The sequence below is a fragment of the Algoriphagus faecimaris genome (assembly GCF_900101705.1).
GTDB classification, from domain to species: Bacteria; Bacteroidota; Bacteroidia; order Cytophagales; family Cyclobacteriaceae; genus Algoriphagus; species Algoriphagus faecimaris.
Window position 1 is genome coordinate 57672 of record NZ_FNAC01000005.1, and the last position, 57069, is coordinate 114740.

The following is a 57069-nucleotide window of genomic DNA, read 5'->3' on the forward strand; positions in this document are numbered from 1 at the left end:
CATTGATCCAAAGCTGACTGTTTGCCGGTGCACCATAGACAAAGGGTACCAATCGCTCTGTGATGATGAGGTCTTTGGCCCCATCTTCGTTGATGTCAATCAACTGAACCGAAGAGCTGCTACCACGAATTTGTTGAAAACCAGCATTCAGATTTTTTTTGAAATTTCCACTTCCATCATTAAAATAGAGCCTATCTGCCAAATCAGGAGCATTTAGTGGGGATTCATTCCCCCCTGAGGTCACTAGTAAATCCAAGGTTCCATCTCCATTGGCATCAAAGAAAAGTGCATCAGTATCTTCCGAAATGGCATCGGATTCAAAAGCTGCCTGTGCGACTTCGGTAAAGGACCCTTGAGCCGAACCCAAAAATAGTTTTCCTGGATGTCCTTTTGCTCCACCGAGAAAAAGGTCCTCAATACCGTCACCGTTCACATCGCCTTTTGCAAAAGCAGGCCCCTCGGTAGAAAGCATGTGGTAGGTGAGTCGATCACGGTCAAAATCCACAAAAGGGTTTTCTTCATGGGTAAAGTCTATTGCCCAATTGTTGGAAGGAGAAAATTGTAGCCCATTTAACCCCCGATTGATAGGTTCCTGATACTGCTGGGCATCCTTCCAGTCTAGCCGAACCAATTGATCTGCTGTGACATTCTCCAAATAAGTAGATGATCCATCAGGCCAAGTGATACTTATTTCATCCAATTGGCTGATTTCTCCCAAGCCTAAGGTCAATTTGGGATCCACAGAAGATTGAAAGCCCCGATTGGGCATCTGTTCCAAATAAAAGAGTTGATCTCCTGCCCGGGCTCTTATTTGTGTCCCAATCGCAAAGGTGTTTTTTCCTTTTCCAATGAGACGAAACTGAATAGAGTGATTTTCTGGCTGTAGTTCTTTCTGAGCATTTTTGAAAATCTGGGCAGGTCGATTGACATTGTTAATGACCAAGTCAAGTGTTCCGTCATTGTTTAGGTCTCCATAAGCTGCACCATTGGAATGGATGGCTGCGCCTAGACCCCAATCGGCTGCTTTGTTTTCAAACTTCAAATCTCCCAAGTTTTTGTAGGCATAATTCGGAATCGGATTGATCGGAATGGGGTCAATCAGAGCTCGATAATCTACTCCTTCCTGAGTGATGATCTTAATCTTGGTCTCTTCATTGTCGATGAAGTTGAGGTAGTCCAAGTCAGTAATATCTTGGTAGATTCCATTGGCAACAAATAGGTCCCTCAGGCCGTCATTGTCCATATCAAAAATCAAGGCGCCCCAGCTCCAGTCTGTGGCCTCCACATTGGCCATTCGCCCCATCTCACTGAAGGTACCATCCCCATTGTTGATGTGGAGCATATTTCTAGAGAATTGATAGTGGTAGCCATGGGTTTTGTTAAACTGAAACTTATCCCAATTCTCAAAAGTGGTGACTTGTTTTAAGCGGGGCAGAGGCTCTGGAAGCATATCCGTAACAAAGATATCTAAGAGTCCATCTCCATTGATATCAGCAATGTCTGCCCCCATAGATGCTGCAGAAATGGAGCGCATGGAGGATTCTAGCGATTCGGTGAAAGTTCCGTCCTGATTATTGATGTAGAGGTAGTCTTTTTCAAAAAAATCATTGGAAATAAAGATATCAGGCCAGCCATCTTGATTCACATCTCCTATCGTGATGCCCAATCCAAAACCTATGATAGAGCCATAAATCCCAGCCTCCTCGCTTACATCGGTAAAGCGATCGCCATCATTTCTAAATAATTTATCGCCTCCTACAGGATCTCGTTTTGGGCGTTCATTTTGCATCTTATTAAAGCTTCCGATGGCTTGATAGCTGTTGTTGAGCAGATACACATCCAAGTCCCCGTCTTTGTCATAATCAAAAAAAACTGCGTGGGTGGAGAATCCCTGATCTGCTAAGCCGTATTCCTCTGCTTTTTCTATAAAAGTACCATCGCCTTGATTGATGAATAGTTCGTTTTGTTTGTTATCCCCAGAAATGTCTCCTGAGTTACAAACATAAATGTCCAAAAGGCCGTCTCCATTGACATCTGCCATGGCTACTCCTGTACTCCAGGCTCGGTTTCCCGCTACTCCAGCCTGCTCGGTCACATCCTCGAATTTGAAATCTCCTTGATTGAGGTAGAGTTTGTTGCTGGTCAGATTTCCGGTAAAATAAATGTCCAGCAAGCCATCATTATTGACATCACCCAAGGCTACTCCACCACCATTATAATAATTCCGATAGGTGAAAATGTTAAAATTTTCATCAAAGGAAAGATCATTGCTAAAAGCTACCCCGGAGCTTTCTGGAGATACCTCTTGAAAAAGTGTAGGCTCAGTTTTCTCCGATTTGGAGCAAGCTAGAAGCCCGACGAAACCTGCTAAATAAAGTGCATTTATCTTCATGAAGCTTCTTTTTCGATTTGCTTGTAAATAGGAAGATCTACTATTTCTGCGCGGACAGTGGATAGGTCTTTCTTGAAAATTCGGATTCTTCTATTCCCGTCTATTTTTACAAAAGCGATCAGGCTTTTATCTTCATTGCTCACTTCAAAGAAACCTTCTCCGTACAAGCCTTCAAAATATTGGACAACATCCTCACGAAGTTTTTCTACGGCCAATTCCTCATTCCAAGGAGCCCATCCATCGTAAGTGAAATCAACGGGCATGTAATATATTTTATCTTCTTCAAATTTAGGATAAAACCTCATCCTGCCGGAATTACCGGATGGTAGCTTTGGGATATATTCTACCATGAGTTCGGTAGGGCCATTGTTGAGGAGACCTTCTTTGTTTAATTCCCAGCAAGTTTCAAAAAACTGCTTTCTATCCATACCGAGCTCCAAGCCAAGAAAGAGCTCTTTTACCTCTTTTCCTGAAGCTAATTCACGCTCTTCTATTTTTTGATACTCAGTCTGGCATCCTAATAGAAGTGCCATTAGAAATGCTAGATTAATGTATCTCATAGAGTATTGGTTTATCGTCATTGCGTAAGACAAGTAGGTGTGGTTTGTTTTTTAAATAGAATGGCTGAATGTCTCTGATTTCGCCAGAAATAGCCAATCCGCTTTCTGAAGGAGGAATCACTTTCCAAGACTCCTTTTCAGTTCTTTCTAGAAGCCATCCATAGCTGCCCAAAGCGCTGCCCCATTCCGGCTTAATTCGGGATTGATTGCCTCCTAAAATCAAGTATTCCCCACCTGCGGAATTTTGGAAGGTGGTAGCGGCATGGACTGGCGCAAACTGGACTTCAATGGGTAATGTGCGTTTGCTGAATTTGCCATCCCCCTCATTGATCCAGAGACTGGTTTCTAGCAGATCTAGCTCCAAAATTAAGGAATTTGAAAGAATTGCCGGAGGGAAAAGTTGCTCTAGGCTTTTGTCTTGATAGGCAGCGTAAGTGATGAGTTCCTTTCTAAGATGGGGCAGCTGTTTGAGCAAAGTGCTTTTGGTCAGTAGGGGTAGAGATCGGCCATTTTCATATCGCGTTAGAATGGGGTCCCATGATCCATTTTGATCAAAGTCATTGACGTACATTCTGGGGATGGAGCCTGATGGGAAATGGAGACGGGTGTTGAGCCCCACGTTTCCTGCTAAAATATCCGGGAGTTGATCTCCATTTAGATCTTTGACCAGCAGGGTGTTCCAAAGTCCCCTTGTTTTGCCTAGTCCAATTTCAGCGGTGATATCCTCGAAACTTCCTTTTGCAAGTTTGAAAACCTTTATTTCCATCCATTCTCCCGCAATGATTAATTCCTCCACTCCGTCCTGATCTAAATCCGCCAGTGCACCGCTGCTAATCATTCCGATTTGAGAAAGTGCAGTGTCATCCTTTGTTTCCAGTTCAGTGAATTGTCCATTTCCTTGATTTTCCCATAGACTCAGCCCCATGGGCTTTCCATAGTGAAAGGGTGCGGCCCTCTGACCTAAAATTAAGTCTAGATCTCCATCTTGATCCCAATCTGTGGAGAGGACAAATGAAGTGGATTGGCTTGGGAAAACTTGTGTTACCTCCGGGAAATTTCCCTTGCCATCATTCAGATAAAGTCGGTCTTGATAAGAAGGACTTCCTTCTCCCATTTCTATACTTCCGCTGTAGACAAGTAAATCCAGGTAGCCATCCTGATTGGCGTCAAAAATATGAGCACCGATATCCTCTGCGAGAAGAATGGACTCATTTTCAGGTAATAGTTGAGTATCAAAACTGCCATCCTCTTGCTGAAAGACCAATTGAGATGCTTGTCCTTTAGCGCCCGGGAAAAAGAAATCAACGAGTCCGTCTTGGTTTAGATCTCCCTGTGAAGCTTTTGGACCTTCATTGCTTATGGACCAGAATCGAAGCCTATCTCGGTCAAAATCTACAAAATCACTTTCTTGATGGGTGTACTGAATGGGAGAGTCCACTACAGATAGCAGCGTTTTAGAGGGTGCTTTTGGAGCTTTGGGCTTTGCGGCTTTCCGATCGATTTTTAGACTTTGATTAGGAAGGATTTCGGTATAAATAGATCGAGATTGATCGGGCCAGTCAATGTGGATGGAGTCGATGACTTTGGTTTCTGCCAATCCAAAATGAATCCGTGGATCTACGGAAGACATGTAGCCTTTGACGGGTTGGTATTCCTGGGTAAGCCTCTGACCTCCGGAAATAAGGGTGACTTTTGCTCCAAATTCGCTGCCTAAATCTAGCGTCAAGTACTGTCCCATTCCCTGTTCTCTAGCTGAGTTTCTGTAGATACTCGCCTCAGCGTTCAGATTATTTACTACTAGGTCTAAGTCGCCGTCATTGTCCAAGTCACCATAAGCTGCGCCGGTGCTGAAAGTAAGCTCGGCCAACCCTGAGGAATTGGCCAGATTTTTAAAATCCCAATTTCCATGATTTTTAAACCAGTAATTCTGTAAGGGATTGGAGGGAAACTCATCGATCATTTTGGTAATCAAGAGAGAGTCTGCTTTATTTTGGAGGATTTGTTCCTGCCGATTCATATAAAAATCTACATAATCAAAATCTGTCAGATCCTTGACGATACCATTGGCGACGAAGACGTCTTTCCATCCATCTAAATCCGCATCGAATATCAAGGCTCCCCAACTCCAATCCGTGGCATGCATTCCCGTGAGTCGGCTGATTTCAACAAAAATCGGATCTCCTGTTTCCGGATCCTTGCCTAAGTTCTTTTGTAGGGTATTTCGAGTAAACTGCCGATGATAACCCGCTTTGAAATTTGCCTGATATTTATCCCACTCCTCAAAAGGAGTTTTTGTCTTTATCCGAGCTAGGTCCTCGGGTAGCATTTCAGTGACAAACACATCAAGGAGGCCATCATTGTCCAAGTCTGCAATATCTGCTCCCATGGATCCGAGACTGATTTCTGGCATGGATTCGGGCAAAATCTCCCGAAAAGTTCCATCTTGATTGTTGAGGTAAAGATAGTCTCGCTCGAAAAAATCATTGGAAACATAGAGATCCGGCCAATTGTCATTATTGAGGTCCGCTACAGTTACTCCAAGCCCATAGCCGATACTACTGCCATATATCCCTGCTTCTTCACTGACATCGGTAAAATAATCTCCATCGTTGCGATAAAGCTTATTTCCTCCCTCGGGATCTCTTATCTCCCGCTGCCCTTCACGGAGATCATAGATTCCTACAGACCTGCCTGAGTTACTCAAAAGGTAAAAATCCAAGTCTCCGTCTTTGTCATAGTCAAAAAACACGGCATGCTGCGACAATCCTCGATCGTTTAGACCATAGGATTTTGACATTTCTTTAAAGGTCAGGTCACCTTGGTTGATAAATAGCTCATTATGTCGCTTATCTCCTCCGAGAGGTCCTGATTTGCATACGTAAATATCAATTAACCCATCTCCATTGATGTCTGCCATGCTGATTCCCGTGGACCAGTTGCCCGTGGACAGCAGTCCCGCAGATGCTGTTATGTCTTCAAATTGGAAATTACCTTTATTAAGGTAGAGTCGATTGGAAGTTTGGTTTCCTGCAAAAAAAATGTCAATCAGGCCGTCATTGTTGATGTCTCCCAGAGCTACCCCGGCGCCATTATAAAAATTCCGGAAGGTATAGGGATTAATTTGTTCTGTGTAGTTCAGGTCATTGCTGAAAGTGATTCCGCTGCTTTCTGAGGGCACTAATTCAAAAAGTATTGCCGCTCTCTCTGTTTTCGAAGCACAGGAGAATAGGAGCATAGAATAAATCAGGAGGATGATTTCCCTGTTTTTCATATTCGTAGTAAAAAAAAGGAAGTGTACGAGGGTACACTTCCTTCAAGCTTAATTGGTTATTGTTTAATAACCTGGGTTTTGAGTCAAATTAGGGTTAGCATTGATCTGCTGCAAAGGAATAGGGAATAAGGCTCTAAACGGCTCTGATTGCCCTTTTTCCCACCAAGGCTGATTCCACTTCCCAAACCTGATCTGATCAGTTCTTCTAGATGCTTCAGCGAAGAATTCATAGCCTCTTTCGTTGAATATGTCGTCTAAAGTCAAAGTAGACAATGGATCAAGTCCCGCTCTTTCTCTTACCATATTGAAAGGACCGAGTGCCTCTGAAGTATTACCTTGACGGAAAGCTGCTTCAGCTTTAGTCAAATACATGTCACTCAATCTAATCAATGGATAATCGTTGCTGAGGTTTGAAGCAGCACCATTAGCGATTTCATACTTACCTACCCGCACACCGGCCTGTCTGAAGGCATTTGGTGCTAGTTGATTGATCTCAGGAGTGAAAGTCAATGGGGGTCCATCAGGATCGCCTGCCTCAGCAGAAATATCCTCTAGTCTTGTGCCATCAGCAGCGAATTGAGGTCCCTCTAGGAAGGAGTTTTTTCTAACATCATCGTCGTCAAAAGAGTTGTAAAACTCTTCTAGCGATGCATATCCATTCCAAGGTTGCTCCTGTAAGTTATAGGTGGACTGACTGGAGTAGTGAAGGGTCATCTGTCCAATATTAAATCCACCGGCATTATTCTCATCGTATGGAAGTGTCAAGATATTCTCTGTAGAACCACCATTTCTTGTAGCGAAATTCGCGAAGAAATTTGAAGAAAGAGAATAGATACCGCTATTGATAACCACATCAGCAGCAGCTTCAGCGTCAGCATAGCGAGGAGTACCAGTATAAACTTCAGAGTTCAAGTACAGCTTGGCCAAAACTGCATGAGCAGAATAGTAGTTCAGTGTAGTTTTGGTATCCTCTCTTGGAAGAAGGTCTACATTTTCTAAAATAGAGGACTCGATGAAGTCAAAAACTTCCTGACGGCTATTATTTGTCGGATTACCATCCAAATCATCTTCTGTAATGATCGGGACATTCCCAAAGCTGTCAATTAGCCAAGAATACACCAAAGCTCTTAGCACGCGGAGTTCTGCGGTCAAGGCCTCTACATCTCTATAGGCTACGATAAGGTTATTGATTTCACCGATTGCTGTGTAGCAATAGGACCATGAGTTATTGAAGGCTTCATCAGAAGGCTGCCAAGTATGTCTGTGCATTCTCAGCCATAATCCACCATCTTCCCAGTCAGCTCCCTTTTGAGGAATGGCAAGAGCATCCGAAGATACCTCATAAATGGACCAAATGCTGTTATGAGATCCCCAGCTCCCGACGATACGAGAGTAAGCGGAGGCTTTCAAGACATCAATCAATACTGGATTGTTGCTATTATTCACCTCTTCTTGTGTAATCCCATCCAGCACCTCTTGATCCAACTCCCAGCATGATCCCAGCATCAATGTCGCAGGGATCAAAAGAAAGGTTTTTCTAATTGATTTAAACATATCTCTGTATTTTGATTGATTATTTAAAGTTTAAAGAAAGTCCCAATGTGAAGGAACGAGTTTGGAAATACGTATTTCTTCTTTCAATACCTGGAGATAAAGAAGTAGTAAATCCGTCATCATTTTCAGAATCATTCACTCTCACTTCAGGATCGATACCTGTGTAGTTGGTAATGGTGAATAAGTTCTGTGCAGCAAAGTACACTCTAAAAGAACCAATACTTGGCGAATTGGTTTTGAAATTATACCCTACTTCCATGTTATCCAATCGGATAAAGGTCGCATCTTCTACATACGAACTGTTGAAGGTTGGAGTTGAAGTGATAGATGGATTCGTAGGTGTTTTTTCAGTTACTACAGAATTCCATGTGGTGGAAGCACCATCAGCATTCTCATAGAATCCTCTGTAGGAGTTGTAGAGATCATGTCCCCAAGCTCCTCTTAAGAAGAAGTTTAAGGTGAATTGTCTCCAAGCAAAGTTGTTGGCAAAACCAAACTCACCTTTTGGAAGACCGTTTCCTAATCTTTCAAATTCATCCGGATTGGTAGTAGAAAGAATGTATTCTCCACCTTCAGAGATTCCCAATAATCTTGGACCATAAATATCACCCAAAGTTTGTCCTACTCGGTTGTAGATAATCGGGTTGTTGTTCTGACCAGGGGATCCTGGAGGTGCAAAACGCAACTCATCAAATCCAAGTCCTCCTGAAGCGGACAAACTTTCAATTTGTGTTTTCTGATAGATAGTAAAGTTACCACTTGGAGTCCATAGCACTTCCCCAAGGTTCAAACCGTTCACTGCAACCGCAAATTCAAAACCTGCATTGCTCAAGTCCGCCAAGTTTACCCAAGTACTACCTACAGTGTTGAATCGTCCTGGGTCAAAGATGTTTGGTCCACCACCCACTGGCACGTTGAATAGTAGGTCAGAAATATTTCTGGTGTAGTAGTCCATACTACCAGTTACTTTGCTATCCCAGATTCCAAAATCAATACCCACGTTAAATTCTCTCTTGGTTTCCCACTTGAGGAATCGGTTAGGGTTAGAGTTTTGTACGATACCTACATAGACATCATCTGTGGTCAAAGGATCGCCATCCAAATCAATTCGGTTTCCGTTGCCAAATACACCCAAAGCTAAAGTAGGAGATGGAGGAAGGTTACCTGTCACACCATAAGATACACGTGGCTTGAACTGATCAAAAGGTCCCATGTCAAATAGCTGAGTGAAGTCAGATCCTATGGAGAAGGCAGGGAATACACCGGTTTGATTTTCCGGTCCGAATCCTGAATAAGTCTCCGCTCTGACAGATGCGGACAAGAATAGGTAATTATTATAATTGAAGTTAGCTCTACCAAATAAGGAGTTCAATTGATCTTGATTGGCATAGGAGTACATATCGGTATTGTTACCTACTCGAATCGCACCTGCTCCTATGTTATCCCATCCAGTATCAAAAAGGAACTGTCTGGATCTTGCTCCAAAGCCTTGGTTTTTGGTGGTTTGTGTACCTGCACCACCCAATAAAGCCATATTTAAACCATCTGTGATGTCTAATTCATAACGGATGGTAGATTCAAAGATTCGCTGAATTCTGTCATTGGTGATTCTTTCTGCAGAGCCTCTAGCTCCGAAACCAACCTGAAAGTCCTGTCTTGACCAGAATCCACCGATTAGTTCATTTCTTCTGTCTTCAGAATATTGAGCAGATACAGTCAAATTTGGAAGAATGTCGTATTCAGCACGGTAAGAGGTCAAAGCTGTTTTGATTTCATTTCTAAACTGTTGCTGATTGATCATCGCTACAGGGTTGAAGAAATCAAATAGATCTCTTTGGAAATAACCTCCAAATCGCTCATTGGCATCTTCAGTGTTTTCGAAGATCGGAGCAGTTGGATTGTAAAGAGTCGCATATCTGAACGCCGCATCATTAATTGAATTTGACTCTACAGTAGTGAATGAAAGGTTGACGTTCATTCTCAACTTATTGTCAAATGCACCTTGGGATAGGTTGACGCGTGTATTCAAACGCTCATTGGAGGAGCCTTTAACGATACCGTTGTTATTACGGTAGTTAACAGAAGCCAAGTAATTGGTGTTGTTAAAGCCACCGGAAACACTGGCATTGGTCGTATACGAATAGGCATCGCGGATCAATTCTTGTCTCCAATCGGTATCGCTGCCAAAGTCTTGACCTCCTCTAGCTACAAATTCTTCTGCAGAAAGGATTGGAATCAAGTTAGCCGCACGGTCCATCGTCCCAAAGGAATTGATGTTAACTTCAGCTCTACCTTCTTTACTTCCTTTCTTGGTGGTCGTGATCAAAATCACACCGGAAGAACCTCTAGCGCCGTAGATCGCTGCTGCCGAACCATCCTTCAATACATCAATGGATTGAATGTCATTAGGATCGACGTTTTCCAAGGATGCACCGATTACTCCATCCAATACGATCAATGGAGAGGAGTTGGCTCCGAAAGTGGAAAGACCCCGAAGTCGGATGTTGAATCCTGCATTTGGATTGCCTCCTGGTCGGGTGATCGATAGACCAGCTACTTTACCTTGTAGCAATTGGGCCGGATTAGACACGTTACCTCGGTTGAAGTCTTCAGGAGAAACACCTACTACTGCAGAGGTGATTTCCTTTTTGTCCTGTGAACCGTAACCGATGACCACTGCCTCTTGAAGACTCTGAATATCTTCTTCAAGATTGATGGTAAATGTACTTTGGCTGCCGATTTCAATTTCTTGAGTAAGGTAACCAACGAATGACACCACGAGAACTTCGTCTCCCGGTCTTACTTCCAAGGTGAACTTTCCGTCAAGGTCTGTAGGTACACCTCGGGTGGTACCTTTGATCAAGACTGTTGCACCTGGAACAGGGTCTCCAAAGGAGGCATCCAGGACTGTACCTGTGATGGTTCTACTTTGGGCATTGGCTACTAGCGTCGCTCCAAAAAGGAGTAAGATCGCAAGCGTCAATGTCTTTGCTTGTTGTAAATAATTTCTCATAGGGTTTTTTGTTTTTAAAAAGCGAAATAGGTATGAGTACTTAATTTCAAACCTAATGTGATGCATTAATTTTAATTTTGCAATTGTTAACAATTGCCTTTAGTGATTGTTGAAAAACAGTCCATTAACAGAATAATGTATATTTTAATGAACTGTTAATAAATAATTATTTTTGGTATCAATACATTAATGGAAATCGATTTCCATTTACGAAAAATTAAAAAAAAGCAATTTTATTAATTATTTGAAAATTCAATCGATTTCGAAATTCTTCTCTTTTAGCTTGATTTTCACATTTTTAAAAAAATTAAAGAAGTCCTGATATTTTGTTGAAATATTTTTTCCGATAAAATTGAAATTCATTATTTAATTCAGGCTTTAGCCAACCTTTTGTCTTCTTAAAGCATCTTAAATCTGAGGGTCCCGTTTTGGGATTTGAATCAAATCGCTAATCTTCGGAAAAATTCAATTGTTATGATCTCCTTTTTAAAATTTGTTTTGGTTTGTGGCCTGCTCTTTTTGTCCATTCCTGCTACTTTCTCTCAAGGGATCAAAGGAAAAATAACCGATGATCAGGGAAATGCTCTCGCCTTTGCTTCGGTTTATATTAGAAATCTTGGAGACGGAGTTCCTTCGAATGAAGAAGGGGATTTTGAAATCAAATTGGAAAAGGGAATTTATGATGTTTTGATTCAATACCTAGGTTACAAGTCGGTAATAGAAACGGTGGTAGTCTCCGATGAATGGGTAACTTTTAATGTACAGTTAGAGCCTCAGATTTACACCCTATCTCAGGTGGAGGTGAAAGCAGGACAGGAGGATCCCGCATTGACTATTATGCGAAAAGCTATCACAAAGGCCAAATATCATCGGAGGCAGCTGGATAGTTATTCCATGATGGTCTATCTTAAAGGCACAGGACAATTGACTGATGCACCGTTCTTTTTGAAAAAAACCTTGGAAAAGGAAGGACTAAAGTTGAATGAAGCTTACACTTCGGAATCCGTTTCAAAAATTACCTTTTCTCAACCCGATAAGGTGGAGGAAGAGGTGATCTCCATCCGAACCAACGGGGACAATCAATCCACTTCACCGGCACCGTATATTCAAACAAGTTTTTATCAGGATAAAATCAATGAAATTGTTTCTCCACTTTCTAGGATGGCTTTTCAATACTATAAATTCCGATACGAAGGCAGCTTTTTTGACCAAGATGTACTGGTGTCAAAAATCCGAGTGACTCCCCGTTCAAAAGGAGAGCAGGTTTTCGAAGGGCATATTTATATCATCGAAGACCTGTGGGCGATTCATAGCTTGGATTTGGAGACTTCTTATCTGGGATTTCAGATAGAAGCCAAGCAGCAATATGCTCCCGTGGCCGAAAATGTGTGGATGCCCTTTACCCATACCTATCGCTTTGGAGGTAAATTTTTTGGATTCGAAGGGGAGTTCAACTATCTGGCATCCACCAATGATTATGAAATCACACTAAATCCTGACCTTATCCAAACGCCAGATATTATTGATGAAAAAGTGGAGGAAGTGCCCGAATCAAAAACCAACTTGCCTCGGGAGCTTTCTACCTTGGAGCAACTCACCACTGAGGAGCCTAAAACCCGGAAGGAATACCGCAAGCTGATCAATGCCTATGAAAAGGAGCTTTTGGAAGAAAAGCAGGAGGAGGCCGTAGTCACGGAGCGCTATTACAAGGTGGATTCTATGGCTAAAAAACGGGATTTGAGTTACTGGGATAGCATTCGGCCTATTCCACTTACAGATAGTGAAATCCAAGGCTATCAGCGCGATGATAGCTTGGCTACAGTGGAGGCTGCCAAGATGAGTGAGGTAGATTCGGTGGCCAAAAAAGCCCGAAGAAAATACCGTCCCTTAGATTTTTTGAATGGTGCGAGCTATAGTTTTGGAAAGGGAAAAAGTCTGGGTTTTGATCAAAACTGGACCAAATTTTCCTTCAACACCGTGGAGGGATGGAAAGTAGGGATGAAGCTTTTCTATCGAAAATTTTCAAATCAAGCCCAAACCGATAGCACCGAAAGGTTCAGCAGGAGTTTCAATATCGAACCGGAACTTCGCTATGGATTTGCCAGTAAGCGCTTTTATGGAAAAACGAATTTCAGATGGTCAACTACGGAGGCCATTTCCGGAAAAACCTGGGGAGTAGAAGGAGGGCGCTTTATCGAGCAATTTAACGGGGGTGAACCGATCAATGAACAAGTCAATGCGCTTTATTCCTTGCTATTTCGACAAAATTACATGAAGCTCTATGAGCAGGATTTTGCCAAAATCTACTGGTATCATCGGGTAAATTATGGACTGACTTATCGGATGAATTTCACGCTGGCTGAGCGGCGTTCCCTTCAAAATAACTCGGACCTCAGCTGGTACAATAAACCCGAGCGAAGCTATACCTCTAATCAGCCCGATAATGTGGAAGCAGGACAGGAAGCTTTTGCAAATCATCATATAGCCAAACTCAATCTCTCTTTAGAATGGAGGCCGGGAATTCGCTATGGAATCTCAAATGGACGAAAATATCCGATCACTAATCGTTCCCCACTAATCAAGGCTACCTATAACAAGGCTATTCCTTCTTTTTTCCAAAGCGATGAAGCGGCTGATTTTGATCAGGTGGAACTCGGAATCGAGCATGACTTTAAATTTGGGGTGAGCGGCAAGTTTGATTTCAATATTACTGCGGGCACCTTCCTCAATCAGGACCGGGTGTACTTTCAGGATTTTGCCCACTTTGGCGGCAATCGGACGATCTTTTCCAATTTTGGTCCAGCTTCCAATTTCCGATTTATGGATTATTACCGATACAGTACGAGTTCGACCTATCTGACAGGGATTTTTCACTACCAATTTCGAAAATTCCTCCTGACTCAATTGCCGATGTTGCGGTTTTCGGGATTGCGGGAAAATATATTCCTCAATTATCTCAAAACCGAAAACTCTCCCCATTATGTGGAGTTGGGCTATTCCTTGGATAATCTGTTTCGGATATTTCGGGTGGAATTTGGGGCCGGTTTCGAAAATGGAAAATACCTGAGAGGCGGAGCACGGTTTGGAGTGGCGACCTTTATTCAGATTCAGTAATTCATTCCTATTTCAAAGCCATGGCTAAGCCTTGGTATCTTTAGGTTTTCTACGGCTTTTATTCGGATATTCTTCGGGTTTCCCTCGACTCGTACTCAATTTAGCCCGAAGAAAATTCGAAAATGCTACGGTCAAAGGGTGAATTAAGGTGGGGAGTTCTCGAGGTATCCATTATTATAAATTAGGAAGTTAGTCGTTGTTAGAATTCTGTCACTGAAAAGGATAGTAAATAATCAGACCTATGAAATGAGTATTTATCAAGAAAAATAGTAGATTCAATTCCATTAAGTAAAAACTCAAGGATGAGAATTCTTTTTTTGATCTTACTTCTGTTTTCAGCTAAAATTCTTGCTTCGCAAACCATCAGGGGAACGGTTTTCGAAAAAGAATCTGGACTCCCCCTTCCCTTTGCCAATGTATTTGTCAACAATACCACCCTGGGCGCTGCCTCAGATGAGAAAGGTCGGTTTACGCTCACAGGAAGCTTCCCCAATGAAATCGAAATTGTTGCCTCATTTGTCGGGTATGTCACTGAAGTGAAGACGGTTTCCTTTGAAAATAAAAATGAGATAAAGGTGGACTTTGAACTTGCCTTTCAGGAGTCTAGCCTCTCTGAAGTAGAGCTCAAAGCTAAACGCGACAAAGCCTGGGAACGTGAATTTCGAAGATTTGAGGAAGTTTTTTTGGCGGTGCCCGATGACCCTTATAAATACCAAATTGAAATCCAAAACCCCTGGGTGGTGGAATTTGAAAATATAAAACAGAAAAGGGGACAAAATTACCTCAGGGCCAGCGCCCAAGAACCCCTGAAAATCATCAACCGCGCCTTGGGGTACCGAATCGATTATTATCTTCAGGATTATCGCCTTATCCGAAACGGATCCCGGTTTTACGGTCAAGTATTTTTCGAACCTCTGAATCCCAAGGATGCTGAGGAATCCCAAGACTGGGAGGAAGCCAGGGCTGCAAACTATCAGGGGTCTATTCGTAGCCTCAATCAGTCCATCCTGCTCAATACGCCGGATTCTGTGGCATTTAAACTTTATCAGGTGTTGCCGGAAAGGATGGACAGAAGACGCACCAACGAGTTTTATGAAGAATTGGATCAATCCATTCTTGCTGTCAGTAAGGACTCTTTGCTGAGAAGACCTTTGGAAAATGGCAATTTCAGGATCTTTCTACCCGGAAAAATGGAAATCCACCACCTGGATAAGCCTTGGCCCAACCAGTATTATCAAGATGTGTATCATGCGCTCAGCTGGATCGAAGCCCCTCTGGGCTTTTATGACATCGATCGCAGAGGGGTACTGATCAACCCCACCCAGCTGATGCTCTCAGGCTATCTAAGTCGGCAAAGAGTAGCCCGGGCCTTGCCGCTGGACTTTGTTCCAGAGGATCAGCTTTTGGTCCAAAAGCCACAAAATGAAATTCTGAACAATCCTTCTTCCAAACTGAACCGCTTACGGGAAAAGGCATGGATTACTACCAGCAAGCCCTATTTTTATCCCGGAGAGACTGCTTGGCTCGGGGGACGGATCCTTTACCATGAACCTACCCTGAAAGATTCACTCAGCCGGGTAGTCTATGTGGACTTGTTGGATTCCAAGGCAGAAGTCATCCAATCGGCTACATTTCCTATCCAAGAGGGGAAGCTTTCCGGAGCCTTGGTTTTATCAGAGGATTTGAAGCCGGGGGATTATGCCCTTAGAGCCTATACCCATTGGAGCCGGAACTTTGGACAATTGGATGAATTCTTGACCCCTTTTGTGGTAATGGAGCCGGGATATTTTCCCACAGCAGATCTTCCCGATCCGGTGGAATATTTTGGGGAAATTCAGGTGAGTTCCTCCTATACCCTCAGGGATTCGCTGAGCTATAGGCTAATGGATTTGGAGCTTGCCCTGAAGGATGGTTTTGACAATCCCATCGACGGGGAATTTATCCTTAGCCTCACAGATGCGGAGTATGTGCGGGAATTCCCCCAAATGAACAGTTTGGAGCAGGCCATGGACTGGCTGGATACTGCCCTACCGGAAGACGTTGGGGCTGAGCTATCCCATCCCGTCGAATACGGGATATCCATTCAGGGTCAGTTTATTCCGGACAAAAAACGCCGTCCCCTGATCAATCCCATTACCATAGTTCGGGGAGACTTGGAGGATTACGGACAGGTGGACACGGATTCGTCAGGGAGGTTTTGGGCAACGGGATTATATTTCAAGGATACTGCCCAGATCGCAGTGGCGGCAATGGACAGTAAACGAAAACCCTATGGCTCGGTCACACTGGACTCCTTGGGAAAACCGGATCCTCCTTCGGAGTTTCCAAGAATGCACTACCAGAAAGCACCTCTTCCGACTGATGAAGATATCTTCGATGCAGCAGGCGATTACATCCTTTTGGAGGAGTTTGTTAAAGAGGCAAAAAAAGAGGTTGCGAAAGAATCTGACTGGTATGGATATGGGGAGCCAGATAGGGTAATGACTGAGGATCAGTTAGCGATGAGTTTAAATATGATGACAGTTTTAACGCGCATGGGTTTTAATTCAAATAGTTTAAAATTTGGCAATTACAGCTACGGAGAAAGAACTGGAGCACCGCTTTTGATTATAGATGGTTCCAAGTTTCCTTTTCTTGAAAACCAAGAATTTGTGGATATGATTAATTCCTATGTTCCTAAAGAAATAAAATCTGTAGGAATTTATACATTCGGCGCGGGGGTATTTGGAATGGCAGGGTATTCAGGAGTAGTGATACTTGAAACCAAACGTAGTGAAAGAATCAGAGAAGAAAGAAGCCGCAACTTTAATTCCAAAGGTTTTCAGCTATTTGATGTCTTAGGTTTTACCGAATTCGAGGAATTTCCCAAAAATCCCCCAGCTGACCAATACTTAAAGAAAAAACCAACCATTTTCTGGGAGCCCGAGGCACTGACTGAGGATGGTGTTTTCAAGGTCCTGGTTAAAGTTCCCTACGGAGTCCGGCAATTGCGAATTCGAATAGAAGGATTGACACTGGACGGGGAGGTGTTTAATAAGAAGATTGAATTAACTTTTTGAAAAATAGTATTGATCATGCAAAGCTAAAAATGGGGTCCTAATTTTCTGAAGTATGCGTTTGGAAGGCATAGTTGGAGCTATTCCAAATCGGTTAATTCATAAAAATTATCCGGGCTGATTACCTTAAAGCTGGAATTGGGATAGGTTTGGCTGAAAATCTTTGGGAATTTAGATTTGGACTTAGGATTGTATTTGAATTCAAAACAGAAAAGCATTCCATCTATTTCTTCGATATAATCTATTTCTTGTTGGTCATACGTTCTCCAAAAGTAAGTGTTGACAAACCTTCTGTTGTTTTGATTGTGCTTTAATCGTTCACTGACACAAAAATTTTCCCATAAGCCACCCAAGTCCATCCGCAAATTCAAAGTGCTGAAATTCCTGATGATTGCGTTTCGAATTCCCAGATCATAAAAGTAAATTTTCTGGCTTTTATTAATTTCCTTTCTGAGGTTTTTACTAAAAGCGGGTAACTTGAAAATTACAAAAGCTTTTTCCAAAAGATCTAAATAGCGACTGACCGTGTGTACATTAGTTCCTGCAATTTGGGCTAGTTCATTCAGTGAAGATTCACTCCCAAGCTGCATGGCCAATGCTTTCAAGAGTTTTTGAAGTATTTCTGGCTTTTTAACTGACTCAAACTGGAATATATCTTTATAAAGGTAATTTGTGCTAATGTCTATTAATTCCTCAATTTTATCTTCTCCTTCTTCCATAACTACCTGAGGATATAATCCAAAACGAAGGTAGTTTGTTAGTTCGCTTTTGAGCTTAATCAAATCTGAATGCTGATGAATTTCATGCAAGGAAAAAGGGAGCAATAAAAACTGCCTGGATCTACCAGTTAGGGGCTCAGAGATTTGATTTGAAAGCTCAAAGCTAGAAGAACCTGTTGCGACAATTTGGACTGAAGGAAATGTATCCACCAAGACTTTAAGGATTAAGCCAATTTGCGGAATGTGCTGGGATTCGTCCAGAATGATTAATTTTTTTTGGCCAATGAAATCCTTTAAAAGGATCGAATTGGTGTGTGATAGAAGGTCTTGATTTTCCTGCAACTCACAATTTAAATAAGAGGAATCATTCGGATTGTCTTCCAAAAGTTTTTTGACTAGCGTGGTCTTGCCAGTTCTCCTTGCGCCATAGAGAATGATGACCTTTCCCTTAAAGAGCTGTTTTTGAATAAGGGATAGGATTTTTCTTGTGATTTCCATTATTTATGACATTAACTTCACAAATTTAGCTAAATATTTGAATCTAACTTCCTAAATTTAGCTAAATATGTGAAGTTGAGCTCCTGATTTTAGCTAAATTCTGGAATTGAGAGGATGGAATTCTGTAAGGCATTACCAGTTGATTAGATTTCTAGCTTTTTAAAATCCAAATAAAAAAGCCACTCTCGTTTGGAAAGTGGCCTTTGAAATATGCTTTTTCGTCTTTAGACTTTCATGATATCGGCTTCTTTTTTAACCAATAACTCGTCGATTTTGGCTGAGTATTGATCAGTAAGTTTTTGGACCTTGTCTTCCGCACGCTTGATGTCATCCTCAGAAACTCCGTCATTTTTCAGTTTTTTCAGCGCATCGTTGGTGTCCTTTCGAATGGTACGAATGGAAATTTTTCCGTTCTCCGTTTCGTTTTTCGCATTTTTGACCAAGGTAATCCGGCGCTCTTCAGTCAAAGTCGGGATGGTCAAGATAATCATTTCTCCGTTGTTTTGCGGAGCTAGCCCCAGATCAGAATTGATGATGGCTTTTTCGATTTCTCCGATCAGGTTTTTCTCAAATGGGCGAATCGCCAAAGTCCGTGCATCCGGGGTGGTCACAGAAGACACTTGATTGAGAGGAGTAGGGGTTCCATAATATATAACCATGATGCCATCCAGCATATTGGGCATGGCCTTGCCCGCACGGATTTTCAACAGCTCAGAAGCGGTATGATCCACTGCTTTTTGCATCATTTCTTTTGCCTCTTCTAGGTATAATTCGATCTCTTCCATGATAAATTTATAGTGAGGTGATGAGTGTTCCGATTTGTTCTCCTTCAACCAGCTTACTTAAGTTGCCGGCCTTATTCATATCAAAAACGATAATGGGCAGATTGTTTTCTTGGCAAAGTGTAAAAGCCGTCATATCCATGACGTTGAGGTTTTTTTCATAGACCTCCGAAAAAGAGATAGTTTGGTATTTGGTGGCAGTCTCGTCTTTTTCCGGATCTGCGGTGTAAACGCCATCTACACGGGTTCCTTTCAAGACCACATCGGCTTCCACTTCGATCGCCCTTAAGCTTGCAGTAGAATCGGTGGTAAAATAAGGATTACCAATTCCCGCTCCAAAAATGACAATTCTTCCTTTTTCCAAATGTCGAATCGCTCTTCTTCGGATAAAAGGTTCGCAGACCGATTCGATTTTGATCCCTGACATCAGCCGGGTAAACATTCCAGCCTGCTCCAAGGCACTTTGCAAAGCCATGGCATTGATCAATGTCGCGAGCATGCCCATGTAATCCCCCTGCACTCGGTCGATTCCGGATTTCTCGGCCTGTACTCCTCTGAAAATATTTCCTCCTCCGATCACAATGGCGATTTCCACCCCCATTTCTTTTACTTTCTTGATCTCCTGAGTGTACTGTTGTAGTCTGTTGGGATCTATTCCGTAGCTTTTGTCGCCCATCAGCGCTTCTCCACTGAGTTTGAGGAGGATTCTTTTATATTTCATGTGTTTTTAATTTTTCTTTAAGACCATTACCTGTCCCGTACTTGATTCGGGAGAATTTCGCATTGATTCCCCGACCGATCGGGGCATCCCTCTGTGTGTCTCTTTGGGTCATGCTCGATTTCATTTCCTTTTCGTTTTTCAAAAGAGTGCAAGTTTTGGTATTGCAAAAATAACCGGACAAATATAATTTCTTCCTTTCAGAATGCTAGTCAAAATTTCAATTTGAGCATAAAAGGATTGAGTTCAATTTCTACATCAAAACTAAAAGGTGATCATGACTTGATTTTTTTCCACACTTTGCTTGAGGGATACTTTTACTTCTTTGACGACACCATCACCAGGCGCTTTGATGATATTTTCCATTTTCATTGCTTCCAAAATCAACACCACATCTCCTTTTTTGACCTCGTCACCTGGAGCCACTTTCAGGTCCAGAATCAATCCCGGCATAGGTGCCTTTATGTCCTGAATATTGCTTTGATTGAGATCAGTCATACCAAGCTCCTCCAATAACCGGTCAAAGCGGTCTTTAAGCTGGATCTCACTGATTTTGTTATTTAGTTTGATTTGCAGCTTTTTTTCTGTTTTGTCTATTCCAACTAGCTCAGCATCTAAGGAGCACCCGTCTTTGATCAGGTGTATTTTTCTGTCAGAAATCCATTGAATATCCCAGTCCAAGATTTGATCATTGACTTTGAGGCTTTTATCGGTTTTTTCTACCGAAAAGGTTTTGTTATTGAGGGTTGCTGAAAACATTACTGCTAAATTGAGTCGCTATATTTGTCATCTCCACAAATCAGTGGATTTAATTCTACTTCAAATATCAAATAAATGAGCACGAAGCCAAAGAATATTTTGCAATTCAGTCTTAGATTTCTGCTAATACTAGTGATTTTTTTTCAGGTGGCCTGTAAAACTCAAGAGGCTAGCCTCCCTGTTTCTCCTGTCGCTGAAACCAGTAATGTTAATGTAGAGGAAAATAAAGCTAAGGAAGACTCCCTGTTGAGGGTTTTGGAAAAGGAGAGCCTATTGGCCAACTATCGTGCCTCCGCTACCAGGTACATGGATTTGATTCATATGGATTTGAGTGTGTCCTTTGATTTTGAAAATCAATTGGTCCTCGGTGAGGCGCTGCTGGATCTAAGCCCCTATGCAAAAAGTCAAAAAACCATGGTTCTTGATGCCCAGGATTTCGAATGGGTAAAGGTGAGTTTGATCGACGGAGACGAGGAGATTTCACTTGGCTATCGCTATGATGATAGGCAACTGGAACTTTACTTCCCAAGTGAGGTGCAGGTAGGTGATACCGTCCAACTCAGGTTAAACTACCGCGCTTTTCCAGAGAGAAACTCCGGCGAACGAAGTGCCGCGATCACAGATACCAAGGGATTGTATTTCATCGATCCCCTAGACACGATAGCTTCCAAGCCCACGATGATCTGGACGCAGGGAGAGACAGCACACAATTCAAAATGGTTTCCGACTATAGATCAGCCTAATGAACGATTTACTCATCAAATTAAGGTGACGGTTCCGGATACCATGGTTTCGGTCAGTAATGGAAAATTGATCAATCAGGAGAAAGTAGAAAATGGGCTTCGTATCGATACTTGGCTGATGGATCTGCCACATGCGCCTTATTTGGTTGCATTGGCCATCGGCGATTTTGAAAAAGTATCGGATAGCTATGGGGAAATCCCGCTTGGGTATTATGTGGAGAGGGGGTATAGTGCCGGCGCAAAGAAAGTGTTTCAGCACACTCCGGAGATGATTGAGTATTTCGAGAAGTTGCTGGGGGTGGCCTACCCTTGGCAAAAGTACGATCAAATCGTGGTTAGAGATTTTGTCTCCGGCGCAATGGAAAACACCACTGCTTCCATATTTATGGAGGAGCTGAGACTGGATGAGCGAGAGGCAATTGATTCGGAGTGGGATTATATCATTGCGCATGAGCTTTTTCATCAGTGGTTTGGGGATTACGTGACTACAGAGTCTTGGGCAAATCTCACGCTAAATGAAGCCTTTGCCAACTACAGTGAATTTCTCTGGCATGAATACAAGTACGGGGAGGATGAGGCGAAACTCAAATTCATGACGGAGCTGGAAAACTATCTAATGGAGTCCGAAAACAAGCAGGTTGATTTGATTCGCTTTCAGTATAAGACTGCAGAAGATATGTTTGACTCCCATAGCTATTCCAAAGGAGGATGGGTGCTTCATCAGCTCCGAAAGTATTTGGGGGATGAGCTGTTTTTCCGCGGACTCAATCTTTACCTGGAGTCCAATGCCTTTGCTAGCGTGGAGGTTCATGATTTACGATTGGCCTTTGAAAAAGTCTCTGGTGAGGACCTCAATTGGTTTTTCAATCAATGGTTTTTGGACAAAGGGCATCCAAATCTAGAGGTAGAGGTGGATTATTCAATTCCTGAGAATCTATTGATTTCTGTCAGACAAAAACAAGATTTGAGGACTACACCATTGTATAAAATTCCTTTTGAGGTGAGCTGGTATCAGAATGATGAGAGAAAGGCTCGGGTTTTTACTCTTCAGAAGGCCTATCAGCAGTTTGCCTTGGAAAACAAGGAGCCCGTAGATCAGCTATACTTTGATGAAGGAAAGAATATTTTGGCGGAAATCAATCAGCAGCTGCCTACAGAGTTTATGGTCCGTCAGTTTAACGAATCCCAATTTGGTGTAGCACGCTATGAAGCCTTGGATAGTTTGGCGGCTTGGGAGGCCGAGGATCAACTTAAAGGTATAATCTCGCAAGCTTTGGAGGATGAATTTTGGGCAGTGAGAGAGAGTGCCTTGAGGCTACTTCAAAATTACAGCGATTGGCTTGTCGGGGATGAAAAATTGGAAGAGCAACTTTTAAAAATAGCTGAATCCGATAGAAGGAATTCGGTAAGAGCTGGGGCAATAGATGCCTTGGGGGCTTGGGATGCAGATAAATATTTCCAGGCATTTCGTAGATATGCCAATGACTCCTCCTATCTCATAGTGAGTTCAGCCCTGATGGCAATCAATCAGGCTGCAAATAGTGAGACAGATGAGTCATTTATGATGAATTTCTCGGATATGGATAATTATCGAGTTGCTGTTCCTCTTGCAGAGTATTTTCTAACCAACGAAGTGAAAGGTCAAGGAACCTGGTTTCAATCCAAGGCGGAGCGATTGTCGGGAGAGGGGCTTTACTACTTTTTGGGTTATTACAGCGAATATTTTGTGAGAAATCCAGAGGAAGGTAAGGAGCAGGCATTAGAATATTTATTTTCTCAGTTGGAGAACAGTGCTCAGGTTTATGCTCGCCTTGGTGCTTTTCAGGGGCTCTTGGGATTTGCGAATGAAGAGGCTATTTTGAATAGAATAAAAGCAGCAGTAAGTCAAGAGTCGAATCAAGAGATCAAAAACTACATGCAATACTTCCTTCAGGCGTTTGGAGTTGAAAATTAATGACCTGATTTAGAAAGGATTGAAGTGATTAAGTAAAAAATATGCTTAAAAATAAAATGCATGTTTTGAAACTTTAAGAAAAGCCTATAATTTTGCCATCCGTTAAGACAGAGAGAAGGAGAAATTTTGATGTCTTTTCGCTAGTTGGGGGAATACCAAAGCGGCCAACTGGGACGGACTGTAAATCCGTTGACTTATGTCTTCACAGGTTCGAATCCTGTTTCCCCCACAAATAATTGCCTGAATTGTAAAATTTTTTCCTAGTTTTGCAGGGCGAAAAATATTCGGCTTTGCCGGATCAAAAGCGGGAGTAGCTCAGTTGGTAGAGCGGCAGCCTTCCAAGCTGCAGGTCGCGGGTTCGAGCCTCGTCTCCCGCTCAATGCTTTTCTCTTGAAAAGCATCGGGTAAAAGCCGACGTAGCTCAGGGGTAGAGTACTTCCTTGGTAAGGAAGGGGTCAGGGGTTCAAATCCCCTCGTTGGCTCTTAACGGCTATAAAATATTACTAAACATATCTTTAAACTTAAACTGAGGATTTTCACGCATGGCAAAAGCAACATTCGACCGTTCCAAGCCGCACGTTAACATCGGTACGATTGGACACGTAGACCATGGCAAAACTACATTGACTGCCGCCATTACTACCGTATTGGCAAAAAAAGGTCTTTCCGAACTAAGAGATTTCTCTTCCATTGATAACGCTCCGGAAGAAAAAGAGAGAGGTATTACTATCAATACTTCTCACGTAGAATATCAAACTGAAGCAAGACACTACGCACACGTAGACTGTCCTGGTCACGCTGACTACGTTAAAAACATGGTAACTGGTGCCGCTCAGATGGACGGAGCTATTCTTGTAGTAGCTGCAACTGACGGACCAATGCCACAAACTAGAGAGCACATCCTTTTGGCTCGTCAAGTAGGTGTACCTGCATTGGTAGTATTTATGAATAAAGTAGACATGGTTGACGATCCTGAGCTTCTTGAGCTTGTGGAAATGGAAATCAGAGAGCTTCTTTCTTTCTATGAATTCGACGGTGACAATATTCCTGTAATCGCTGGTTCTGCACTTGGTGCATTGAACGGTGAAGAAAAGTGGGTTGAGACTGTAATGGAATTGATGAATGCAGTTGATACTTACATTCCTCTTCCAGAGCGATTGATCGACAAAGATTTCTTGATGCCTGTAGAAGATGTATTCTCGATCACTGGTCGTGGTACAGTAGCTACTGGTAGAATTGAAAGAGGTGTAATCAACTCTGGCGATCCTGTTGACATTATCGGTATGGGTGCTGAAGGACTTAAGTCTACAGTGACTGGTGTTGAGATGTTCCGTAAGATTCTTGACAGAGGTGAGGCAGGTGACAACGTAGGTTTGTTGCTAAGAGGTATTGAAAAGTCTCAGATCAAGCGTGGTATGATTATTTGTAAGCCAGGTTCTGTAACTCCTCACGCTCACTTCAAAGCTGAAGTTTACGTACTTTCAAAAGAAGAAGGTGGACGTCACACTCCATTCTTTAACAAATACAGACCGCAGTTCTACTTGAGAACTACTGATGTAACTGGTGAGATCAAACTTCCTGAGAACGTTGAAATGGTTATGCCTGGTGATAACGTGACTATTGAAGTTAACTTACTTAACTCTGTAGCACTTGAGAAAGGTCTTCGCTTCGCGATCCGTGAAGGTGGCCGAACTGTAGGTGCAGGTCAGGTTACTGAAATTCTTGACTAATTCACACTGAATTTTAATTGACAATGCGATCCTGAATTATTTTTTGGGATCGCATTTGTTTCTTTAGGCAGTATTCTCTAATTTTGCGTTCCCATTAGCGGAGCGTTCATTCACACGGGCATAGTTCAATGGCAGAATAGCGGTCTCCAAAACCGTTGATGGGAGTTCGAATCTCTCTGCCCGTGCTAGTAAGTAGACATTATGAATCTTAAAAACTTTGTCCTCGAGTCATACGACGAAATGAAAAATAAGGTCACTTGGCCTAAGTACTCATTTCTTCAAAATTCCGCAGTATTGGTGTTAGTAGCTTCTTTGATTTTTGCACTGTTTATTGGTGCGGTCGATCTAGGCTTCGAAAACATCATGACATGGTTTTATGATTTATTTTAATTGAACTGACATTACATAATGGCTGAACATAAGTGGTACGTACTCAGAGTCGTAGCTGGACAGGAAAAGAAGACCAAGACTTATCTGGAAAATGAAATTGCCAGACAGACTTTGGATGAATTTATTCCTGAAGTCCTCATTCCTTCTGAGAAGGTATATGAAATGCGAAATGGCAAAAAGCGAGTTCGAGAGAGAAACTTCTTTCCGGGCTATGTTTTAGTCAACGCAGATCTCACTAATGGAGAAGCCAATCACGTAATAACAAGCATTCCGGGAGTTATCGGATTTCTTGGATCAAACCAAGGGGGAGCTTCCAAAACCCCTGAGCCATTACGACAATCTGAAGTCAACCGTATCTTAGGAAAGGTTGAGGAGATTGATGAGTTTGCCGAGAAGTTGGATACACCATTTATAGTTGGAGAGTCCGTAAAAGTAATGGACGGACCTTTCAGTGGGTTTACCGGGACAATTGAGGAAGTATTTGATGACAAGAAGAAATTGAATGTTATGGTCAAGATCTTCGGTCGAAATACTCCTGTAGAATTAAACTTTATACAAGTAGAAAAACAAGACTAAGCAATGGCTAAGGAAATCACTGGTTATTTAAAACTGCAAGTGAAAGGTGGCCAGGCAAACCCGTCGCCTCCAGTAGGTCCGGCTCTTGGTTCCAAGGGTCTGAACATCATGGAGTTTTGTAAGCAATTCAATGCACGTACCCAAGATAAAATGGGTCAAACGTGCCCTGTTTTGATTACAATCTACTCGGATAAGTCTTTTGACTTTGTAGTAAAAACACCTCCTGCAGCGAACATGCTGTTAGAGGCTGCAAAGATTAAAGGCGGATCTGCAGAGCCTAACCGTAAGAAGGTAGGATCTGTTACCTGGGATCAGGTAAAGGAAATCGCGGAGGTAAAAATGCCTGACCTAAATGCCTTCAAGGTTGAGTCTGCTATGAAAATGATAGCAGGAACAGCCCGAAGCATGGGAATCACAGTATCTGGAAAAGCCCCTTGGGAAGTATAATTAATAAACTATGGCTAAGTTAACAAAAAAGCAAAAAGAAGCTCTTTCTAAATACGACCCAAGCCAAGTGTACTCCCTGGAGGCAGCTTCTTCGATCGTGAAGGAAATCACAAACACTAAGTTCGATGCTTCAGTGGACGTTGACGTTCGCTTGGGTGTTGATCCTCGTAAAGCGGATCAAATGGTTCGAGGTGTAGTGGCACTTCCTCACGGTACAGGTAAAGACACCAAAGTATTGGTGCTTTGTACTCCTGACAAAGAAGCTGAAGCTAAAGAAGCAGGTGCAGATTACGTTGGATTGGACGACTATATTGCCAAAATCGAAGGCGGATGGACTGACATTGATGTCATCATCACCATGCCTAACGTTATGGCGAAAGTAGGTAGATTGGGTAGAGTATTAGGACCGAGAGGTTTGATGCCAAACCCAAAAGCAGGAACAGTAACCCTTGAAGTAGGGAAAGCTGTAAAAGAAGTAAAAGCAGGTAAAATCGACTTTAAAGTTGATAAATTCGGAATCATTCACGCAAGTGTAGGTAAGGTGTCTTTCTCTCCTGAGAAAATCGAGGAGAATGTAAAGGAATTGATCCTGACCATTTCCAAATTGAAGCCGTCTTCTTCAAAAGGTACATATTTTAGGAGTATTCATTTATCCAGTACAATGTCTCCTGGCATATCAGTAGACAAGGGTAGCATTCAAGGAATTTAATCATGACTAGAGACGAAAAGAAAGAAATAATCGACGGTCTTACCGAGAAATTCAGAGAAAACCCTTTCTTCTACATTACTGATGCCGGCGGATTTTCTGTGGCCCAAGTGAATGCTTTCAGAAGATCTTGCTATGAGAAAGGTGTTGAGTACAAAGTGTACAAAAACACCCTTATCAAGAAAGCATTAGAAAATCTGGAAGCCGATTTCTCTGGACTTGATAATGCGCTTAAAGGATTCTCTGGAATTATTTTCTCCAAAGAGACAAGTAACCTACCGGCAAAAGTATTGCTGGACTTCAGAAAAAAAATAGGTAAAAAAGAGACTAGACCTGTATTTAAAGGTGCTTCTATTGATGCCGATATATTTATCGGTGAAGCTAACCTTGAGATGCTTTCTAATCTTAAATCTAAGCAAGAATTGCTTGGCGATCTTTTGGGTCTCCTACAATCTCCTGCAAAGAACCTTATCTCTGCCCTTCAAAGTGGTCAAAACAACCTTACAGGTGTGTTGAAAGCCCTAGAGGAAAGAGGCGAATAACATTACTTCAATTCAATTTTAAAAAACGAAAAATCTAAATTTATAATACAATGGCAGATCTTACACAACTTGCAGAACAGTTGGTAAACTTGACTGTAAAAGAGGTTAAAGAATTGACAGACATCCTCAAGGATCAGTACGGAATTGAGCCTGCTGCTGCAGCAGTAGTAGCTGGTCCAGCCGCTGCTGGTGGCGATGGCGGTGCTGCTGAAGAAGAGAAAACTGCATTTGATGTAGTTCTTAAAGCAGCCGGTGGTCAGAAGCTTGCAGTAGTTAAGCTTGTTAAGGAATTGACTGGTCTTGGACTTAAGGAAGCAAAAGAATTGGTTGATTCAGCACCTAAAGCTCTTAAAGAAGGAATCGCAAAAGACGAAGCAGAAGCTTTGAAGAAGTCTCTTGAAGAAGCTGGAGCTGAAGTAGAGATCAAATAATTTGGCCCATCCGAACCTTTAGGTTTGGGTGAAGCCCTTAGACCTGACTAAATTAAGTCAGGTCTTTTCCTGTTTATGCGCAGGTAAAAAATTGCATTATTTCGAGCGAAAATTGTAATTTTCCTTAATTTAATTTCACTATAAACATATACTACCTTGGCTATCAAGAATCAAACCGAAAGGAAAAGTTTCTCCTCCATTAAGGTGGTCAAAGACTATCCGGATTTTCTCGATATTCAACTCCAGTCTTTCAAAGACTTCTTCCAGTTGGATACACCTGCAGAAAAACGCCGGGCAGATGGATTATTCAAAGTATTTTCTGAGAATTTTCCTATCTCTGATTCCAGAGAAAATTTCACTTTGGAATTTATCGATTATGCAGTAGACCCTCCCAAATATAGCGTTGGTGAATGCATTGATCGTGGCTTGACCTATTCTGTACCTCTTAAGGCAAAACTCAGATTGCTTTGCCACGATGAGGATAATGAGGATTTTGAAACCATAGAGCAAGAAGTGTTCTTGGGGAATCTTCCTTACATGACAGAGAAGGGCTCTTTTGTAATAAATGGCGCCGAACGTGTGATTGTATCACAGCTTCACCGTTCTCCAGGTGTATTTTTCGCGCAAAGCAAGCACACCAACGGTACAAAATTGTACTCTGCCCGTATCATTCCTTTCAAAGGTTCTTGGATCGAATTTGCAACTGATATTAATAATGTCATGTATGCATACATTGATCGTAAGAAAAAATTCCCTGTGACTACGCTTTTGAGAGCTATAGGCTACGGATCTGATAAAGATATCCTTGACCTGTTTGGCCTATCCGAAGAAGTCTCTGCTACAAAAACAGCTTTAAAAAAGGCTGCTGGTAGAAAACTTGCTGCTCGTGTATTAAGAACATGGGTAGAAGATTTCGTAGATGAAGACACAGGTGAGGTAGTATCTATCGATCGAAACGAAGTGCTGCTAGAGCGGGACACTGTTTTGACCGACGAGGATATTGAGATGATTTTGGATTCAGGCTCTAAAAGCATCATTCTTCACAGAGAAGATGTGAATGTGGCCGATTATTCAATTATCTACAACACACTACAGAAAGATAATTCTAACTCTGAAAAAGAGGCGGTTGAGGTAATTTATCGTCAACTTCGAAATACTGAAGCACCTGATGAGGCTACTGCCCGTGAAGTTATTCACTCGCTCTTCTTCTCTGACAAGAGATATGATCTAGGTGAGGTCGGTAGATACAGAATCAATAAGAAGCTTGGATTGGATATTGATTCAGAAAAAATCGTACTGACCAAGGATGATATCATCAATATCGTAAAGTATTTGATCGGTTTGATCAACTCCAAGGCAGTAGTTGATGATATTGACCACCTGAGCAATAGAAGAGTAAGAACAGTAGGAGAGCAGCTTTATTCTCAATTTGGTGTAGGTCTTGCCAGAATGGCTAGAACCATCAGAGAGCGAATGAACGTCAGAGACAATGAGGACTTCAAGCCTGTTGATCTGATTAATGCTAGAACGCTTTCTTCCGTGATTAATTCCTTCTTCGGGACGAATCAGCTTTCTCAGTTCATGGATCAAACCAACCCATTGGCAGAACTTACTCACAAGAGAAGGCTGTCTGCATTAGGGCCAGGTGGACTTTCCAGAGAGCGTGCTGGTTTTGAAGTTCGTGACGTTCACTACACTCACTACGGTAGACTTTGTACGATCGAAACCCCTGAAGGTCCAAATATCGGTTTGATCTCTTCTCTATGTGTTCATGCAAAAGTGAACTCAATGGGATTCTTGGAAACTCCATATCGAAAAGTAAAAGCTGGTAAGGTAGGAATGAAGGTAGACGATATCGTGTTCCTAACAGCTGAAGAAGAAGATGATCATAATATAGCTCAGGCAAATGCACCACTTGATGAAGGTGGAGTATTTGTGAATGAGAAAGTGAAAGCCAGATTTGAAGGTGACTTCCCTGTGCTGGATCCTGCAGAAATCAGCTATATGGATGTGGCTCCGAACCAGATTGTTTCGGTAGCTGCCTCATTGATTCCATTCTTGGAGCATGATGATGCCAACCGAGCTTTGATGGGATCTAACATGCAGCGTCAAGCAGTTCCTTTGCTAAAAGCCGAAGCGCCTATCGTAGGTACTGGACTTGAAGGTAAAGCGGCGACAGACTCTAGGTCCCTGATTATTGCCGAAGCTGATGGCGTAGTAGACTATGTGGATGCTAAGAAAATCACGATCAAATACGATTTGAGCGATGATGAGCTTCTAGTCAATTTCACAGACGAATACAAAACCTACGATCTGATTAAGTTCAGAAGAACAAACCAAGATACCACGATCAATCTGACTCCTCTTGTTCTCAAGGGACAAAGAATAACCAAAGGTCAGGTATTGGTAGAAGGTTACTCCACCAATAATGGAGAGCTTGCCCTTGGTAAAAACCTTCGGGTGGCATATATGCCTTGGCAAGGTTATAACTTTGAAGATGCGATCGTAATCTCCGAGCGAGTAGTACGGGAAGACATCTTTACTTCTATCCACGTAGAAGAATTCCAGCTAGAAGTGAGGGATACCAAGCGTGGAGAAGAAGAACTTACTTCAGAAATACCGAATGTCTCTGAAGATGCAGTGAAGCATCTTGATGAGAATGGTGTGATTGCAGTGGGTGCAGAAGTGAAAGAAGGTGATATCATTATCGGTAAAATCACTCCAAAAGGTGAAACTGATCCTACTCCAGAAGAAAAACTTCTTAGAGCGATCTTTGGAGATAAAGCTGGAGACGTAAAAGACGCTTCTTTGAAAGCTTCTCCTTCCTTGAATGGAGTGGTGATCGAAACCAAGTTATTCTCTAGACCTAAGAAGGATAAGGACAATAGAGCTAAGGCAAAAGCCGAAGTAGAAAAACTGAAAGCGAAGTATTCCAAGGATCTTTTGGGTATCAGAGCTAGAATGATCAACAAATTGGTGACTATTCTAGATGGAAAGACTTCTTTGGGTGTGAAGCATAAATTTGGTGATGAGATCATCAGCAAAGGGATGAAATTCAATCTCAAGAACATTGAAAACAACCTATTCCCTGCTAAGAACCCTTATAGAGACGAGTCAAATTACAATGTTCCCGAAGAAGCGAATTTGATTTCAGATATCATCTTGGATGATTGGACGGACGATGCTTATATCAATGAGCTCATCGTGAAGTTGGTTAAAAACTACACCAACTCCAGAAATGAGATCAGTGGCTTATTTAAGAGAGATCGATTTACACTTGAGGTAGGGGACGAATTGCCAGCTGGTATCGTACAACTAGCCAAAGTGTATATTGCCAAAAAGCGAAAGCTCAAGGTAGGAGATAAAATGGCCGGTCGTCACGGAAACAAGGGTATTGTAGCTCGAATCGTAAGAGACGAAGACATGCCATTCTTGGAGGATGGAACACCAATGGATATCGTATTGAATCCTCTCGGTGTACCTTCCCGAATGAATATCGGACAGATATTTGAGACCGTATTGGCATGGGCAGGTCAGAAGTTAGGTAAGAAATATGCTACTCCTATCTTCGATGGGGCTTCTATGGAAGAAGTTGCTGCCGAATTGGACGCTGCAGGTCTGCCTCCTTACGGCCGTACATATCTCTATGACGGTTTGAGTGGTGCGAAATTTGATCAACCTGTGACAGTGGGTATTGCTTATATGCTGAAACTAGGTCACTTGGTAGATGATAAGATGCACGCGCGTTCTATTGGTCCATACTCACTCATTACCCAGCAGCCATTGGGTGGTAAGGCGCAGTTTGGTGGTCAGCGATTCGGAGAGATGGAAGTGTGGGCACTAGAAGCATTTGGTGCATCGCATGTCCTTCAAGAAATCCTGACTGTGAAGTCTGATGATGTAATCGGTAGAGCGAAAGCCTATGAGGCAATCGTCAAAGGTGAAAACCTTCCAAAGCCAAATATCCCTGAATCATTCAATGTATTGGTTCATGAATTAAGAGGCTTGGCTCTAGAAATTACCTTGGATTAATTTGGCTTACTAGGGCGGACCTCCGCCCTTCATATATCTTCAAAAAACTATGTCGTTTAGAAAAAATAAAAAACTCAACAATGATTTTTCTAGAGTTACGATCAGTTTGGCCTCTCCGGAATCTATTCTGGATAGCTCAAATGGAGAAGTAACTCAGCCAGAGACGATCAATTACAGAACTTATAAGCCTGAAATGGGCGGCTTGTTCTGTGAGCGAATCTTTGGTCCAGTCAAAGACTGGGAGTGTCATTGTGGTAAATACAAGCGCATCAGATATAAAGGAATCATCTGTGACAGATGTGGCGTGGAAGTTACCGAGAAGAAAGTTCGACGTGAGCGAATGGGGCATATCGAATTGGTAGTCCCAGTGGCTCATATCTGGTACTTCAAATCATTGCCTAATAAAATTGGTTACCTACTTGGATTACCTACCAAGAAATTGGATCAGATCGTTTATTACGAGCGATATGCGGTAGTACAGCCGGGAATCAAAGCAGAAGAAGGAATTCAATACCTGGATTTCTTGACGGAAGATGAATACTTGGACATCATGGACAAGCTTCCTAAGGAAAACCACATGCTAGATGACGATGACCCGAATAAGTTTATCGCCAAGATGGGAGCGGAAGCATTAGAAATGCTTTTGGCCCGTTTGGATTTGGATGATCTTTCTTATTCTCTCCGTCATCAGGCAGCTACAGATACTTCTCAGCAGAGAAAAGCTGAAGCATTGAAGCGTCTGAAAGTGGTCGAGGCATTCCGAGATGCGAGAACCCGTATCGAAAACCGTCCTGAATGGATGATCGTGCGCATGGTTCCCGTGATTCCGCCGGAATTGAGACCATTGGTGCCTTTGGATGGTGGTCGTTTTGCGACTTCTGATTTGAATGATCTCTACAGAAGAGTGATTATCAGAAACAACCGATTGAAGCGTCTGATTGATATCAAAGCTCCTGAGGTGATTTTGAGAAATGAAAAGCGGATGCTGCAGGAAGCTGTAGATTCACTTTTTGATAATTCTAGAAAAGTAAATGCGGTAAGATCCGATGGTAACCGAGCCCTAAAGTCACTTTCAGACATGTTGAAAGGAAAGCAAGGCCGATTCCGTCAAAACTTATTAGGTAAGCGTGTGGATTATTCCGGTCGATCTGTGATCGTCGTAGGTCCTGAGCTGAAACTACACGAGTGTGGTCTCCCCAAAAATATGGCGGCTGAGCTATTCAAACCTTTTATCATCAGAAAACTGATTGAAAGAGGCATTGTGAAGACAGTAAAATCTGCCAAGAAGATTGTGGACCGTAAAGATCCCGTAGTTTGGGATATTTTGGAGAATGTATTGAAAGGACATCCTGTCCTTCTCAACCGCGCTCCTACGCTTCACAGATTGGGTATTCAGGCTTTCCAGCCAAAACTGATAGAAGGAAAAGCGATTCAACTCCATCCATTGGTTTGTACAGCATTTAATGCTGACTTTGACGGTGACCAGATGGCTGTTCACGTTCCTCTGGGACATGAAGCTATCTTGGAAGCTTCTACATTGATGCTTTCCTCTCACAATATTCTAAACCCAGCCAACGGAGCACCGATTACCGTGCCTTCTCAGGATATGGTTTTGGGATTATACTATGTGACCAAGGGTAAGAAGGCAACTGAAGAAGAGCCTGTGCCAGGAGAAGGAATGACTTTCTATTCTCAGGAAGAAGTAATTATTGCTTTGAATGAAGGAAAGATTTCCAAGCATGCTAATATCAAATGTAAAGTACGGGTCCGTGTAGCAGAAGACCAATTTGAAGATAAGATTGTAGAGACTGTCGCCGGTCGTTTGATCTTTAATCAGTTTGTTCCTGAGCAAGTAGGTTACGTAAATGAACTTTTGACCAAGAAAAAGCTTCAGCAAATTATTGCAGAGGTGGTAAAAGTTTGTGGTATTGCACGTACTGCTCAGTTCTTGGATGATATCAAGCATCTTGGATTCCAGATGGCATATCAAGGTGGTCTTTCAATGGGATTAAATGATGTGATCATTCCAGATCAAAAAGATCCTTTGGTAGCAAAAGCTAAGGAAGAAGTCGATGTTGTTTGGAACAACTACCTCATGGGTCTGATCACAGACAATGAGCGATACAATCAGGTAATTGATATTTGGACTCGTACTAATTCTCATCTGACGAATATTCTGATGAAGCAGATGGAAGAGGATAAGCAAGGGTTCAATGCAATTTATATGATGATGCACTCTGGAGCGAGAGGTTCGAGAGAGCAGATTCGACAGTTGGGTGGTATGAGAGGTCTGATGGCTAAGCCGCAGAAAAATCTTCAAGGTTCTGTGGGTGAGATCATCGAAAACCCAATTCTATCTAACTTTAAAGAGGGGCTTGACGTATTGGAGTACTTTATCTCCACTCACGGTGCACGAAAAGGTCTTGCGGATACAGCATTGAAAACAGCAGATGCGGGTTACTTGACTCGTAGATTGGTGGATGTGGCGCAAGATATGATTGTGACTGAGGAGGATTGTGGTACTTTGAGAGGACTAATCGTACAGCCATTAAAAGACAATGACGAAATCGTAGAGCCGCTTTCTGAGCGTATTTTGGGCAGAGTATCTGTGCATGATGTTTACGATCCATTGACGGATGAGTTGATTGTCCCTGCCGGTGTAGAAATCGGTGACGAAATTGCAAAAATGGTAGATGAGTCAGCAATTGAGGAAGTTGAAATCAGATCCGTATTGACTTGTGAAACCAGAAGAGGAGTTTGTAGCAAGTGTTATGGACGAAACCTAGCTACCGGTCGTATGGTCCAGGCGGGTGAGTCTGTAGGTGTCATTGCTGCACAGTCCATTGGTGAACCAGGAACTCAGTTGACTCTTAGAACTTTCCACGTAGGTGGTACAGCTTCTAACATGGCTGTAGAGGCTAGCATCAATGCCAAGTTTGACGGTGTAGTAGAATTTGATGAAGAATTAAGACTCATCGAAACTACCAATAAAGACGGAGAGCCAGTTACCGTAGTGATGGGTAGATCTGGTGAAATCAAAATCAATGATGCGAAGTCTGGAAAGACGTTGGTTTCTAACCACGTACCTTACGGAGCGTTATTGAATGTAAAAGATGGACAAAAAATCTCCAAAGGAGATTCCCTATGTACTTGGGATCCGTACAATGCTGTGATTCTATCCGAGTTTGACGGTAAGGTAGATTTCGAATCTATTGTTGAAGGTATTACTTATAAAGAAGTAGCGGATGATCAGACTGGTTTCCGTGAAAAAGTAATCATCGATACTAAGGATAGAACTAAAAACCCTGCAATTATTGTAAACTACGGTGAAGACTCGAAGTCTTACAATATTCCGGTAGGTGCTCACCTTGCTGTTGATTTGGGCGATAAAGTCAAATCAGGTCAGGTGTTGGTAAAGATCCCAAGATCTGTGGGTAAAACTCGAGATATCACCGGTGGTCTTCCAAGAGTAACTGAATTATTTGAAGCGAGAAATCCTTCCAACCCTGCAGTAGTCTCTGAGATTGACGGCGTAGTAACCTACGGAGGTATCAAGCGAGGAAATCGTGAAATTATCATCGAGTCTAAAGACGGTGTGATCAAGAAATACATGGTATCGCTTTCCAAGCATATCCTGGTACAGGAAAATGACTTTATCCGTGCGGGTGAGCCGCTTTCAGATGGAGCCATTACTCCAAATGACATTCTGTCTATCAAAGGACCGACTGCTGTTCAGGAATACTTGGTCAATGAAATCCAAGAAGTATACCGACTTCAAGGGGTGAAAATCAACGATAAGCATATTGAGGTAATTGTATCTCAAATGATGCAGAAAGTAGAAATCCTTGACGCAGGTGATACTGGATTCCTTCAAAATCAAGTAGTAGACAAGTGGGCTTTCCGTGAGGAGAATGATAATATTCTGGATAAGAAAGTGGTGATGGACGCTGGTGATTCTTCTACCTTAAAACCAGGGATGATTATATCTTCCCGAAGACTAAGAGATGAAAACTCCAGCTTGAAGCGTAAAGACCTGAAGCTTGTACAAGTTCGTGATGCGGAGACAGCCGTTTCCAAGCCTACTTTGCAAGGTATTACTGCAGCATCTTTGGGTACCGAAAGCTTTATCTCAGCTGCTTCCTTCCAGGAAACCACAAAGGTACTTTCTGAGGCGGCTATCAGAGGTAAGCGTGATGAACTCAAAGGCTTGAAGGAAAATGTGATCGTAGGTCACTTGATCCCTGCTGGAACGGGTCAGCGTCGAATCCAAAATGTAATTGTAGGATCTCAGGAAGAATACGAGAAGCTTTCCGAAAATATGGAGAAGTCTTCCAAGAAATCGAGTGAAGCGATTTTATAATCAATCCTAAATTCTAATAAAAGGCCTGTAGCAGTACAGGCCTTTTTTAATCCAATCAAACCATGAATGATGATAAAAACCAAAACCGTCCTGATCAACAAATTAATGTGGAGCTTTCCGAAGAGGTAGCAGAAGGGGTATATTCTAATTTGGCCATGATCGCTCACTCCAATTCCGAATTTGTGATCGACTTTATCCGATTGATGCCGGGAGTGCCCAAGGCAAAAGTGAAGTCTAGGATCATTGTGACCCCGGATCATGCCAAGCGCTTGCTTGCTGCCCTGAAAGATAATATTGAAAAATACGAGGCAGCTTTTGGTAAAATAAGCCAAAATGGAGGAGCTCCACAGTTTCCGATTTCATTCGGAACTCCAGGAGAAGCTTAAGAAAAATATAACTGCTTAATTTTGTTTGTCTTATTACTTTCAATACCTTTGCAGTCCAAAATTTAACAGTTTACAGGAAAACTAAATTTTATCAGTTAATGCCTACTATTCAACAGTTAGTAAGAAAAGGTAGAACAACACTGGAAACCAAATCTAAATCAAGGGCTTTGGACGCTTGTCCACAGCGTAGAGGGGTTTGTACCAGGGTGTACACTACTACCCCAAAGAAGCCAAACTCAGCGATGAGAAAAGTGGCCAGGGTAAGATTGACAAATGGAAAAGAAGTGAATGCTTACATTCCAGGTGAAGGTCATAATTTGCAGGAACACTCTATCGTATTGATCAGAGGGGGCCGTGTGAAGGATCTACCAGGTGTAAGATATCACATCATCCGAGGTGCATTGGATACTGCCGGGGTAAAAGACCGTAAGCAAGGTCGCTCCAAGTACGGTGCTAAAAGACCTAAGGCTGGTGCAGCCAAAAAGAAGTAATTATTAATCGTTAAAAAGAAATGAGAAAAGCGAAACCAAAGAAGAGATATATTCTTCCTGACCCTAAGTTCAATGATACCTTGGTGACCAAGTTTGTGAACTGTTTGATGGTAGATGGGAAGAAGAGTATTGCTTACAAGATTTTCTACGATGCTGTAGAAAAGGTAGAATCCAAAGTAGGTGAGAATGGTCTTGAAGTTTGGAAAAAAGCGCTTAACAATATTGCTCCATCCGTAGAGGTGAAGAGTCGTAGAGTTGGTGGTGCTACATTCCAAGTTCCAATGGAAGTCAGACCTGAAAGAAAGATGGCCCTTGGAATCAAGTGGATGATCAACTACGCTCGTAAAAGAGGTGAGAAAACCATGATGGATCGTCTAGCTGGCGAAATCATTGCAGGTGCCAAAGGAGAAGGTGCTGCTGTGAAAAAGAAAGATGATACCCACAGAATGGCTGAAGCAAATAAAGCATTCTCACACTTTAGATTTTAATTAGGATGGCAAAAAGAGATTTAAAATATACCAGAAATATCGGTATCGCCGCTCACATTGATGCTGGTAAGACTACAACAACAGAGCGGATTCTTTTTTACTCTGGTGTCTCTCACAAAATTGGTGAGGTACACGATGGTGCTGCTACCATGGACTGGATGGCTCAAGAGCAGGAGAGAGGTATCACTATTACCTCTGCTGCTACGACGGTATTCTGGAACTACAGAGATCAAAAATATCAAATCAACATCATCGATACTCCGGGACACGTTGATTTTACCGTAGAGGTAAACCGTTCCCTTCGAGTGTTGGATGGATTGGTTTTCCTGTTCAGTGCTGTGGACGGTGTTGAGCCACAGTCTGAGACCAACTGGCGATTAGCTGATAACTATAAAGTAGCCCGTATCGGGTTTGTGAACAAAATGGACCGTGCTGGAGCAAACTTCCTTGAGGTTTGTAAGCAGGTAAAAGAAATGTTGGGCAGCTATGCTGTTCCATTGCAACTTCCGATTGGTGCTGAAGACAGATTCAGAGGTGTTGTTGATCTAATCAATAACAGAGCCATCGTCTGGAATGAAGAGGATATGGGGATGACTTTTGAAGAGGTTCCGATTCCTGAAGATATGGTGGAAGAAGTTGCTGAATATAGAGAGCATCTATTAGAAGCTGTAGCTGATTATGATGAGTCTTTGATGGAGAAGTTTTTTGATGATCCAGATTCAATCACTGAGGCTGAAATTTTGACCGCTTTAAGAGCAGCTACTATTGACATGAAGATCGTTCCTATGGTTTGCGGTTCTTCATTCAAGAATAAAGGAGTTCAGACTATGCTTGATTTGGTGATGGAATTACTTCCTTCTCCTATGGACAAGGATGACATCATCGCTCATGATTTGGACGACGAAGAAAAAGATGTAAGAATTGCTCCAAACGAAGACGAACCATTTGCAGGTTTGGCTTTCAAAATTGCTACTGATCCGTTTGTAGGTCGTCTATGTTTTGTTAGAGCTTACTCAGGCAAGCTTGATTCTGGCTCCTACGTTTTCAATAGCCGTTCTGGTAATAAAGAGCGTATCTCTCGTGTATTCCAAATGCACGCCAATAAGCAAAATCAGATTGACTCGCTTAGAGCAGGAGATATTGGAGCAGTAGTTGGATTTAAAGATATCAAAACAGGAGATACTCTATGCGACGAAAAGCGTAAAGTTGTCCTTGAATCAATGATATTCCCTGAGCCTGTTATCGGTTATGCTATCGAGCCAAAAACTCAAGCAGACGTAGACAAGCTTGGTATGGCTATCGCTAAATTAGTAGAAGAAGATCCTACATTACAAGTAAACACTGATCACGAAACTGGTCAGACTATCTTGAGAGGTATGGGTGAACTTCACTTGGATATCATCATTGACAGATTGAAGCGTGAATTTAAGGTTGAAATCAACCAAGGAGCTCCTCAGGTAGCTTACAAAGAAGCGCTATTCGGATCTGTTGAGCACAAAGAAGTTTATAAGAAGCAAACTGGTGGTAAAGGTAAATTTGCCGATATCGTCTTCGAATTGGGTCCTAAGGAAGCTGATGCTGAGACCGGTGAGATCAAGCCAGGTTTGGACTTTGTAAATGGTATTGTAGGTGGTGTGATTCCTAAGGAATTTATCCCTTCTATTCAGAAAGGTTTTGCTGAGGCTATGAAAAATGGTCCTTTGGCAGGATACCCTATCGAATCCATGAAGGTGCGTTTGTTTCACGGATCTTTCCACGATGTCGATTCCGATGCGCTTTCATTTGAATTAGCTGCAAGAATTGGCTTCAAGGAAGCTGCTAAGAAGTGTAAGCCTCAGCTTCTAGAGCCTATTATGTCTGTGGATGTGGTTTCTCCTGATGAGTATACCGGTCCTATCACAGGTGATTTGAACAGAAGAAGAGGATTGATGAAAGGTATGGATACCAAAGGTACTTCCTCCGTAATCAAAGCGGCTGTCCCATTGTCAGAACTGTTTGGCTATATCACTGACTTGAGAACCATCTCATCAGGTAGAGCGACTGCTTCTTTGACATTCTCTCACTATGAGCCTGTACCAAACAACATAGCAGAAGCTGTAATTGCCAACGTAAAAGGTCAGAAAGACTAATCAATATTTGCGATGAATCAGAAAATTAGAATAAAATTAAAATCATACGATCACAGCCTGGTGGACAAGTCATCAGAGAAGATCGTGAAAGCTGTAAAGGCTACTGGTGCCGTTGTTGTTGGTCCCATCCCTTTGCCTACTAAAAAGGAAAAGTTTACTGTGTTGAAATCCCCGCACGTAAACAAGAAGGCGAGAGATCAATATCAGCTGTGTACTTATAAGCGATTGGTTGATATCTATTCCAACTCTTCTAAGACAGTGGATGCTTTGATGAAAATCGAGTTACCAAGTGGAGTAGATGTAGAGATTAAGGTCTGACAGGACCCGAAATCAGCAGATTTAAAAGACCTGTATTCCTATACAGGTCTTTTGTTTTTGTCAAGTAAATGAGTTTTGACTGTCCCGAATAGGGGCTTGATCTCTGTATTTGGAAATCATTTATTTTCTAAATGTTTGAAAATATAGGAGTTGGGGTTTGTTGCAGAATTTTATTTCAGTAACTTTGCAGTCCTTAAAAAGGGCCCAAGCACATAATTGCTTGTGGATTATCAAATTATCTTATAAAAGATGTCTGGTATTATTGGAAAAAAAGTAGGTATGACTAGCATTTTTAGTGCCGATGGACGTAATGTCGCATGCACGCTAATAGAAGCTGGTCCTTGCGTAGTGACGCAAGTAAAAAACGTTGAAACAGACGGGTACAACGCAGTGCAGTTGGGATTCGGTGAGCGTAAGGAGAAAAACACTCCTAAGCCATTGATCGGCCACTTTAAAAAGGCCGGGACTACTCCCAAGCATAAAGTTGTTGAGTTCCGTGATTTCCGGGTCGAGTTTGAAGGCCAGGTAGATCTCGGAGCTACTGTGAAGGCTGGTGAGGTATTTATCGAAGGTGACTTCGTAGATGCTATCGGTACTTCTAAAGGTAAAGGCTTCCAGGGTGTAGTGAAGCGTCATGGTTTTGGTGGTGTGGGTGGACAAACTCACGGTCAGCATAACAGACAGAGACACCCGGGTTCCATTGGTGCTTGTTCTTGGCCATCCCGAGTATTCAAGGGTATGAGAATGGCTGGAAGAACCGGTGGTGACAGAGTGAAAGTATTGAACCTCAGAGTATTGAAAATATATGCTGAGCAAAATCTCCTTCTGGTGTCCGGTTCAGTACCAGGTCCAAAAAATTCTTATGTTATTCTAGAGAAGTAAGCCATGGAATTAGCAGTAATTAATCAAAAAGGAGAAGACACCGGAAGAAAAGTGCAATTGTCAGAGGAGATCTTTGCGATCGAACCTAATGACAATGCGATCTATCTGGATGTAAAACAGTACTTGGCTAATCAGAGACAAGGTACTCATAAGTCTAAGGAAAGAAATGAAATAGCTGGGTCTACTAAGAAGATCAAAAAGCAAAAAGGTACCGGTGGTGCCCGTGCTGGATCTATTAAGTCTCCGCTATTCAGAGGTGGAGGTAGAGTTTTTGGCCCTAAGCCAAGAGACTATTCCTTCAAATTGAATAAAAAAGTAAAACAACTAGCCAGAAAATCTGCACTTTCTTACAAAGTGAAAGATAGCAGCTTGTCTATTTTGGAAAATATCTCTTTTGATTCTCCAAAGACTAAGAACTATCTGGCTTTGCTTAATGGATTGGCGCTATCCGATAAGAAGACGCTTTTGGTTCTCCCTGAAGATAACAAGAACGTTTACCTATCCAGCAGAAACCTTCCTAAAGCGAAAGTTGTAACTGTGAATGATGTAAATACTTACCAATTGCTTAATGCAGACCATCTGGTTTTGTGTGAAGAGTCAGTAAGTATATTGGAAACCATTTTATCGAAATAAGACAATGGATATTCTAAAGCAGCCTTTGATTACAGAGAAGATTTCTGCCATGAACGAAAAAGGCGTTTATGGATTCATTGTGGAGAAAACCGCAAAGAAACCAGAAATCAAGAATGCTGTAGAGAAAACATACGGTGTGAAAGTGGTCTCTATAAGAACCATGAGATATGCTGGGAAGCATAAAACAAGATACACCAAGACAAGAATCGTATCAGGCTACACTAATGCTTTCAAGAAGGCAATTGTACAGGTAGCTGATGGAGAGGTAATCGATTTTTACGGAGAAATTTAATTGAATCAATATCATGGCAATTAAAAAATTGAAGCCTGTAACTCCAGGGACAAGATTTAGAGTGGCTCCGGCTTTTGACGAGATTACTAAGTCAACGCCCGAAAAGTCACTTCTTGCTCCTATCAAGAAGTCAGGTGGTAGAAATAATGATGGCAAAATGACTGCTCGCTACATTGGCGGTGGTCATAAGCGAAGGCTCAGAATTGTAGACTTCAAAAGAAATAAATTTGGTGTACCGGCAACCGTAAAGGCTATCGAATACGATCCAAATCGAACCGCTCGTCTTGCATTACTTTATTATGCAGATGGTGCTAAGGCCTATATTATCGCCCCGGAAGGTTTGCAAGTTGGACAAACAGTGATTTCCGGTGAGCAAGTAGCCCCAGAAGTGGGTAATGCTATGCAATTGAAAAGTATCCCTATGGGTACGATTATTCACTGCGTGGAGCTTAAGCCAGGAAAAGGTGCTGCGATGGTAAGAAGTGCAGGCGGATACGCACAGATTGTAGCTCGTGAGGGCAAATATGTGACGATCAAGCTTCCTTCTGGAGAGATGAGAATGGTATTAGGAGTTTGTATGGCTACTGTTGGGACTGTTTCCAATGGTGATCACATGAACGTTGTATTGGGTAAAGCCGGCCGTAAGCGTTGGTTAGGAGTGAGACCTCGAGTACGAGGTGTAGCTATGAACCCAGTCGATCACCCAATGGGTGGTGGTGAAGGTCGTTCTTCCGGTGGACATCCAAGATCCCGTAATGGGCTATTGGCCAAAGGTAAGAAGACTCGCTCTCCTAAAAAGTATTCAAACAAGTTCATCGTTAGCAAAAGATCTAAATAATTATGGCACGTTCATTAAAAAAAGGTCCTTATATCGAGCATCATCTTCTGAAGAAGGTGGATGTGATGAACGAGTCCGGCAAGAAATCTGTGATCAAGACTTGGTCAAGAAGATCCATGATTTCTCCAGATTTCGTAGGACATACCTTCGCTGTGCATAACGGAAATAAGTTCATACCGGTATTTGTAACAGATAACATGGTAGGTCACAAGCTAGGTGAATTCGCTCCTACCAGAAATTTCAGAGGCCACATTGCCAAAAAAGATAAAGGAAAGAGATAATCATGGAAGCAGTAGCAAGATTAAATAATGTTCCTACCTCTCCTCGCAAAATGCGACTTGTCGCTGACCTTGTCAGAGGCAAAAGAGTGGGTTTGGCGCTTAGCATATTGAAGTTTACTCCTAATCACGGAGCTATCCGTTTGGAAAAACTTTTACTTTCTGCAGTAGCCAATTGGCAGGCAAAGAATCCTGATGCTAAGCTTGAAGAAGCAGATTTATACATCAAAACCGTTACGGTAGACGAAGGTAGATCACTCAAGAGATTGAGACCCGCTCCTCAAGGTCGTGGCCACAGAATCCGCAAAAGATCAAATCATGTAACTCTAATAGTCGATTCATTCGATGATGTAGACGTTACCGCTGAGGTAGTAGAAACAAACGAAAAGGCAAATTAAGAACAGACTATGGGACAAAAGATTAACCCAATAGGATTTAGACTTGGTGTAGTCAAAGGCTGGGATTCCAACTGGTATGGTGGAAAAGACTTTGCTGATAAACTATACGAAGATCAACAAATCCGTAAGTACGTCCTTGCCAGAATTCCAAAGGGTGGGATTTCTAAGGTAATCATTGAGCGTACGCTCAAGCGTATTACACTTACGATTCATACCGCCCGACCAGGAGTAGTTATTGGTAAAGGTGGAGCCGAAGTAGACAAGCTGAAGGAAGAGCTTAAAAAGATTACCAACAAAGACATTCAGATCAACATCTTTGAAATCAAAAGACCTGAATTGGATGCTAAATTAGTTGGAGAATCAATCGCTCAGCAGCTTCAAGCCAGAATTTCTTTCAGAAGAGCAATGAAGCAAGCGATTGCTGCATCCATGAGAGTGGGAGCTGAAGGAATCAAAATCAAACTTTCTGGTCGTCTGGGTGGAGCTGAAATGGCTCGATCCGAAATGTACAAGGAGGGAAGAATTCCTCTACATACTTTGAGAGCTGACATTGATTACGCATTATCAGAGGCATTGACTGTCTATGGAATCATCGGAATCAAAGTGTGGATTTTCAAAGGTGAAGTGTACGGTAAAAGGGATTTGTCTCCTAACCAAGGTGCTGCCAATGAGCCTAAAGGCCCAAGAAATGCAGGTCCTAAAGGAGATAGAGGTCCGAGACGCAGAAAAAGAAATAACTAATTTTCACCGATAAGTGAGAACTCATGTTACAGCCAAAAAGAACTAAATATAGGAAAATGCAAAAGGGCCGTGTCAAAGGCATTGCGCAAAGAGGGCATACGCTTTCTTTCGGCAACTTTGGCATCAAGTCCCTGGAAGCAGGATGGATTACCTCCCGTCAAATAGAAGCAGCTCGTATCGCGATGACAAGAGCGATGAAGAGAGAAGGACAAGTTTGGATTAGAATTTTTCCGGACAAGCCCATCACTAAGAAGCCTGCTGAAGTACGTATGGGTAAGGGTAAAGGTGCTCCCGAATATTGGGTAGCAGTGATCAAGCCAGGTACCATCCTCTTCGAAGCTACAGGTGTATCTATGGAAACTGCCAAAGAGGCGCTAAGACTTGCACAGCAGAAACTTCCAGTAAGTACCAAGTTTGTTGTTCGTAGAGACTACGCAGAATAATCAGGAGCTATGAAATATACAGAGATCCATTCACTTTCCGTAAGTGAAATTGCTGAGAGAATCAGCACTGAGAAAGCGAATCTGAGCAAGTTACAATTTGCTCACTCAATTTCTCCTATCGAGAATCCAAACAGAATCCGCGAGACCAAGCGTCTGATCGCAAGATTAAAGACTGCATTGGCTGCCAAATAATAGCTAACAGAAAACAAAATGGCTACGATCGAAAGAAATCTTCGAAAAGAAAGAGTTGGTAAAGTCGTGAGTAACAAAATGGATAAATCCATTACTGTCGCTGTAGAACGTAAAGTAAAGCACGGCATGTATGGTAAGTTTGTTACGAAGACTACCAAATTTATGGCTCATGACGAGAAAAACGAGTGTAACCCAGGTGACACCGTTAAGATCAGCGAGACTCGTCCGCTGAGTAAGAACAAGCGTTGGAGATTAGTTGAAATTATTGAAAGGGCTAAGTAATCATGATACAGCAAGAATCCAGACTAAGTGTGGCGGACAACTCCGGTGCCAAAGAGGTATTGGTCATCCGCGTATTGGGAGGAACCAAAAAGCGATATGCTTCTATCGGTGATAAAGTAGTCGTGACTGTAAAGTCAGCCCTATCTTCCAGCAACATGAAAAAAGGTACCGTTTCTAGAGCGGTAATCGTCCGAACTAGAAAAGAGATAAGACGTAAAGACGGGTCTTATATTCGATTTGAGGACAACGCTGCTGTTTTGTTAAACAACAACGATGAGCCTAGAGGCACTCGTATCTTCGGCCCTGTGGCTAGAGAGTTGAGAGAGAAGCAGTTTATGAAAATCGTTTCTTTGGCCCCTGAAGTATTGTAATCATGGAAAGAAAATTCAACAAGCAGCCAAAGCTGCATATCAAAACCGGAGACACTGTAAAGGTGATCGCTGGTGATGACAAAGGTAAAACAGGGACAGTTCTTTCTGTTGAGACCGCCAAGAGAAGAGCTTTTGTAGAAGGTATAAATATCGTTACAAAGCACGTGAAGCCTACTGCTTCTAAGCCTCAAGGCGGAATCGAAAAAATGGAAGCACCGGTTCACATCAGTAATTTGATGCTGGTAGATCCTAAAACTGGCGAAGCTACTAGAACTGGTCGTAAGACTGGCGAAAACGGTAAACTAGTGAGATATTCTAAAAAAACCGGGGAGGTGATCAATGGCTAATCCTAGAATGAAATCAAAGTACTTGAGCGATATCGTTCCTGCTTTGAAAGAGAAATTTCAGTATTCATCTGTGATGCAGGTGCCTAAACTGACAAAAATTGTGCTTAATAAAGGTATTGGAGCAGCAGTAGCCGACAAGAAGTTGGTCGATCAGGGAGTTGAAGAACTTTCTTTGATCACAGGCCAAAGAGCTGTAGCTACTATTGCAAAAACTTCCGTCTCTAACTTCAAACTCAGAGAAGGAATGCCGATCGGTGCCAAAGTGACACTACGAGGTGAGAAGATGTACGAATTCTTGGACCGTTTGATGACTGTAGCACTTCCTCGTGTTCGTGACTTCAAAGGAATTTCCGATAAAGGATTCGACGGAAGAGGTAACTATACCTTAGGTGTGACTGAGCAAATTATTTTCCCTGAAATCTCTATCGAAAAGGTAAATAGAATCTCTGGTATGGATATCACCTTTGTGACTTCTGCCAATACAGATGAAGAAAGCTTGGCTTTATTGAAAGCTTTCGGTATGCCTTTCGTTAAAAACACAAATCAAGAATAATTATGGCAAGAGAGTCCATCAAAGCTCGTGAGAGAAAGAGAGAGCGTCTGGTAGCCAAGTATGCTAAAAAAAGAGCCGAGCTAAAAGCTGCAGGTGATTATGAAGCACTTGACAAATTGCCTAAAAACGCTTCACCTGTAAGACTTCATAATAGATGTAAGCTTACTGGTAGACCAAAAGGCTACATGAGAAAGTTTGGTATCAACAGGGTGACCTTCCGAGAAATGGCCGCAGCAGGCAAGATCCCGGGAGTGACTAAGTCCAGCTGGTAAAATAACGACAGTAGTTTTTATTTAAAAAATCAATTCGTAACTTTGCACGCCCAAATTAGGGTGGAGCTAGACAATTTATACCATGACTGATCCAATAGCTGATTATTTGACTCGATTGAGAAATGCCATCAAGGCCTCTCATCGAATCGTAGAAATACCTGCTTCTAACATCAAGAAGGAGATCACTAAAGTATTGCACGATAAAGGATATATCCAGAACTATAAGTTTGAGGATAATGGACCTCAGGGTTCTATCAAAATCGCTTTGAAGTATAATCCTACTACAAAGCAAAATGCAATCGTGAGCCTTAAGCGTGTGAGTACACCAGGTTTAAGAAAGTATGTAAAGCACGAAGCACTTCCTCGCGTCATCAACGGCCTTGGTATTGCCATCGTTTCTACATCCAAAGGAGTAATGACTGACAAAGAAGCACGTACCGAAGGTATCGGTGGTGAGGTGCTTTGCTATGTATATTAATTTACTATCATGTCAAGAATAGGTAAAAAACCAATAAATCTACCCAGCGGTGTTACTGTAGACGTTTCCTCTCCAGGAGAGGTAACCGTTAAAGGTCCAAAGGGTACACTGGTACAGGAGGTAAATCCTGATATCCAAGTCAAAGTGGAAGGGAACGAAATAGTCGTTGCTCGTCCAACTGACTCCAAAAGGCACAAATCTTTACATGGTCTTTATAGATCATTGATCAACAATATGGTGATTGGTGTATCTGAGGGATACAAGAAAGAATTGGAACTAGTAGGGGTGGGTTATAAAGCTACTAACCAAGGTCAGGTTCTTGAATTGAACTTAGGTTATTCACACAATATCTTCTTTGCATTGCCTGCAGATGTTGCTGTGAAAACTGAGACTCCAAAAGGTAAGAATCCACTTATTACACTAGAAGCTATCGATAAAGAACTTATCGGTCAAGTAGCAGCAAAAATAAAATCACTTCGTAAAATCGAGCCTTACAAAGGTAAAGGTGTACGTTTTGTTGGTGAACAAATTAGACGTAAGGCTGGTAAAACTGCCGGTAAAAAATAATAGGTTATGGCATTTAATAAGAATTCCAGAAGACTTAGAATCAAGCAGGGTATCCGTAGAAAAATCTCCGGTACTGATTCCAGACCTCGTTTATCTGTATTCAAAAGTAATACAGGTATATATGCGCAACTTGTCGATGACCTTCAGGGTCGTACTTTGGCGCAAGCTTCTTCAAAAGAACTTGGCGCTAAGGAAAACATCAATGTATCTGTCTCTGTAGAGGTAGGTAAAAAGCTAGCCGAAAGAGCTGTCGCCAATGGTGTGAGCGAAGTAGTATTTGACAGAAATGGCTACTTGTATCATGGTAATGTGAAAGCTTTGGCCGATGGTGCCAGAGAAGGAGGCCTTAAATTTTAATCCATTATGTCTCAACAAAGAAAAAAGCCTATCAGGGCTACAGATACAGAATTAAAAGAAAAAGTAGTAGCGATCAACCGAGTAGCTAAAGTAGTAAAAGGTGGTAGAAGATTCTCTTTTTCTTCAATCGTGGTAGTAGGTGATGGTAATGGTGTTGTAGGTTATGGATTGGGTAAAGCCAACGAAGTAACAGACGCAATCACTAAAGGCATCGAAGACGCAAAGAAAAACTTGGTAAAGGTGCCAGTACTCAAAGGAACTATTCCTCATGAGCAACTTGGTAAATTTGGAGGTGGCTTTGTTCTGATCAAGCCTGCTGCTCCAGGTACTGGTGTAATCGCCGGTGGTGCGATGCGTGCCGTACTCGAATCAGCTGGTGTGACTGACGTATTAGCTAAATCAAAAGGTTCTTCCAATCCACACAACGTGGTGAAAGCTACCATTGATGCGTTGATGCAACTTAGAGACGCGATTTCTGTTTCACAGCAGAGAGGTGTCAAATTGTCTAAAGTTTTTAACGGATAATCATCATGGCTAAGATTAAAATCACGCAAGTAAAATCCGTAATTGATCGTCCAAAAGATCAAAAAGCAACAATCACTGCTTTAGGTCTAGGTAAGATCAATAAATCTGTAGAAGTAGAAAATACTCCACAGATTGCCGGTATGGTAAATAAAGTTAATCACCTTGTAAAAGTGGAGGAAGCTTAATTATGAAATTACATACATTAAAACCAGCTGATGGATCTACCAAAAACCGAAAAAGAATCGGTAGAGGTCAAGGATCCGGTAGAGGTGGGACTTCTACAAGAGGTCACAAAGGAGCCAAGTCAAGATCTGGATACAAAACGAAATTAGGTTTCGAAGGTGGTCAGATGCCACTTCAGCGTAGAGTACCAAAATTTGGCTTCAAAAGCTTTAACAGAGTTGAGTTCAAACCAGTAAATTTGGATACCTTGCAGGCCCTTGCGTCTCAATATAACTTGGAGTCGATCGATTTGGATACTTTGGTTGCTCATGGAGTAGCCTCCAAGAACGATAAGGTAAAAGTTTTGGGCAATGGCGAATTGAGTTCAAAAGTTGCAGTCTCTGCACATGGATTCTCTGCAAGCGCGATTGCTGCGATTGAAAAAGCGGGTGGTTCCGTAAACAAGATTTAATTAAATGAAAAAGTTTATTTCGACAGTTAAGAACATCTTCTCGATCGAAGACCTTAGAATTAGAATCCTGAATACCATTGGATTTCTAATTGTTTTCAGATTGGGTTCCTTTATTGTTCTCCCTGGTGTGGATCCTTCAAAACTTGGGGGGCCTCAAGAGGGTATCTTCGGCTTGATTGACACCTTCCTTGGAGGTGCATTTAGTAATGCATCTATCTTTGGCCTAGGTATCATGCCTTACATTTCTGCATCGATTGTGTTGCAGCTATTGACTGTCGGAGTACCCTACTTTCAAAAAATGCAAAAGGAGGGTGAATCTGGTCGAAAAAGAATCAATCAGATCACCCGTGTCCTTACTATCTTAATTACTATAGCACAGGGTATAGGTTATGTATCGGCTACCATCCTTCCTACTGGAGCGGTGATGGTTAGTACTACGCTATTCATGTTTAGCTCTCTTGTTTTGCTTTCTGCCGGTACCATGTTTTGTATGTGGTTGGGTGAGAAAATCACAGAAAAGGGAATCGGTAATGGTATCTCCATGTTGATCATGATCGGTATTATTTCCAGATTTCCTGGGGCTATCATTGCTGAAGTATTAGAGAAAAATACCTCCGGTATGTTGTTGCTTCTTATCGAAGCGGCTGTTTTATTCTTTGTAGTACTTTGTGTGATAGCATTGACTGAGGCTACTCGTAGAATTCCGGTTCAATATGCCAAGCAAGTTGTGGGTGGTAAAGTATATGGAGGACAGCGTCAGTACATTCCTATCAAGGTGAATGCTTCTGGGGTTATGCCTATTATCTTTGCTCAGTCACTCATGTTTGTGCCGGCCTTAATTGCTCAGATTTGGGCTAGCGAAAGTGATATTGCCAATTATATCGGGACAACATTTTCTGATTTCACTTCTTGGCAGTACAATCTCTTATTCGCAGTCTTAATTATCATTTTCACATTCTTCTATACAGCTATCACGGTTAACCCTGAGCAGATTGCTGAAGATATGAAACGCAATGGGGGTTTTGTTCCAGGTATCAAGCCAGGTGCACCTACCTCCGAGTTTATCGATGGTATCATCTCCAAGATTACCTTACCAGGTTCTATTCTATTGGCTCTTGTTGCGATTCTTCCTGCACTTGCCATTGTATCTGGAGTAGGAGCTGAGTTTGCTCAGTTTTATGGAGGTACATCTCTTTTGATTATGGTGGGTGTGATTATGGACACTCTTCGTCAGATTGAGAGTTATCTATTGATGAGACATTACGAGGGAATGATGAAGAGTGGTAATATGAAGAATAGCGCTTCTAATTACCAGGTAGCTTAATATGATTCATTTCAAGACTTCAGAAGAAGTTCAAAAGATTAAAGAAAGTGCAGACATCTTGGCTAAGGCTCATGGAGAAGTAGCCAAGCATGTTAAAGTAGGGGTAAAGACCTCTTACTTAGATAAAATAGCTGAAGAGTTTATCAGAGATCACCAAGGAGTTCCTTCCTTTAAGGGCTATAATGGTTTTCCTGCTTCACTCTGTATATCTGTGAATGAGGTAGTGGTTCACGGATTTCCCAGCGAATATGAATTGAAAGATGGCGATATAATCTCAATAGATTGTGGAGTCTTTCACCAAGGTTTTCATAGCGATTCCGCTTATACTTACCCTGTCGGTGAAGTCTCCATTCCTGTTTTGAACTTATTAAAAGCCACTAAAGATTCTCTTTACTTGGGGATTGAACAGGCTATTTTTGGTAATCGAATTGGAGACATTGGTCATGCCATACAAAAGTTTGTCGAAGCCAAAGGTTACACTGTGGTAAGGGAACTGGTTGGACATGGCTTAGGTAAAAACCTGCACGAGTCTCCTGAGGTGCCAAACTATGGTAAACGAGGTAGCGGTCCCTTACTTCAGTCGGGGATGGTTATTGCGATTGAGCCCATGATTAATCTTGGTACAAGGAACATTGTCCAAGAGCGAGATGGATGGACGATCAGAACAGCAGATCGGAAACCTTCCGCACATTATGAGCATACAGTAGCAATTTTCGAAGATAGAACAGAGGTATTGACCTCACATAAGTACATAGAAGAGAATTTTAAATTCTAGTATGGCGAAACAGACATCAATAGAACAAGACGGTACCATTATCGAGGCGTTATCAAACGCCATGTTTAAGGTGGAATTGGAGAATGGACATCAATTGATTGCCCATATATCTGGCAAAATGAGGATGAATTATATCAAAATCCTTCCCGGAGATCGTGTCAAATTAGAACTATCTCCCTATGATTTATCAAAAGGCAGAATTGTATATCGATATAAATAAACTGATATGAAAGTAAAGGCATCTATCAAAAAGAGAAGTGTTGATTGTAAAGTGATCAGAAGAAACGGAAAGCTTTACGTCATCAATAAGAAGAATCCTAAGTTTAAACAAAGACAAGGTTAAGATTATGGCTAGAATTGCAGGTGTAGATATACCAGACAATAAGCGTGGCGAGATCGGGCTTACCTATATTTTCGGAATAGGAAGAAGCTCCGCCAGAGCGATCCTGAGCAAGGCCGGTATCTCTTTCAACAAGAAAGCGGGAGAGTGGGATGACGATGAGTCTACTGCTATCCGTAACATCATCTCTGAAGAATTCAGAACAGAAGGTGTGTTGAAATCAGAGGTCCAATTGAACATCAAGCGACTAATGGATATTGGTTGCTACAGAGGTTTGAGACACAGAAAAGGCCTTCCGGTGCGTGGTCAGAAGACTAAAAACAACGCCAGAACAAGGAAGGGTAAGAGAAAAACAGTTGCTAACAAGAAAAAGGCGACTAAATAAAACCTGATTTAGATTATGGCTCAGAAAAGAAACGATAAAGCGAAAGGTAAAAAAAGAGTTGTCAAAGTAGAAGCAGTAGGCCAGGCCCACATCAAAGCTTCCTTTAACAATATTATCATCTCAATTACCAATAATTCAGGACAAGTTATCTCTTGGGCTTCTGCCGGTAAAATGGGTTTCAGAGGTTCAAAGAAAAACACTCCTTATGCTGCGCAAATGGCTGCCCAAAATTGTGGTCAGGTTGCCTATGACTTAGGTTTGAGGAAAATCGAAGTTTTCGTAAAAGGTCCAGGTGCAGGAAGAGAATCTGCTATCAGAACTTTGCAAAATGTAGGATTGGATGTGACAACCATCATTGATGTGACACCAATGCCGCACAACGGATGTCGTCCTCCTAAGCGTAGAAGAGTTTAATTATAAAATTGTAACAGAATGGCTAGATATACAGGTCCTAAATCAAAGATCGCTCGAAAGTTTGGCGAGCCTATCGAAGGGCATAGCAAAGCGCTTCAAAAGAAAAACTATCCTCCAGGTCAGCACGGTCGTGGAAGAAGAAAGAAGCAATCTGAATATGCAATCCAGCTTGCTGAAAAGCAAAAAGCAAAATACATCTACGGAGTATTGGAAAGACAGTTTGCGAAAATGTTTGACATCGCTTCCAGAAAAAATGGAATCACCGGTGAAAACCTTTTGCAATTGCTTGAAGCAAGATTAGATAACACGGTTTATAGATTGGGAATTTCCCCAACACGTAGAGGCGCTAGACAATTGGTTTCCCATAAGCATATCCTTGTGAATGGTGAATTAGTTAATATTCCGTCTTTTACCCTAAAGCCGGGTGATGTCGTCTCTGTCAGAGAGCGATCCAAATCCCTAGAAGCTATTACCAATAGCTTAGCTGGTAGAGGTGCCAATAAATATTCCTGGTTAGAGTGGGATGGTGCTTCATTATCCGGCAAGTTTGTCAGTGTGCCAAGCAGAGATGATATTCCTGAAAATATCAAGGAGCAACTCATTGTCGAACTGTACTCTAAGTAATATTTACTATTTTCAGCTTTTAAACAAAGAACAAGATATATGTCCATATTAGCATTTCAAATGCCCGAAAAAGTGGTGATGGAAAAAGCCGATGACTTTCATGGCTTGTTTACCTTCAAACCACTTGAAAAAGGCTATGGAGTTACTATCGGTAACGCCCTGAGAAGAATTTTGCTTTCTTCGCTGGAGGGATATGCCATCACATCCATTAAAATCCCTGGAGTGGTGCATGAATTTTCCACTATCGAAGGTGTAGTAGAGGATGTGACCGACATTATTTTGAACCTGAAGCAGGTCCGATTTAAGAAAGTCCACGAGGCTTTTGACGGTAAAATTACTGTGGAAGTTAAAAATCAGTCTGTCTTCACTGCCGGGGACATTGCCAAGTTCACTTCTTCTTTCGAAATCTTAAATCCAGATTTGGTTATCTGCCACATCGATGAAGCCAAGACTTTTGAAATCGAGCTGATGCTTGATAAAGGAAGAGGATACTTACCAGCTGAAGAATCCAAACCAAAAGAGCAAGTTTTCGGTCAGATTGCTATTGATGCTATCTTCACGCCAATTAAAAACGTGAAGTACAGTGTAGAAAATACACGAGTTGAACAAAAAACTGACTTTGAGAAATTGATCTTGGAAGTAACTACGGACGGTTCAATTCACCCAGAGAAGGCGCTTCAAGAGTCCGCTAAAATCTTGATCCAACACTTTATGTTGTTTTCGGATCAGACTATGGTGCTTGATTCCACAGGACCTGCTGAAGCAGAGCCTATTGATGAGGAATTCTTGCATATGAGAAAACTCCTTAAGACTTCTCTCAGTGATCTAGACCTTTCTGTTAGAGCTTTCAATTGCCTAAAGGCAGCTGATGTTAAGACTTTGGGTGACCTAGCCAAACTGGAAATTTCAGACATGATGAAGTTCAGAAACTTCGGTAAAAAATCCCTAGCTGAGCTTGAGCAGCTGATTCAGGAAAAAGGCCTAACCTTTGGAATGGATATTTCAAAGTATAAACTTGATGAAGAATAAATAAAATGAGACACGGTAAGAAATTTAACCACCTTGGAAGAAAGGCTGCTCATAGGAAAGCAATGCTTTCTAACATGGCTACATCCTTGATTCTTCACAAGCGTATCTCTACCACGCTTGCCAAGGCAAAGGAATTGAAAAAATATGTAGAGCCTCTAGTGACTAGAGCCAAAGAAGATACTACGCACAATAGACGTATTGCTTTCTCCTACCTTAAAAATAAAGAAGCTATCATCTCTCTTTTTGGAGAGGTAATCGCTAAAGTAGGTACTCGTCCAGGAGGATATACTCGAATTATCAAAACTGGATTCAGATTAGGTGATAATGCAGAGATGTGTATCATTGAGCTAGTAGATTTCAATGACTTGATGCTGAAAGATGCTAAGCCTGCAAAGAAAACTACACGAAGATCTCGTAGAGGTTCTGGTGCTGCTAAAGCCACAGAAACTGAAGCCACCGCAGCTCCTGCGGCAGAGGAAAAGCCGGCTAAGCCTGCTGCTCCTGAAGCTTCTACTGACACTGATACAGAATCTGAAGACAAATAAGATTGAATGCTATTGCATACATAAAAAGGATTGGACGTTAGTTCAATCCTTTTTTTATACCCAGACATTCCTTCACCTCTCTAGAAATCCTTAACTTTGGGCAATCTTCTGAAAAATGATTAAACAAAAAGCTACTCTACTCCTCGCAGATGGAACTGTATTTCACGGTTCATTAATAGGTAATCCTGGCACCAACGGTGGTGAAATTTGCTTTAATACAGGCATGACGGGTTATCAAGAAATCTACACCGACCCATCCTATACCGGTCAGGTGATTGTGACTACTACCTCTCATATTGGTAACTATGGTGTGCATCATGAAGAAGTTGAATCAGATCATCCTACGATAGGAGGGATTGTGGTAAACAGCTTCTCTGAGATCTATTCCCGACTAGATGGTCATGGTTCCCTCCAAGATTATTTGGTCAAGTATAAGATTACGGGTATTGCTGACATTGATACGCGTAAACTGGTACGCCATATACGCTCTCAAGGCGCAATGAATGCCATCATCAGTTCTGAATTTGAAGACAATCTTACTGGTTTACAGGCCGAGCTTGAGAAGCTTCCAGATATGAATGGCTTGGAACTTTCGTCAAAAGTCTGTACTCAAGAGCCTTATTTCTATGGTGAAGAGAGCGCTCCTATCAAAGTGGCCTGTTTGGATTTTGGGATCAAAAAGAATATTCTTAGAAACCTGGCTTCCAGAGGAGTATATTGTAAGGTTTTTCCTGCCAAGACCAAATTGAGCGAAATGGAAGCATGGTCTCCCAATGCTTATTTTCTTTCTAACGGTCCCGGAGATCCTGCTGTGATGGAATATGCAGTGGAAACAGTTAAAGATATTTTAGGAACAGGAAAGCCTGTTTTTGGAATTTGTCTTGGTCATCAATTATTGGCTGAGTCCGTAGGCATCTCTACCTATAAGATGCACCATGGACATCGAGGGATCAACCATCCAATCAAAAACATTTTGACAGGCAAAAGTGAGATTACTTCTCAAAATCACGGATTCAATATTGTGCGTGAAGACACAGAAAATCATGCAGAAGTAGAAATCACACATATTCACCTTAATGATAATACAGTGGCGGGTATTAAGTTGAAAAATAAACCTGCTTTTTCAGTACAGTATCACCCTGAGTCATCCCCAGGTCCACATGATTCCAGGTACCTTTTTGATGACTTTATTTCATTAATTAATCAAAATTAAATCTAATAAACCTTTTAAAACTATGACCTTGATTCAATCAATTCATGCAAGACAGATCCTCGATTCTAGAGGAAACCCTACCGTTGAGGTAGATGTAGTAACTGAAAATGGAGCTTTTGGACGTGCAGCTGTGCCTAGTGGTGCCTCTACGGGCGTCAATGAGGCTGTTGAGCTTAGAGATGGGGACAAAAGCAAATACCTTGGTAAAGGTGTCTTGAAAGCTGTATCCAATGTAAACGATGTCATCGCACCCGAATTAGTGGGGATGGATGTCTATGAGCAGAACATGATCGATCAAATTATGATCGAGCTCGATGGCACTGCAAATAAAAGTAAATTGGGAGCCAATGCTATTTTGGGTGTTTCCTTGGCAGTGGCTAAGGCGGCTGCCATGGAATCCGGTCAGCCGCTTTTTAGATACGTAGGTGGAGTCAACGCTAATACTTTGCCTGTACCTATGATGAACATCATCAATGGTGGATCACATTCAGATGCTCCTATTGCATTTCAGGAATTTATGATCCGCCCTGTAGGAGCAGAAAGCTTCTCTGAGGCGATTCGAATGGGTGCAGAGATTTTTCATCATTTGAAAAAAATCCTTCATGATAAAAATTTGGTAACTGCTGTAGGAGACGAGGGTGGATTTGCACCTAATTTCTCTGGTGGAACTGAGGAAGCATTGGGAAGTATTCTGGATGCGATTTCTAAGGCAGGCTACAAGGCAGGAGAGCAAGTTACTATTGCTCTAGACTGTGCGGCTTCTGAGTTTTTTGTAGACGGAAAATACGACTACTCCAAATTTGAAGGTCCATCTGGTAAAGTAAGAACCAAGGAGGAACAAGTAGCTTATCTAGCAGAACTTACAGAAAAATATCCTATCGATTCTATTGAAGATGGATGTGCAGAAGAAGACTGGGCTGCTTGGGCTATGCTAACCGCCAAAATAGGGGATAAGGTACAGCTGGTAGGAGATGATCTCTTTGTGACCAATGTGAAATTCTTGCAGAGAGGAATTGAAGAAAAATCTGCTAACTCGATCTTGATCAAGGTTAACCAAATCGGAACCCTTACTGAGACGATTAATGCGGTAAACTTGGCGCATAAGGCAGGCTTTACAGCTGTCATGTCACACCGATCTGGAGAAACTGAAGATTCTACCATTGCGGATCTTGCAGTTG

At 42.0% G+C, this 57069-nt stretch carries 57 protein-coding genes and 4 tRNA genes (2 of these 61 running past the window's edge); 52 read left to right on the forward strand and 9 right to left on the reverse strand.

Annotated elements, in window-relative coordinates; genetic code table 11:
- The 5 genes from BLQ57_RS03865 to BLQ57_RS03885 all read right to left on the reverse strand — a co-directional run.
- On the reverse strand, window positions 1-2392 hold the 5' portion of the coding sequence (locus tag BLQ57_RS03865) for a VCBS repeat-containing protein (RefSeq protein WP_087938059.1). Its footprint begins 911 nt before the window's first position; only the first 2392 of its 3303 coding nucleotides appear in the window; it begins with the start codon at window positions 2390-2392; its stop codon lies off the left edge, out of view.
- A complete protein-coding gene (locus tag BLQ57_RS03870) occupies window positions 2389-2952 on the reverse strand; it encodes a hypothetical protein (protein ID WP_169712701.1) in 564 nt (187 codons plus the stop codon). The genes BLQ57_RS03865 and BLQ57_RS03870 overlap by 4 nt, the downstream gene beginning before the upstream one ends.
- Window positions 2939-6223 carry a VCBS repeat-containing protein gene (locus BLQ57_RS03875; protein ID WP_087938058.1) on the reverse strand — a complete coding sequence of 1095 codons (3285 nt, stop codon included), beginning with the start codon at window positions 6221-6223 and terminating at the stop codon, window positions 2939-2941. Before BLQ57_RS03875 ends, BLQ57_RS03870 begins: the two co-directional genes overlap by 14 nt.
- A gap of 63 nt (window positions 6224-6286) precedes the next feature.
- Window positions 6287-7777: a RagB/SusD family nutrient uptake outer membrane protein gene (locus BLQ57_RS03880; RefSeq protein WP_087938057.1), complete on the reverse strand. Its 1491-nt coding sequence runs from the start codon at window positions 7775-7777 to the stop codon at window positions 6287-6289.
- Between the two features lie 19 nt (window positions 7778-7796).
- Complete coding sequence (locus tag BLQ57_RS03885) at window positions 7797-10790, reverse strand: SusC/RagA family TonB-linked outer membrane protein (protein WP_087938056.1); 2994 nt, start codon at window positions 10788-10790, stop codon at window positions 7797-7799.
- Between the two features lie 474 nt (window positions 10791-11264).
- Here BLQ57_RS03885 and BLQ57_RS03890 point away from each other — a divergent pair, with 474 nt between their 5' ends.
- Both BLQ57_RS03890 and BLQ57_RS03895 read left to right on the forward strand, forming a co-directional pair.
- The gene (locus tag BLQ57_RS03890) at window positions 11265-13904 is read left to right on the forward strand and encodes a DUF5686 and carboxypeptidase regulatory-like domain-containing protein (protein WP_087938105.1); all 2640 of its coding nucleotides are present in this window, start codon (window positions 11265-11267) and stop codon (window positions 13902-13904) included.
- A gap of 302 nt (window positions 13905-14206) precedes the next feature.
- Window positions 14207-16963, forward strand: coding sequence for a carboxypeptidase-like regulatory domain-containing protein (locus BLQ57_RS03895; RefSeq protein WP_087938055.1), 2757 nt, complete (start codon window positions 14207-14209; stop codon window positions 16961-16963).
- 77 nt (window positions 16964-17040) lie between these two features.
- On the opposite strand, the gene BLQ57_RS03900 is transcribed toward BLQ57_RS03895, so the two are convergent.
- The 4 genes from BLQ57_RS03900 to BLQ57_RS03920 all read right to left on the reverse strand — a co-directional run bounded on the left by BLQ57_RS03900 (window position 17041) and on the right by BLQ57_RS03920 (window position 20436).
- Complete coding sequence (locus BLQ57_RS03900) at window positions 17041-18177, reverse strand: ATP-binding protein (RefSeq protein WP_087938054.1); 1137 nt, start codon at window positions 18175-18177, stop codon at window positions 17041-17043.
- A 224-nt stretch (window positions 18178-18401) separates the two neighbouring features.
- On the reverse strand, window positions 18402-18962 hold the full coding sequence (gene frr / locus BLQ57_RS03905; protein WP_087938053.1) for a ribosome recycling factor: 561 nt from the start codon (window positions 18960-18962) through the stop codon (window positions 18402-18404).
- A gap of 7 nt (window positions 18963-18969) precedes the next feature.
- On the reverse strand, window positions 18970-19680 hold the full coding sequence (pyrH, locus tag BLQ57_RS03910) for a UMP kinase (RefSeq protein WP_087938052.1): 711 nt from the start codon (window positions 19678-19680) through the stop codon (window positions 18970-18972).
- A gap of 261 nt (window positions 19681-19941) precedes the next feature.
- Window positions 19942-20436 carry an acyl-CoA carboxylase biotin carboxyl carrier protein subunit gene (locus BLQ57_RS03920; RefSeq protein WP_087938050.1) on the reverse strand — a complete coding sequence of 165 codons (495 nt, stop codon included), beginning with the start codon at window positions 20434-20436 and terminating at the stop codon, window positions 19942-19944.
- 75 nt (window positions 20437-20511) lie between these two features.
- Between BLQ57_RS03920 and BLQ57_RS03925 the strand changes: the two genes are divergently transcribed.
- From BLQ57_RS03925 to eno, 50 genes are all read left to right on the forward strand, one after another.
- Window positions 20512-23133 carry a M1 family aminopeptidase gene (locus tag BLQ57_RS03925; RefSeq protein WP_087938049.1) on the forward strand — a complete coding sequence of 874 codons (2622 nt, stop codon included), beginning with the start codon at window positions 20512-20514 and terminating at the stop codon, window positions 23131-23133.
- Window positions 23134-23279: 146 nt separating this feature from the next.
- Window positions 23280-23362, forward strand: a tRNA-Tyr gene (locus BLQ57_RS03930).
- Window positions 23363-23437: 75 nt separating this feature from the next.
- A tRNA-Gly gene (locus BLQ57_RS03935) sits at window positions 23438-23510 on the forward strand.
- Window positions 23511-23543: 33 nt separating this feature from the next.
- Window positions 23544-23615: transfer RNA gene (locus BLQ57_RS03940), tRNA-Thr, on the forward strand.
- A gap of 60 nt (window positions 23616-23675) precedes the next feature.
- Complete coding sequence (gene tuf, locus BLQ57_RS03945; RefSeq protein ID WP_087938048.1) at window positions 23676-24863, forward strand: elongation factor Tu; 1188 nt, start codon at window positions 23676-23678, stop codon at window positions 24861-24863.
- A 114-nt stretch (window positions 24864-24977) separates the two neighbouring features.
- Window positions 24978-25048 (forward strand) — tRNA-Trp (locus BLQ57_RS03950).
- Between the two features lie 16 nt (window positions 25049-25064).
- Window positions 25065-25253 carry a preprotein translocase subunit SecE gene (secE, locus tag BLQ57_RS03955; RefSeq protein ID WP_087938047.1) on the forward strand — a complete coding sequence of 63 codons (189 nt, stop codon included), beginning with the start codon at window positions 25065-25067 and terminating at the stop codon, window positions 25251-25253.
- Between the two features lie 18 nt (window positions 25254-25271).
- On the forward strand, window positions 25272-25829 hold the full coding sequence (gene nusG / locus BLQ57_RS03960) for a transcription termination/antitermination protein NusG (protein ID WP_087938046.1): 558 nt from the start codon (window positions 25272-25274) through the stop codon (window positions 25827-25829).
- 3 nt (window positions 25830-25832) lie between these two features.
- Window positions 25833-26276 (forward strand): 50S ribosomal protein L11, encoded by a 444-nt coding sequence (gene rplK, locus BLQ57_RS03965; RefSeq protein ID WP_087938045.1) that lies wholly within the window; start codon window positions 25833-25835, stop codon window positions 26274-26276.
- Between the two features lie 10 nt (window positions 26277-26286).
- Window positions 26287-26985 carry a 50S ribosomal protein L1 gene (gene rplA / locus BLQ57_RS03970; protein ID WP_087938044.1) on the forward strand — a complete coding sequence of 233 codons (699 nt, stop codon included), beginning with the start codon at window positions 26287-26289 and terminating at the stop codon, window positions 26983-26985.
- A gap of 2 nt (window positions 26986-26987) precedes the next feature.
- Window positions 26988-27524, forward strand: coding sequence for a 50S ribosomal protein L10 (gene rplJ, locus BLQ57_RS03975; protein WP_087938043.1), 537 nt, complete (start codon window positions 26988-26990; stop codon window positions 27522-27524).
- A 50-nt stretch (window positions 27525-27574) separates the two neighbouring features.
- Window positions 27575-27955: a 50S ribosomal protein L7/L12 gene (rplL, locus tag BLQ57_RS03980; protein WP_087938042.1), complete on the forward strand. Its 381-nt coding sequence runs from the start codon at window positions 27575-27577 to the stop codon at window positions 27953-27955.
- A 156-nt stretch (window positions 27956-28111) separates the two neighbouring features.
- Window positions 28112-31987: a DNA-directed RNA polymerase subunit beta gene (gene rpoB / locus BLQ57_RS03985; RefSeq protein WP_087938041.1), complete on the forward strand. Its 3876-nt coding sequence runs from the start codon at window positions 28112-28114 to the stop codon at window positions 31985-31987.
- A 49-nt stretch (window positions 31988-32036) separates the two neighbouring features.
- The gene (gene rpoC, locus BLQ57_RS03990; protein ID WP_087938040.1) at window positions 32037-36347 is read left to right on the forward strand and encodes a DNA-directed RNA polymerase subunit beta'; all 4311 of its coding nucleotides are present in this window, start codon (window positions 32037-32039) and stop codon (window positions 36345-36347) included.
- A gap of 62 nt (window positions 36348-36409) precedes the next feature.
- Window positions 36410-36733: a DUF3467 domain-containing protein gene (locus BLQ57_RS03995; RefSeq protein ID WP_087938039.1), complete on the forward strand. Its 324-nt coding sequence runs from the start codon at window positions 36410-36412 to the stop codon at window positions 36731-36733.
- A 98-nt stretch (window positions 36734-36831) separates the two neighbouring features.
- Complete coding sequence (gene rpsL / locus BLQ57_RS04000) at window positions 36832-37224, forward strand: 30S ribosomal protein S12 (RefSeq protein WP_087938038.1); 393 nt, start codon at window positions 36832-36834, stop codon at window positions 37222-37224.
- A gap of 20 nt (window positions 37225-37244) precedes the next feature.
- The gene (rpsG, locus tag BLQ57_RS04005) at window positions 37245-37712 is read left to right on the forward strand and encodes a 30S ribosomal protein S7 (protein WP_087938037.1); all 468 of its coding nucleotides are present in this window, start codon (window positions 37245-37247) and stop codon (window positions 37710-37712) included.
- Window positions 37713-37717: 5 nt separating this feature from the next.
- Window positions 37718-39841: an elongation factor G gene (gene fusA, locus BLQ57_RS04010; RefSeq protein WP_087938036.1), complete on the forward strand. Its 2124-nt coding sequence runs from the start codon at window positions 37718-37720 to the stop codon at window positions 39839-39841.
- Window positions 39842-39853: 12 nt separating this feature from the next.
- A complete protein-coding gene (gene rpsJ / locus BLQ57_RS04015) occupies window positions 39854-40159 on the forward strand; it encodes a 30S ribosomal protein S10 (RefSeq protein WP_024284766.1) in 306 nt (101 codons plus the stop codon).
- A gap of 249 nt (window positions 40160-40408) precedes the next feature.
- Complete coding sequence (rplC, locus tag BLQ57_RS04020; protein ID WP_087938035.1) at window positions 40409-41041, forward strand: 50S ribosomal protein L3; 633 nt, start codon at window positions 40409-40411, stop codon at window positions 41039-41041.
- Window positions 41042-41044: 3 nt separating this feature from the next.
- The gene (rplD, locus tag BLQ57_RS04025) at window positions 41045-41674 is read left to right on the forward strand and encodes a 50S ribosomal protein L4 (RefSeq protein ID WP_087938034.1); all 630 of its coding nucleotides are present in this window, start codon (window positions 41045-41047) and stop codon (window positions 41672-41674) included.
- A gap of 4 nt (window positions 41675-41678) precedes the next feature.
- Window positions 41679-41966 carry a 50S ribosomal protein L23 gene (rplW, locus tag BLQ57_RS04030; RefSeq protein ID WP_087938033.1) on the forward strand — a complete coding sequence of 96 codons (288 nt, stop codon included), beginning with the start codon at window positions 41679-41681 and terminating at the stop codon, window positions 41964-41966.
- A gap of 13 nt (window positions 41967-41979) precedes the next feature.
- Window positions 41980-42804 (forward strand): 50S ribosomal protein L2, encoded by an 825-nt coding sequence (rplB, locus tag BLQ57_RS04035; protein ID WP_087938032.1) that lies wholly within the window; start codon window positions 41980-41982, stop codon window positions 42802-42804.
- 2 nt (window positions 42805-42806) lie between these two features.
- Complete coding sequence (gene rpsS / locus BLQ57_RS04040; protein ID WP_008203028.1) at window positions 42807-43085, forward strand: 30S ribosomal protein S19; 279 nt, start codon at window positions 42807-42809, stop codon at window positions 43083-43085.
- A gap of 2 nt (window positions 43086-43087) precedes the next feature.
- Window positions 43088-43480 (forward strand): 50S ribosomal protein L22, encoded by a 393-nt coding sequence (rplV, locus tag BLQ57_RS04045; RefSeq protein ID WP_087938031.1) that lies wholly within the window; start codon window positions 43088-43090, stop codon window positions 43478-43480.
- A 9-nt stretch (window positions 43481-43489) separates the two neighbouring features.
- A complete protein-coding gene (rpsC, locus tag BLQ57_RS04050) occupies window positions 43490-44221 on the forward strand; it encodes a 30S ribosomal protein S3 (protein WP_087938030.1) in 732 nt (243 codons plus the stop codon).
- A 23-nt stretch (window positions 44222-44244) separates the two neighbouring features.
- Window positions 44245-44664, forward strand: a complete 420-nt coding sequence (gene rplP, locus BLQ57_RS04055; protein ID WP_087938029.1) for a 50S ribosomal protein L16 — start codon at window positions 44245-44247, stop codon at window positions 44662-44664.
- A 9-nt stretch (window positions 44665-44673) separates the two neighbouring features.
- The gene (gene rpmC / locus BLQ57_RS04060; RefSeq protein WP_087938028.1) at window positions 44674-44856 is read left to right on the forward strand and encodes a 50S ribosomal protein L29; all 183 of its coding nucleotides are present in this window, start codon (window positions 44674-44676) and stop codon (window positions 44854-44856) included.
- Window positions 44857-44874: 18 nt separating this feature from the next.
- Complete coding sequence (rpsQ, locus tag BLQ57_RS04065) at window positions 44875-45138, forward strand: 30S ribosomal protein S17 (protein WP_087938027.1); 264 nt, start codon at window positions 44875-44877, stop codon at window positions 45136-45138.
- Between the two features lie 2 nt (window positions 45139-45140).
- On the forward strand, window positions 45141-45509 hold the full coding sequence (gene rplN, locus BLQ57_RS04070) for a 50S ribosomal protein L14 (protein WP_057939449.1): 369 nt from the start codon (window positions 45141-45143) through the stop codon (window positions 45507-45509).
- 2 nt (window positions 45510-45511) lie between these two features.
- Window positions 45512-45856, forward strand: a complete 345-nt coding sequence (gene rplX / locus BLQ57_RS04075; protein WP_087938026.1) for a 50S ribosomal protein L24 — start codon at window positions 45512-45514, stop codon at window positions 45854-45856.
- Window positions 45849-46409, forward strand: coding sequence for a 50S ribosomal protein L5 (gene rplE, locus BLQ57_RS04080; protein WP_087938025.1), 561 nt, complete (start codon window positions 45849-45851; stop codon window positions 46407-46409). The genes rplX and rplE overlap by 8 nt, the downstream gene beginning before the upstream one ends.
- A 2-nt stretch (window positions 46410-46411) precedes the next feature.
- Complete coding sequence (rpsN, locus tag BLQ57_RS04085) at window positions 46412-46681, forward strand: 30S ribosomal protein S14 (protein ID WP_087938024.1); 270 nt, start codon at window positions 46412-46414, stop codon at window positions 46679-46681.
- An 82-nt stretch (window positions 46682-46763) separates the two neighbouring features.
- Window positions 46764-47159: a 30S ribosomal protein S8 gene (rpsH, locus tag BLQ57_RS04090; RefSeq protein ID WP_087938023.1), complete on the forward strand. Its 396-nt coding sequence runs from the start codon at window positions 46764-46766 to the stop codon at window positions 47157-47159.
- Window positions 47160-47168: 9 nt separating this feature from the next.
- Complete coding sequence (gene rplF, locus BLQ57_RS04095; RefSeq protein ID WP_087938022.1) at window positions 47169-47726, forward strand: 50S ribosomal protein L6; 558 nt, start codon at window positions 47169-47171, stop codon at window positions 47724-47726.
- Window positions 47727-47732: 6 nt separating this feature from the next.
- On the forward strand, window positions 47733-48083 hold the full coding sequence (gene rplR, locus BLQ57_RS04100) for a 50S ribosomal protein L18 (RefSeq protein WP_087938021.1): 351 nt from the start codon (window positions 47733-47735) through the stop codon (window positions 48081-48083).
- Between the two features lie 6 nt (window positions 48084-48089).
- On the forward strand, window positions 48090-48608 hold the full coding sequence (rpsE, locus tag BLQ57_RS04105) for a 30S ribosomal protein S5 (RefSeq protein WP_087938020.1): 519 nt from the start codon (window positions 48090-48092) through the stop codon (window positions 48606-48608).
- Between the two features lie 5 nt (window positions 48609-48613).
- Complete coding sequence (gene rpmD / locus BLQ57_RS04110) at window positions 48614-48793, forward strand: 50S ribosomal protein L30 (protein ID WP_087938019.1); 180 nt, start codon at window positions 48614-48616, stop codon at window positions 48791-48793.
- A 2-nt stretch (window positions 48794-48795) separates the two neighbouring features.
- Window positions 48796-49242: a 50S ribosomal protein L15 gene (gene rplO / locus BLQ57_RS04115; protein WP_087938018.1), complete on the forward strand. Its 447-nt coding sequence runs from the start codon at window positions 48796-48798 to the stop codon at window positions 49240-49242.
- A 4-nt stretch (window positions 49243-49246) separates the two neighbouring features.
- A complete protein-coding gene (gene secY, locus BLQ57_RS04120) occupies window positions 49247-50566 on the forward strand; it encodes a preprotein translocase subunit SecY (RefSeq protein WP_087938017.1) in 1320 nt (439 codons plus the stop codon).
- 1 nt (window position 50567) lies between these two features.
- Window positions 50568-51341, forward strand: coding sequence for a type I methionyl aminopeptidase (map, locus tag BLQ57_RS04125; protein ID WP_087938016.1), 774 nt, complete (start codon window positions 50568-50570; stop codon window positions 51339-51341).
- A 1-nt stretch (window position 51342) separates the two neighbouring features.
- Window positions 51343-51561, forward strand: a complete 219-nt coding sequence (infA, locus tag BLQ57_RS04130) for a translation initiation factor IF-1 (protein ID WP_008202999.1) — start codon at window positions 51343-51345, stop codon at window positions 51559-51561.
- 6 nt (window positions 51562-51567) lie between these two features.
- A complete protein-coding gene (gene rpmJ, locus BLQ57_RS04135) occupies window positions 51568-51684 on the forward strand; it encodes a 50S ribosomal protein L36 (RefSeq protein ID WP_014772314.1) in 117 nt (38 codons plus the stop codon).
- 4 nt (window positions 51685-51688) lie between these two features.
- Window positions 51689-52066: a 30S ribosomal protein S13 gene (gene rpsM, locus BLQ57_RS04140; protein WP_087938015.1), complete on the forward strand. Its 378-nt coding sequence runs from the start codon at window positions 51689-51691 to the stop codon at window positions 52064-52066.
- A 15-nt stretch (window positions 52067-52081) separates the two neighbouring features.
- Complete coding sequence (rpsK, locus tag BLQ57_RS04145) at window positions 52082-52480, forward strand: 30S ribosomal protein S11 (RefSeq protein WP_087938014.1); 399 nt, start codon at window positions 52082-52084, stop codon at window positions 52478-52480.
- 18 nt (window positions 52481-52498) lie between these two features.
- Complete coding sequence (gene rpsD, locus BLQ57_RS04150) at window positions 52499-53104, forward strand: 30S ribosomal protein S4 (RefSeq protein ID WP_087938013.1); 606 nt, start codon at window positions 52499-52501, stop codon at window positions 53102-53104.
- Between the two features lie 39 nt (window positions 53105-53143).
- On the forward strand, window positions 53144-54133 hold the full coding sequence (locus tag BLQ57_RS04155) for a DNA-directed RNA polymerase subunit alpha (protein WP_087938012.1): 990 nt from the start codon (window positions 53144-53146) through the stop codon (window positions 54131-54133).
- Window positions 54134-54138: 5 nt separating this feature from the next.
- Window positions 54139-54678, forward strand: a complete 540-nt coding sequence (rplQ, locus tag BLQ57_RS04160) for a 50S ribosomal protein L17 (RefSeq protein ID WP_087938011.1) — start codon at window positions 54139-54141, stop codon at window positions 54676-54678.
- A 115-nt stretch (window positions 54679-54793) separates the two neighbouring features.
- A complete protein-coding gene (gene carA, locus BLQ57_RS04165; protein ID WP_087938010.1) occupies window positions 54794-55891 on the forward strand; it encodes a glutamine-hydrolyzing carbamoyl-phosphate synthase small subunit in 1098 nt (365 codons plus the stop codon).
- Window positions 55892-55913: 22 nt separating this feature from the next.
- Window positions 55914-57069 carry the 5' portion of a phosphopyruvate hydratase gene (eno, locus tag BLQ57_RS04170; protein WP_087938009.1) on the forward strand. The gene runs 128 nt beyond the window's last position, so 1156 of the gene's 1284 nt are visible here — the first part of the coding sequence; its start codon is at window positions 55914-55916; its stop codon lies off the right edge, out of view.

Excerpts from the sequence above, each read along its gene's own strand:
- rpsE (WP_087938020.1), top strand. The coding sequence starts at position 48,090 with ATGTCTCAACAAAGAAAAAAGCCTATCAGGGCTACAGATACAGAATTA.
- BLQ57_RS03895 (WP_087938055.1), top strand. The coding sequence starts at position 14,207 with ATGAGAATTCTTTTTTTGATCTTACTTCTGTTTTCAGCTAAAATTCTT.
- BLQ57_RS04155 (WP_087938012.1), top strand. The coding sequence starts at position 53,144 with ATGTCCATATTAGCATTTCAAATGCCCGAAAAAGTGGTGATGGAAAAA.
- rpmJ (WP_014772314.1), top strand. The coding sequence starts at position 51,568 with ATGAAAGTAAAGGCATCTATCAAAAAGAGAAGTGTTGATTGTAAAGTG.
- rpoC (WP_087938040.1), top strand. The coding sequence starts at position 32,037 with ATGTCGTTTAGAAAAAATAAAAAACTCAACAATGATTTTTCTAGAGTT.
- rpsN (WP_087938024.1), top strand. The coding sequence starts at position 46,412 with ATGGCAAGAGAGTCCATCAAAGCTCGTGAGAGAAAGAGAGAGCGTCTG.
- BLQ57_RS03890 (WP_087938105.1), top strand. The coding sequence starts at position 11,265 with ATGATCTCCTTTTTAAAATTTGTTTTGGTTTGTGGCCTGCTCTTTTTG.
- rplV (WP_087938031.1), top strand. The coding sequence starts at position 43,088 with ATGGAAGCAGTAGCAAGATTAAATAATGTTCCTACCTCTCCTCGCAAA.
- rpsL (WP_087938038.1), top strand. The coding sequence starts at position 36,832 with ATGCCTACTATTCAACAGTTAGTAAGAAAAGGTAGAACAACACTGGAA.
- BLQ57_RS03925 (WP_087938049.1), top strand. The coding sequence starts at position 20,512 with ATGAGCACGAAGCCAAAGAATATTTTGCAATTCAGTCTTAGATTTCTG.
- rpsJ (WP_024284766.1), top strand. The coding sequence starts at position 39,854 with ATGAATCAGAAAATTAGAATAAAATTAAAATCATACGATCACAGCCTG.
- fusA (WP_087938036.1), top strand. The coding sequence starts at position 37,718 with ATGGCAAAAAGAGATTTAAAATATACCAGAAATATCGGTATCGCCGCT.
- secY (WP_087938017.1), top strand. The coding sequence starts at position 49,247 with ATGAAAAAGTTTATTTCGACAGTTAAGAACATCTTCTCGATCGAAGAC.
- BLQ57_RS03885 (WP_087938056.1), bottom strand. The coding sequence starts at position 10,790 with ATGAGAAATTATTTACAACAAGCAAAGACATTGACGCTTGCGATCTTA.
- rpsH (WP_087938023.1), top strand. The coding sequence starts at position 46,764 with ATGACTGATCCAATAGCTGATTATTTGACTCGATTGAGAAATGCCATC.
- rpsG (WP_087938037.1), top strand. The coding sequence starts at position 37,245 with ATGAGAAAAGCGAAACCAAAGAAGAGATATATTCTTCCTGACCCTAAG.
- rpmD (WP_087938019.1), top strand. The coding sequence starts at position 48,614 with ATGGCTAAGATTAAAATCACGCAAGTAAAATCCGTAATTGATCGTCCA.
- rpsC (WP_087938030.1), top strand. The coding sequence starts at position 43,490 with ATGGGACAAAAGATTAACCCAATAGGATTTAGACTTGGTGTAGTCAAA.
- BLQ57_RS03995 (WP_087938039.1), top strand. The coding sequence starts at position 36,410 with ATGAATGATGATAAAAACCAAAACCGTCCTGATCAACAAATTAATGTG.
- rpsS (WP_008203028.1), top strand. The coding sequence starts at position 42,807 with ATGGCACGTTCATTAAAAAAAGGTCCTTATATCGAGCATCATCTTCTG.
- BLQ57_RS03870 (WP_169712701.1), bottom strand. The coding sequence starts at position 2,952 with ATGAGATACATTAATCTAGCATTTCTAATGGCACTTCTATTAGGATGC.
- rplP (WP_087938029.1), top strand. The coding sequence starts at position 44,245 with ATGTTACAGCCAAAAAGAACTAAATATAGGAAAATGCAAAAGGGCCGT.
- rplL (WP_087938042.1), top strand. The coding sequence starts at position 27,575 with ATGGCAGATCTTACACAACTTGCAGAACAGTTGGTAAACTTGACTGTA.
- rplR (WP_087938021.1), top strand. The coding sequence starts at position 47,733 with ATGGCATTTAATAAGAATTCCAGAAGACTTAGAATCAAGCAGGGTATC.
- rplB (WP_087938032.1), top strand. The coding sequence starts at position 41,980 with ATGGCAATTAAAAAATTGAAGCCTGTAACTCCAGGGACAAGATTTAGA.
- rpsQ (WP_087938027.1), top strand. The coding sequence starts at position 44,875 with ATGGCTACGATCGAAAGAAATCTTCGAAAAGAAAGAGTTGGTAAAGTC.
- nusG (WP_087938046.1), top strand. The coding sequence starts at position 25,272 with ATGGCTGAACATAAGTGGTACGTACTCAGAGTCGTAGCTGGACAGGAA.
- BLQ57_RS03900 (WP_087938054.1), bottom strand. The coding sequence starts at position 18,177 with ATGGAAATCACAAGAAAAATCCTATCCCTTATTCAAAAACAGCTCTTT.
- rplN (WP_057939449.1), top strand. The coding sequence starts at position 45,141 with ATGATACAGCAAGAATCCAGACTAAGTGTGGCGGACAACTCCGGTGCC.
- BLQ57_RS03920 (WP_087938050.1), bottom strand. The coding sequence starts at position 20,436 with ATGTTTTCAGCAACCCTCAATAACAAAACCTTTTCGGTAGAAAAAACC.
- rpmC (WP_087938028.1), top strand. The coding sequence starts at position 44,674 with ATGAAATATACAGAGATCCATTCACTTTCCGTAAGTGAAATTGCTGAG.
- rplE (WP_087938025.1), top strand. The coding sequence starts at position 45,849 with ATGGCTAATCCTAGAATGAAATCAAAGTACTTGAGCGATATCGTTCCT.
- secE (WP_087938047.1), top strand. The coding sequence starts at position 25,065 with ATGAATCTTAAAAACTTTGTCCTCGAGTCATACGACGAAATGAAAAAT.
- rplD (WP_087938034.1), top strand. The coding sequence starts at position 41,045 with ATGGAATTAGCAGTAATTAATCAAAAAGGAGAAGACACCGGAAGAAAA.
- rplC (WP_087938035.1), top strand. The coding sequence starts at position 40,409 with ATGTCTGGTATTATTGGAAAAAAAGTAGGTATGACTAGCATTTTTAGT.
- rplQ (WP_087938011.1), top strand. The coding sequence starts at position 54,139 with ATGAGACACGGTAAGAAATTTAACCACCTTGGAAGAAAGGCTGCTCAT.
- rplW (WP_087938033.1), top strand. The coding sequence starts at position 41,679 with ATGGATATTCTAAAGCAGCCTTTGATTACAGAGAAGATTTCTGCCATG.
- frr (WP_087938053.1), bottom strand. The coding sequence starts at position 18,962 with ATGGAAGAGATCGAATTATACCTAGAAGAGGCAAAAGAAATGATGCAA.
- rplA (WP_087938044.1), top strand. The coding sequence starts at position 26,287 with ATGGCTAAGTTAACAAAAAAGCAAAAAGAAGCTCTTTCTAAATACGAC.
- pyrH (WP_087938052.1), bottom strand. The coding sequence starts at position 19,680 with ATGAAATATAAAAGAATCCTCCTCAAACTCAGTGGAGAAGCGCTGATG.
- map (WP_087938016.1), top strand. The coding sequence starts at position 50,568 with ATGATTCATTTCAAGACTTCAGAAGAAGTTCAAAAGATTAAAGAAAGT.
- BLQ57_RS03875 (WP_087938058.1), bottom strand. The coding sequence starts at position 6,223 with ATGAAAAACAGGGAAATCATCCTCCTGATTTATTCTATGCTCCTATTC.
- rplF (WP_087938022.1), top strand. The coding sequence starts at position 47,169 with ATGTCAAGAATAGGTAAAAAACCAATAAATCTACCCAGCGGTGTTACT.
- infA (WP_008202999.1), top strand. The coding sequence starts at position 51,343 with ATGGCGAAACAGACATCAATAGAACAAGACGGTACCATTATCGAGGCG.
- rpsM (WP_087938015.1), top strand. The coding sequence starts at position 51,689 with ATGGCTAGAATTGCAGGTGTAGATATACCAGACAATAAGCGTGGCGAG.
- rpsK (WP_087938014.1), top strand. The coding sequence starts at position 52,082 with ATGGCTCAGAAAAGAAACGATAAAGCGAAAGGTAAAAAAAGAGTTGTC.
- rplX (WP_087938026.1), top strand. The coding sequence starts at position 45,512 with ATGGAAAGAAAATTCAACAAGCAGCCAAAGCTGCATATCAAAACCGGA.
- rplJ (WP_087938043.1), top strand. The coding sequence starts at position 26,988 with ATGACTAGAGACGAAAAGAAAGAAATAATCGACGGTCTTACCGAGAAA.
- tuf (WP_087938048.1), top strand. The coding sequence starts at position 23,676 with ATGGCAAAAGCAACATTCGACCGTTCCAAGCCGCACGTTAACATCGGT.
- carA (WP_087938010.1), top strand. The coding sequence starts at position 54,794 with ATGATTAAACAAAAAGCTACTCTACTCCTCGCAGATGGAACTGTATTT.
- BLQ57_RS03880 (WP_087938057.1), bottom strand. The coding sequence starts at position 7,777 with ATGTTTAAATCAATTAGAAAAACCTTTCTTTTGATCCCTGCGACATTG.
- rplO (WP_087938018.1), top strand. The coding sequence starts at position 48,796 with ATGAAATTACATACATTAAAACCAGCTGATGGATCTACCAAAAACCGA.
- rpsD (WP_087938013.1), top strand. The coding sequence starts at position 52,499 with ATGGCTAGATATACAGGTCCTAAATCAAAGATCGCTCGAAAGTTTGGC.
- rplK (WP_087938045.1), top strand. The coding sequence starts at position 25,833 with ATGGCTAAGGAAATCACTGGTTATTTAAAACTGCAAGTGAAAGGTGGC.